Source organism: Allosphingosinicella sp., assembly GCF_059502505.1.
Window position 1 is genome coordinate 1 of record NZ_JCACEU010000016.1, and the last position, 55557, is coordinate 55557.

Annotated in this window: 54 protein-coding genes and 1 pseudogene (1 of these 55 only partly in view); 19 read left to right on the top strand and 36 right to left on the bottom strand. The window is 66.7% G+C overall.

The window, feature by feature from the left end:
* Positions 1–303 precede the first annotated feature (303 nt).
* The 3 genes from AC5JBD_RS08270 (at position 304) to AC5JBD_RS08280 (ending at position 3027) form a co-directional block, all read left to right on the top strand.
* Complete coding sequence (locus AC5JBD_RS08270) at positions 304–1509, top strand: DUF2171 domain-containing protein (RefSeq protein ID WP_495721320.1); 1206 nt, start codon at positions 304–306, stop codon at positions 1507–1509.
* Positions 1510–1614: 105 nt separating this feature from the next.
* On the top strand, positions 1615–2607 hold the full coding sequence (locus tag AC5JBD_RS08275; protein ID WP_495721321.1) for an NADP-dependent oxidoreductase: 993 nt from the start codon (positions 1615–1617) through the stop codon (positions 2605–2607).
* 6 nt (positions 2608–2613) lie between these two features.
* Entirely contained in the window at positions 2614–3027 is a 414-nt protein-coding gene (locus tag AC5JBD_RS08280) for a VOC family protein (protein WP_495721322.1), read from the top strand.
* A gap of 3 nt (positions 3028–3030) precedes the next feature.
* Here AC5JBD_RS08280 and AC5JBD_RS08285 read toward each other — a convergent pair whose 3' ends face one another.
* From AC5JBD_RS08285 to AC5JBD_RS08295, 3 genes are all read right to left on the bottom strand, one after another.
* The gene (locus AC5JBD_RS08285; RefSeq protein ID WP_495721323.1) at positions 3031–4410 is read right to left on the bottom strand and encodes a UdgX family uracil-DNA binding protein; all 1380 of its coding nucleotides are present in this window, start codon (positions 4408–4410) and stop codon (positions 3031–3033) included.
* Between the two features lie 6 nt (positions 4411–4416).
* A complete protein-coding gene (locus AC5JBD_RS08290) occupies positions 4417–5661 on the bottom strand; it encodes a putative DNA modification/repair radical SAM protein (RefSeq protein WP_495721324.1) in 1245 nt (414 codons plus the stop codon).
* Between the two features lie 65 nt (positions 5662–5726).
* On the bottom strand, positions 5727–6182 hold the full coding sequence (locus tag AC5JBD_RS08295; RefSeq protein ID WP_495721325.1) for a hypothetical protein: 456 nt from the start codon (positions 6180–6182) through the stop codon (positions 5727–5729).
* A 122-nt stretch (positions 6183–6304) separates the two neighbouring features.
* Here AC5JBD_RS08295 and AC5JBD_RS08300 point away from each other — a divergent pair, with 122 nt between their 5' ends.
* Positions 6305–7231, top strand: coding sequence for a hypothetical protein (locus AC5JBD_RS08300; protein ID WP_495721326.1), 927 nt, complete (start codon positions 6305–6307; stop codon positions 7229–7231).
* Positions 7232–7489: 258 nt separating this feature from the next.
* Here the strand turns inward: AC5JBD_RS08300 and AC5JBD_RS08305 are convergent, their stop codons facing one another.
* A complete protein-coding gene (locus AC5JBD_RS08305; protein WP_495721327.1) occupies positions 7490–8356 on the bottom strand; it encodes an energy transducer TonB in 867 nt (288 codons plus the stop codon).
* A gap of 220 nt (positions 8357–8576) precedes the next feature.
* Between AC5JBD_RS08305 and AC5JBD_RS08310 the strand changes: the two genes are divergently transcribed.
* Complete coding sequence (locus AC5JBD_RS08310; RefSeq protein WP_495721328.1) at positions 8577–9044, top strand: nuclear transport factor 2 family protein; 468 nt, start codon at positions 8577–8579, stop codon at positions 9042–9044.
* A gap of 76 nt (positions 9045–9120) precedes the next feature.
* Here the strand turns inward: AC5JBD_RS08310 and AC5JBD_RS08315 are convergent, their stop codons facing one another.
* From AC5JBD_RS08315 to AC5JBD_RS08330, 4 genes are all read right to left on the bottom strand, one after another.
* Positions 9121–11031, bottom strand: coding sequence for an ATP-binding protein (locus tag AC5JBD_RS08315; protein ID WP_495721329.1), 1911 nt, complete (start codon positions 11029–11031; stop codon positions 9121–9123).
* A 125-nt stretch (positions 11032–11156) separates the two neighbouring features.
* A complete protein-coding gene (locus tag AC5JBD_RS08320; RefSeq protein ID WP_495721984.1) occupies positions 11157–12632 on the bottom strand; it encodes an ATPase domain-containing protein in 1476 nt (491 codons plus the stop codon).
* Positions 12633–12831: 199 nt separating this feature from the next.
* Positions 12832–14250, bottom strand: coding sequence for a peptide MFS transporter (locus AC5JBD_RS08325; RefSeq protein WP_495721330.1), 1419 nt, complete (start codon positions 14248–14250; stop codon positions 12832–12834).
* Between the two features lie 265 nt (positions 14251–14515).
* Positions 14516–14734, bottom strand: a complete 219-nt coding sequence (locus AC5JBD_RS08330; RefSeq protein ID WP_495721331.1) for a dodecin — start codon at positions 14732–14734, stop codon at positions 14516–14518.
* A gap of 136 nt (positions 14735–14870) precedes the next feature.
* On the opposite strand from AC5JBD_RS08330, the gene AC5JBD_RS08335 reads away from it, so the two are divergent.
* Positions 14871–16616, top strand: a complete 1746-nt coding sequence (locus tag AC5JBD_RS08335; protein WP_495721332.1) for a DUF885 domain-containing protein — start codon at positions 14871–14873, stop codon at positions 16614–16616.
* Between the two features lie 17 nt (positions 16617–16633).
* Here AC5JBD_RS08335 and AC5JBD_RS08340 read toward each other — a convergent pair whose 3' ends face one another.
* The 4 genes from AC5JBD_RS08340 to AC5JBD_RS08355 form a co-directional block, all read right to left on the bottom strand.
* The gene (locus AC5JBD_RS08340) at positions 16634–17059 is read right to left on the bottom strand and encodes a hypothetical protein (RefSeq protein ID WP_495721333.1); all 426 of its coding nucleotides are present in this window, start codon (positions 17057–17059) and stop codon (positions 16634–16636) included.
* A gap of 64 nt (positions 17060–17123) precedes the next feature.
* Positions 17124–17597, bottom strand: a complete 474-nt coding sequence (locus tag AC5JBD_RS08345) for a hypothetical protein (protein WP_495721334.1) — start codon at positions 17595–17597, stop codon at positions 17124–17126.
* 4 nt (positions 17598–17601) lie between these two features.
* Entirely contained in the window at positions 17602–18177 is a 576-nt protein-coding gene (locus AC5JBD_RS08350) for a demethoxyubiquinone hydroxylase family protein (RefSeq protein WP_495721335.1), read from the bottom strand.
* Positions 18141–18629, bottom strand: coding sequence for a disulfide bond formation protein B (locus AC5JBD_RS08355; RefSeq protein WP_495721336.1), 489 nt, complete (start codon positions 18627–18629; stop codon positions 18141–18143). The genes AC5JBD_RS08350 and AC5JBD_RS08355 overlap by 37 nt, the downstream gene beginning before the upstream one ends.
* 184 nt (positions 18630–18813) lie before the next feature.
* On the opposite strand from AC5JBD_RS08355, the gene AC5JBD_RS08360 reads away from it, so the two are divergent.
* Positions 18814–20736 carry a hybrid sensor histidine kinase/response regulator gene (locus tag AC5JBD_RS08360; RefSeq protein WP_495721337.1) on the top strand — a complete coding sequence of 641 codons (1923 nt, stop codon included), beginning with the start codon at positions 18814–18816 and terminating at the stop codon, positions 20734–20736.
* Between the two features lie 61 nt (positions 20737–20797).
* Positions 20798–21205 (top strand): hypothetical protein, encoded by a 408-nt coding sequence (locus AC5JBD_RS08365; RefSeq protein ID WP_495721338.1) that lies wholly within the window; start codon positions 20798–20800, stop codon positions 21203–21205.
* Between the two features lie 126 nt (positions 21206–21331).
* Here AC5JBD_RS08365 and AC5JBD_RS08370 read toward each other — a convergent pair whose 3' ends face one another.
* From AC5JBD_RS08370 to AC5JBD_RS08390, 5 genes are all read right to left on the bottom strand, one after another.
* Positions 21332–22678: a S41 family peptidase gene (locus AC5JBD_RS08370; protein WP_495721339.1), complete on the bottom strand. Its 1347-nt coding sequence runs from the start codon at positions 22676–22678 to the stop codon at positions 21332–21334.
* A gap of 93 nt (positions 22679–22771) precedes the next feature.
* A complete protein-coding gene (locus AC5JBD_RS08375) occupies positions 22772–23956 on the bottom strand; it encodes a murein hydrolase activator EnvC family protein (RefSeq protein WP_495721340.1) in 1185 nt (394 codons plus the stop codon).
* 4 nt (positions 23957–23960) lie between these two features.
* On the bottom strand, positions 23961–24383 hold the full coding sequence (locus AC5JBD_RS08380; protein WP_495721341.1) for a 23S rRNA (pseudouridine(1915)-N(3))-methyltransferase RlmH: 423 nt from the start codon (positions 24381–24383) through the stop codon (positions 23961–23963).
* A gap of 59 nt (positions 24384–24442) precedes the next feature.
* On the bottom strand, positions 24443–24838 hold the full coding sequence (gene rsfS / locus AC5JBD_RS08385) for a ribosome silencing factor (RefSeq protein WP_495721342.1): 396 nt from the start codon (positions 24836–24838) through the stop codon (positions 24443–24445).
* Positions 24839–24848: 10 nt separating this feature from the next.
* On the bottom strand, positions 24849–25490 hold the full coding sequence (locus tag AC5JBD_RS08390) for a nicotinate-nucleotide adenylyltransferase (RefSeq protein WP_495721343.1): 642 nt from the start codon (positions 25488–25490) through the stop codon (positions 24849–24851).
* Positions 25491–25585: 95 nt separating this feature from the next.
* Between AC5JBD_RS08390 and AC5JBD_RS08395 the strand changes: the two genes are divergently transcribed.
* The gene (locus AC5JBD_RS08395; RefSeq protein ID WP_495721344.1) at positions 25586–26656 is read left to right on the top strand and encodes a DUF3667 domain-containing protein; all 1071 of its coding nucleotides are present in this window, start codon (positions 25586–25588) and stop codon (positions 26654–26656) included.
* On the opposite strand, the gene AC5JBD_RS08400 is transcribed toward AC5JBD_RS08395, so the two are convergent.
* Positions 26653–27030: a hypothetical protein gene (locus AC5JBD_RS08400; RefSeq protein ID WP_495721345.1), complete on the bottom strand. Its 378-nt coding sequence runs from the start codon at positions 27028–27030 to the stop codon at positions 26653–26655. The two genes, AC5JBD_RS08395 and AC5JBD_RS08400, sit on opposite strands and share 4 nt — an antisense overlap.
* 123 nt (positions 27031–27153) lie before the next feature.
* On the bottom strand, positions 27154–29118 hold the full coding sequence (gene ftsH, locus AC5JBD_RS08405; RefSeq protein ID WP_495721346.1) for an ATP-dependent zinc metalloprotease FtsH: 1965 nt from the start codon (positions 29116–29118) through the stop codon (positions 27154–27156).
* A 497-nt stretch (positions 29119–29615) separates the two neighbouring features.
* Here ftsH and AC5JBD_RS08410 point away from each other — a divergent pair, with 497 nt between their 5' ends.
* Positions 29616–30008, top strand: coding sequence for a hypothetical protein (locus tag AC5JBD_RS08410; protein ID WP_495721347.1), 393 nt, complete (start codon positions 29616–29618; stop codon positions 30006–30008).
* 183 nt (positions 30009–30191) lie between these two features.
* Here the strand turns inward: AC5JBD_RS08410 and AC5JBD_RS08415 are convergent, their stop codons facing one another.
* The 3 genes from AC5JBD_RS08415 to AC5JBD_RS08425 form a co-directional block, all read right to left on the bottom strand.
* Positions 30192–30980: a matrixin family metalloprotease gene (locus AC5JBD_RS08415; RefSeq protein WP_495721348.1), complete on the bottom strand. Its 789-nt coding sequence runs from the start codon at positions 30978–30980 to the stop codon at positions 30192–30194.
* A gap of 48 nt (positions 30981–31028) precedes the next feature.
* Positions 31029–32282 carry a hypothetical protein gene (locus AC5JBD_RS08420; protein ID WP_495721349.1) on the bottom strand — a complete coding sequence of 418 codons (1254 nt, stop codon included), beginning with the start codon at positions 32280–32282 and terminating at the stop codon, positions 31029–31031.
* Between the two features lie 439 nt (positions 32283–32721).
* A complete protein-coding gene (locus AC5JBD_RS08425) occupies positions 32722–33759 on the bottom strand; it encodes a restriction endonuclease (protein ID WP_495721350.1) in 1038 nt (345 codons plus the stop codon).
* A gap of 317 nt (positions 33760–34076) precedes the next feature.
* Here AC5JBD_RS08425 and AC5JBD_RS08430 point away from each other — a divergent pair, with 317 nt between their 5' ends.
* Both AC5JBD_RS08430 and AC5JBD_RS08435 read left to right on the top strand, forming a co-directional pair.
* Positions 34077–34604, top strand: a complete 528-nt coding sequence (locus AC5JBD_RS08430; protein ID WP_495721351.1) for a hypothetical protein — start codon at positions 34077–34079, stop codon at positions 34602–34604.
* Between the two features lie 86 nt (positions 34605–34690).
* Positions 34691–35966, top strand: a pseudogene (locus tag AC5JBD_RS08435) (DNA-packaging protein).
* Here AC5JBD_RS08435 and AC5JBD_RS08440 read toward each other — a convergent pair.
* Together AC5JBD_RS08440 and tilS are read right to left on the bottom strand one after the other, a co-directional pair.
* The gene (locus tag AC5JBD_RS08440; protein ID WP_495721352.1) at positions 35963–36274 is read right to left on the bottom strand and encodes a hypothetical protein; all 312 of its coding nucleotides are present in this window, start codon (positions 36272–36274) and stop codon (positions 35963–35965) included. The pseudogene AC5JBD_RS08435 and the gene AC5JBD_RS08440 overlap by 4 nt on opposite strands.
* A gap of 2 nt (positions 36275–36276) precedes the next feature.
* Positions 36277–37254, bottom strand: a complete 978-nt coding sequence (gene tilS / locus AC5JBD_RS08445; RefSeq protein ID WP_495721353.1) for a tRNA lysidine(34) synthetase TilS — start codon at positions 37252–37254, stop codon at positions 36277–36279.
* 185 nt (positions 37255–37439) lie between these two features.
* Between tilS and AC5JBD_RS08450 the strand changes: the two genes are divergently transcribed.
* Entirely contained in the window at positions 37440–38123 is a 684-nt protein-coding gene (locus tag AC5JBD_RS08450) for an Npun_F0296 family exosortase-dependent surface protein (RefSeq protein ID WP_495721354.1), read from the top strand.
* Positions 38124–38165: 42 nt separating this feature from the next.
* Here AC5JBD_RS08450 and AC5JBD_RS08455 read toward each other — a convergent pair whose 3' ends face one another.
* Complete coding sequence (locus tag AC5JBD_RS08455; protein WP_495721355.1) at positions 38166–38486, bottom strand: hypothetical protein; 321 nt, start codon at positions 38484–38486, stop codon at positions 38166–38168.
* Positions 38487–38662: 176 nt separating this feature from the next.
* Here AC5JBD_RS08455 and AC5JBD_RS08460 point away from each other — a divergent pair, with 176 nt between their 5' ends.
* A complete protein-coding gene (locus AC5JBD_RS08460; protein ID WP_495721356.1) occupies positions 38663–39718 on the top strand; it encodes a hypothetical protein in 1056 nt (351 codons plus the stop codon).
* 19 nt (positions 39719–39737) lie between these two features.
* On the opposite strand, the gene AC5JBD_RS08465 is transcribed toward AC5JBD_RS08460, so the two are convergent.
* Positions 39738–41645 carry a TonB-dependent receptor gene (locus AC5JBD_RS08465; protein WP_495721357.1) on the bottom strand — a complete coding sequence of 636 codons (1908 nt, stop codon included), beginning with the start codon at positions 41643–41645 and terminating at the stop codon, positions 39738–39740.
* Positions 41646–41818: 173 nt separating this feature from the next.
* On the opposite strand from AC5JBD_RS08465, the gene AC5JBD_RS08470 reads away from it, so the two are divergent.
* From AC5JBD_RS08470 to AC5JBD_RS08485, 4 genes are all read left to right on the top strand, one after another.
* On the top strand, positions 41819–43882 hold the full coding sequence (locus AC5JBD_RS08470) for a protein-disulfide reductase DsbD family protein (RefSeq protein ID WP_495721358.1): 2064 nt from the start codon (positions 41819–41821) through the stop codon (positions 43880–43882).
* Positions 43879–44517 (top strand): thioredoxin family protein, encoded by a 639-nt coding sequence (locus AC5JBD_RS08475; RefSeq protein WP_495721359.1) that lies wholly within the window; start codon positions 43879–43881, stop codon positions 44515–44517. The genes AC5JBD_RS08470 and AC5JBD_RS08475 overlap by 4 nt, the downstream gene beginning before the upstream one ends.
* Positions 44518–44615: 98 nt before the next feature.
* Entirely contained in the window at positions 44616–45782 is a 1167-nt protein-coding gene (locus AC5JBD_RS08480) for a sensor histidine kinase (protein WP_495721360.1), read from the top strand.
* The gene (locus AC5JBD_RS08485) at positions 45779–46423 is read left to right on the top strand and encodes a response regulator (RefSeq protein WP_495721361.1); all 645 of its coding nucleotides are present in this window, start codon (positions 45779–45781) and stop codon (positions 46421–46423) included. The genes AC5JBD_RS08480 and AC5JBD_RS08485 overlap by 4 nt, the downstream gene beginning before the upstream one ends.
* Positions 46424–46490: 67 nt before the next feature.
* Here the strand turns inward: AC5JBD_RS08485 and AC5JBD_RS08490 are convergent, their stop codons facing one another.
* The 10 genes from AC5JBD_RS08490 to AC5JBD_RS08535 all read right to left on the bottom strand — a co-directional run bounded on the left by AC5JBD_RS08490 (position 46491) and on the right by AC5JBD_RS08535 (position 55340).
* Positions 46491–47351, bottom strand: coding sequence for a tol-pal system YbgF family protein (locus tag AC5JBD_RS08490; protein ID WP_495721362.1), 861 nt, complete (start codon positions 47349–47351; stop codon positions 46491–46493).
* A gap of 70 nt (positions 47352–47421) precedes the next feature.
* Positions 47422–48276 (bottom strand): helix-turn-helix domain-containing protein, encoded by an 855-nt coding sequence (locus AC5JBD_RS08495; protein ID WP_495721363.1) that lies wholly within the window; start codon positions 48274–48276, stop codon positions 47422–47424.
* A gap of 110 nt (positions 48277–48386) precedes the next feature.
* Complete coding sequence (gene ptsP / locus AC5JBD_RS08500) at positions 48387–50660, bottom strand: phosphoenolpyruvate--protein phosphotransferase (protein ID WP_495721364.1); 2274 nt, start codon at positions 50658–50660, stop codon at positions 48387–48389.
* Between the two features lie 59 nt (positions 50661–50719).
* Positions 50720–51097 carry a hypothetical protein gene (locus AC5JBD_RS08505; RefSeq protein ID WP_495721365.1) on the bottom strand — a complete coding sequence of 126 codons (378 nt, stop codon included), beginning with the start codon at positions 51095–51097 and terminating at the stop codon, positions 50720–50722.
* 83 nt (positions 51098–51180) lie between these two features.
* A complete protein-coding gene (gene era, locus AC5JBD_RS08510; protein ID WP_495721366.1) occupies positions 51181–52074 on the bottom strand; it encodes a GTPase Era in 894 nt (297 codons plus the stop codon).
* Positions 52071–52736 carry a ribonuclease III gene (gene rnc / locus AC5JBD_RS08515; protein ID WP_495721367.1) on the bottom strand — a complete coding sequence of 222 codons (666 nt, stop codon included), beginning with the start codon at positions 52734–52736 and terminating at the stop codon, positions 52071–52073. The genes era and rnc overlap by 4 nt, the downstream gene beginning before the upstream one ends.
* A gap of 1 nt (position 52737) precedes the next feature.
* On the bottom strand, positions 52738–53574 hold the full coding sequence (gene lepB / locus AC5JBD_RS08520) for a signal peptidase I (RefSeq protein WP_495721368.1): 837 nt from the start codon (positions 53572–53574) through the stop codon (positions 52738–52740).
* Positions 53575–53617: 43 nt separating this feature from the next.
* Positions 53618–53743: a hypothetical protein gene (locus tag AC5JBD_RS08525; RefSeq protein WP_495721369.1), complete on the bottom strand. Its 126-nt coding sequence runs from the start codon at positions 53741–53743 to the stop codon at positions 53618–53620.
* Positions 53740–54930, bottom strand: a complete 1191-nt coding sequence (locus AC5JBD_RS08530) for an MFS transporter (RefSeq protein ID WP_495721370.1) — start codon at positions 54928–54930, stop codon at positions 53740–53742. Before AC5JBD_RS08530 ends, AC5JBD_RS08525 begins: the two co-directional genes overlap by 4 nt.
* A complete protein-coding gene (locus AC5JBD_RS08535; RefSeq protein ID WP_495721371.1) occupies positions 54927–55340 on the bottom strand; it encodes a MarR family winged helix-turn-helix transcriptional regulator in 414 nt (137 codons plus the stop codon). The genes AC5JBD_RS08530 and AC5JBD_RS08535 overlap by 4 nt, the downstream gene beginning before the upstream one ends.
* 95 nt (positions 55341–55435) lie before the next feature.
* On the opposite strand from AC5JBD_RS08535, the gene pgi reads away from it, so the two are divergent.
* Positions 55436–55557 carry the 5' end (the start) of a glucose-6-phosphate isomerase gene (pgi, locus tag AC5JBD_RS08540; RefSeq protein WP_495721372.1) on the top strand. 1381 nt of this gene lie beyond the right edge of the window, so only the first 122 of its 1503 coding nucleotides appear in the window; its start codon is at positions 55436–55438; its stop codon lies beyond the right edge, outside the window.

Consider the following 55557-nt stretch of genomic DNA (forward strand, 5'->3'; position numbering starts at 1 on the left):
CCCCTGACCTCTGCAGTGCGATTGCAGCGCTCTCCCATCTGAGCTACAGCCCCGCGCCGTTCGGGACCCGCTGCTTGCGCGCGGGAAAACTCGCGAAGGCGCCCCCAATAGCTGCGCCCTGCGTCTTGCGCAATCAGGCAAAATCGCCGTGACTGAGAGGCGCTTCGATCCGCCGTCATGTGGGCCCGGATCGGCTCTGGCGCCGGAACGACCGGCGCCTCTCCTTCGTTTCGGTTCGAGGTCGCATGTGTGGAAATCTCCGCGCCTTGTTCGCGGCCGGGACCAGTCAAAGGAGGATTTTTCATGGCCAATCAACGCGGCGGCAACCGCTGGGGCGGCGGCGACGAAGAGCGATGGCAGGGTAACCGCTATGAACGCGAAGGCGGCGGTTACGGCAACTGGGGCAGCAACCGGGATCGCGGTGACTGGGATCGCGGCCGGGAGCGCGGCATGGGCGGCGGCTGGGACCAAGGCCGTGGCGGTGAACGCGGCGGTGACGACGATCGCGGCTTCTTCGAGCGCGCAGGCGAGCAGGTCCGCTCCTGGCTGGGCAGCGATGACGATGACGGCGGACGGCGTGATCGCAACGTGAATTGGCAGAGCCGGCGCGGCTTCGAAGGCGGCGACCCGGTGCATTATCGGGAAGGCGGTCATCGCGGTGAGCGCTCCGGCGGCATGTTCGGCGGCGGCGATTGGGGCCGCGACCGTGACGACGACCGCTCGCGCGGCTCGAGCGGCGGCGGTTATGCGCGCGACTATCAGTCCTCCGGCGGCGGTGGCGGCGGCGGTGCCGATACCTGGGGCGGCTCGGGCTTCGGCGGTCCAGACGACAATGGCCGGCGCTTCGACCGCATCGATGCCGGCAGCACCGGCACGCAGGGCGCCCACCCGATGTCCGCTCCGGTCGGCGGCGCCTATACCGGCCAGGGCAGCGGCGGCATCGGACCCAGCGGCGGCTATGGCGGCAGCTCGGCTCGTTCGGCGGCGATCATGCGGCAAGCCGGACAGCACCAGGGCCAGGGCGGCGGTTCCGGTGGACAGAGCCCGCACGACAGGCACTATTCGGAATGGCGCCAGCGGCAGATCGACGATCTCGACCGCGACTATGACGAATATCGGCGTGAGCATCAGTCGAAGTTCGAGACCGAGTTCGGCGGCTGGCGGCAGAAGCGCCAGACCCAGCGCCAGCATATGGGCCGCGTCACCGAGCATATGGAAGTGATCGGCTCGGACGGGCAGCATATCGGCACTGTCGACGCGGTGAAGGGTGATCGCATCATCCTCACCAAGAATGACGAGGCTGCCGGCGGCCGCCACCATTCGATCCCGTGCAGCTGGATCGAGAATGTCGACGACAAGGTGATCGTCAACAAGAGCGCCGAGGAAGCCAGGCGCGCCTGGAAGGACGAGGAGAATAGCCGCGCCCTCTTCGAGCGCCAGGATCAGGGAAGCGAGGGGCCGCACATGCTGAACCGCAGCTTCTCGGGCACCTACGACGACAAGAAGTAAGCGACCCTCATCGGGTAATGAGGGCCCGGCGGAGACGATCCGCCGGGCCCTTTTGACTCCTCGCTCGCTTCCGGCGAAAGCGCTGGGGGACAAGAGGAGACGAAGATGAGCGGCACCCGCGCCTGGCACCTCGTATCGCGGCCGACCGGCCTTCCCGACATGGGCAATTTCGAGCTGAAGGCGCTCGAACTGCCGCCGCTGGAGGACGGCATGGTGCGCGTCCGGAACAGCTGGCTCTCGGTCGATCCGTACATGCGCGGCCGCATGAACGACGTGAAGAGCTATGTGCCGCCCTTCCAGCTGGGCGCGCCGCTGCAGGGTGGGGCGGTCGGCAGGGTGGTCGAATCGCGCTCGCCGGACCTGCAGGTGGGCGACACCGTCTTTCACATGCACGGCTGGCGGGAAGAGGCGGCCGGACCTGCCGCGCAGTTCACCAAGGTGCCGCCCATGGGCGTCGCGGACGAGCAGTGGCTCGGCAATCTCGGCCTCACCGGCGCGACCGCCTATTTCGGGCTGCTGCGCGTGGCCGGGGCCAGGGAGGGCGACGTCGTGTTCGTGTCGGCCGCGGCGGGCGCGGTCGGATCGGCGGTCGTGCAGATCGCCAAGGCCAAGGGCATGACGGTGATCGGATCGGCCGGCGGCGAAGAGAAATGCGCCTGGGTGCGCGAGCTCGGCGCGGATGCCGCGATCGACTATCGCGCCGGGCCGGTCGTGAAGTCGCTGATGGAGGCGGCGCCGAACGGCATCGACGTCTATTTCGACAATGTCGGCGGCGACCATCTCGACGCGGCCTTCGCCGCCGCGCGGCAGAATGCCCGCTTCGCCATCTGCGGGATGATCGAGGGCTATAACAAGGGCGAGCCCGCCGCCTTCCGCTACATCATGCGGGTCATCGCGGCCCGGATCATGATGAAGGGCTTCATCTACACCGACTATCTCGCCGAGATGGGCGACTTCTACCGCGACATGGGCGGCTGGGTCGCGGACGGGCAGGTGAAGAGCCGCGAGACGGTGCGCGAGGGCATCGAGGCGACGCCGCAGGCGTTCCTCGACCTGTTCAGCGGCGCCAATACCGGCAAGATGCTGGTCAAGCTCTGAGCCGCCATGCCGGCGATCGAAGGGCTGCTCGAGTCTGCGCTCTATGTCGATGACATGGAGCGCTCCGTCGCCTTCTTCCGCGAGGTGATGGGCCTCTCCACGATGATCGAGAGCGAGCGCCTGACCGCGTTCGACGCCGGGCGGCAGGGGGTGCTGCTGATCTTCAAGCGGGGGACTTCTATCCAAGACATGCCCGGGTCGGGCGGCGTGGTGCCGGGCCATGACGGGCAGGGGCCGCTGCACATGGCCTTCGCGATCGCGGAGGAAAGCTATGACGAGTGGCACCGGCATCTGGTCGGGGCCGGTGTGAAGATGCGCGGCGAGATGCGCTGGCCGCGGGGCGGGCGCAGCCTCTATTTCGAAGATCCCGACGGCCATGTGCTCGAGGTGGCGACGCCGGGGCTCTGGCCGAATTACTAGCTCTCAGACCAGCGCCTTGGCGCGTTCGCCGATGCGGTGGAGGTCTTCGACGAACCTGGCATATTCCTCCTCGCGATTGTCGCGGACGCGGAGGAGGAAGCTGGGGTGGACGGTGACCCAGGTCTCGCCGCCGTCGGGTGCCTGGTGGGGTCGGCCGCGCATTGCGCCGATCGTCACGACCTTGCCGAACAGCGAGCGGGCAGCGGTGGCGCCGAGCGCGACCGTGATCGGCGGGCGGATCAGCACGCGTTCCTGATCGATCCACCAGCGACAGGCGTCGATCTCCGGCCCGTTCGGCTTGGAATGGATGCGGCGCTTGCCGCGCTGCTCGAACTTGAAATGCTTCACCGCATTGGTGACGTAGGTGGCGGTGCGGTCGACGCCGGCCTCGCCTAGGGCGCGGTCCAGGAGCTGCCCGGCAGGACCGACGAAGGGCTTGCCGGCAAGATCCTCCTGGTCGCCGGGCTGCTCGCCAACGAACATGATGCGGGCGTCGAGCGGCCCCTCGCCGAACACGGTCTGGGTGCCGCATTTGTAGAGGTCGCAGCGAGTGCAGCCCATCGCTTCGGCGCGCACGGCTTCCCAGGCGACGCGCGCATTGCCGCCAATCTGCGTCCGTGAGGTTTCCACCATCCGCGCCTCTCGCGCCTGTGCGCCTGCGATCAGTTCACCGACCAACGCGGTCTCGGGCATGTTTTTCCAATATTTCTTCGGCATCTCCTTGGTCATCGCTTTGACCTTCACCCGGGCCGGATTGAAGATCGAGGCGTAGTAGGTCTTCCAAGTCTCTTCGATCGGGTCGCCGTCAGGAGCGTCGGCGCGGGTGGCGCCGGGGGAGAAGCTCAGCTCCTCTCCGTTCCAATGAACCGACAGCTCGGGCGTGAGGATCGACCAGTCCATGCTGTTGAAGCGGCGGACGAAGAAGCCGGCATTGCTGCGGACGATATGATGCTCGGGCTCGAACCAGGCGACGTAGCGGGTGCTGCCGTCCGCCTCGACCTCGCGGAAGCGGACGAAGGCGTGCATCTTGTGCATGTCGCGCCGCACTTCCTTGGCCATGCGCTCAAGCCGCTGGACGAGCGGGTCGGCGCGGTCCTCCATCGCCCGCGGCTGGGCGCGGAGACGGAGGAGCAGGGCGTAGAGCAGGGAGAAGCGCTCGGGGTCGCTGTGGCAGATGACGGAGCGGGCGAGCTCGACGAAGGGGCGGGGGACGGAGAAAGCGGGGCCGCCGCTTTCGAGCACGGCTTCGTCGCCGAACAGGTCCTGCGATCCTCCCCCGCTCCAGGTCACCTCGGCGGGCGAGACCCGGGCCAGCGCGAGCGAGCGCGCGGCTTCGCGCCAGCCGTCGAAATCTTCCTCATGCTCCAGCGTGACGACGCGCATCGCGGCTCAAGCGGCGAACAGCTCCAGCTGTTCCCTTTTCGGCTTCAGGCGCTGCTCGAGATCGGCGCGGTCGGTGAGCAGGGTGGGGCGCCAGCCTTCGGCGGTAATGAAGGGGCGAACCTTGGCAACGGAAACGGTGAGGCGGGCGACGTCGTCGAGGCTCAGCCTGCGCCAGCGGCGGGAGGTGAGGATGCGGTCGACCGCCTTCACGCCGAGGCCCGGGATGCGGAGAAGGAGCTCGCGGGGCGCGCGGTTGACGTCGAGGGGGAAGTGCTCGCGAAACTTGAGCGCCCAGGCAAGCTTCGGATCAATGTCGAGCGGGAGCATGCCGCTCGCGTCCGCGGCCTCCACCACCTCGGCCGGCTTGAACCCGTAGAAGCGCATCAGCCAGTCGGACTGGTAGAGCCGGTGCTCGCGCATCAGCGGCGGGCGCTGGAGCGGGAGGACGGCGCTGGCGTCAGGGATCGGCGAGAAGGCGGAATAATAGACGCGGCGCAGGGCGAAGCGGTCGTAGAGGCGGCTGGCGGTGGTGACGATCTCGCCGTCGCTGGCGCTGTCGGCGCCGACGATCATCTGCGTCGACTGGCCGGCGGGGGCGTAGGTGGGCGCGGACTTGAAGCGCTTCTTCGCGTCCTTGCCGTCCTCGATCGCCGACTTCATGCCCTTCATCGCGCCTTCGATGCGCGCACCGTCCTTTTCGGGGGCGAGGCGTTTGAGGCCGCGCTCCGTCGGCAGCTCAACATTGATCGAGACGCGGTCGGCATGGAGGCCGGCCTTGTGGATGAGCTCAGGATCGGCGTCGGGAATGGTCTTGAGATGGATATAGCCGCGGAAATCGTGGTCCTCGCGCAGGGAGCGGGCGACCTCTACGATCTGTTCCATCGTGTAGTCAGACGAGCGGATGATGCCGGATGAGAGGAACAGGCCCTCGATATAGTTGCGTTTGTAGAAGGCGAGGGTGAGCTGGACGACCTCCTCGGCGGTGAAGCGGGCGCGGCGGACGTTCGAGCTTTTGCGATTGATGCAATAATGGCAGTCGAAGATGCAGCTGTTGGTCAGCAGGATCTTGAGCAGCGAAATGCAGCGGCCGTCCGGCGCGTAGGCGTGGCAGATGCCCATGCCCTCGGTCGAGCCGATCCCCTTGCCGCCGGTGCTGTCGCGCTTGGCGGTGCCGGAGGAAGCGCAGCTCGCATCATATTTGGCGGCGTCGGCGAGGATCGCAAGCTTCTGGCGAGTGTCGAGCTGAGCCATGCGTTCTATCTATGTTCTTAATGCCACCTTGTCCAGCCAAGCGCTTCAAAAGTCACAAAGATCACCTAGGACGACGGAAACTTTCGTGGCTGCCTCGCCGCCGCCTCGCGGTGCAGCTGGCGGGCGAGCAATCTGGATAGCAGCCGGTTGTCGTGAACCAAATATTGGCCGACCTGGCGGCCGCGGTAGAAGACCGGCTTCACATAGCCGAACAGCGCCCGCTCCAGCGCTCGGTCGCCCTGATCGTCCTCGCCGAGCTCCTGGGCCTTCTGCCAGGCGGCGGCGAAGCTCTCCGCGCCGGGGCGGGCACGGAGGCGATAGGCGCTTTCCCGGCTCATGCCGACGCCGCGGGCCGCGGCCGCGGGGCAGCCGGACAAGGCGAGACGGTGGATGAAGCCTTGCTGCCGCTCCGGCGTCCAGCCGTCATGCCGCGCCTTAACGGGAACAGGCGTGAAGGCGAGCTCCGCCAGCGGCAGGCTGTCGAGGAGGTCGGCGAGTCGGGGCGGAAGCTTTGTGCTCATCCGCCAGCTTATGATAAAGGCGAACGGCTGTAGGAAAGCGATAATCGTCTGCTTTCGACTCGTTGCGGACATTTGGCCTTTCCGTCACAAGGTCCGAGAAAGCGTCGTCGATGGAGGGATCATTGCCACGTCTGGTTCTCGCCGCACTGCTTCTCACCGCACTGGAACACGCTCAACCGGCCAGTGCCCAGGAGCGCCCGGAGCGAACGGACGGTGAGCAGATCGTCGTCACCGGAAACCGCGACCTCAAGCGGGAAGTTCGCGACTTCGTTAGAGCTCTCACGCCGGCGCCGGTCCACGGTCAGCTCAGTCGTTTCGAATGGGACGTCTGTCCGACGGCCATCGGCACCTCCCCGGGCCAGAAGCAAAAGCTGGTCGCGCGCATGCGTCGTGTTGCCGACGCTGCGGGCATTCCGCTGGCGAGGGAGGACTGCAGTCCCAACATCTTGCTTGTCGTCACCGGGGACAAAACGGAATTTATCGAGGCACTCGGCCGGCGGCATCCCACGTTCCTTGGCGACATGACGCGTCGCGAGGTGCGCCGTCTGCTGCGCGAGCCGGGCCCGGCCGCGGCTTGGCAGGTGGACGGGCCTCCCCTCAATGCCGACGGGCAGCCGATCGGGGTCGCTAGAATGACTGTGGCAGACCAGCAGCCCGATGCCGATGGCAGCTTCTATATGAATGACACGTCGCGAGCCGCGTCGCGAATCAGCGCTGGTGCTCGCGGTCATTTCAAGGCGGCGGTGGTCGTCGTGGAAAGCAAAGCGCTGGAGGGGCTGACCACCACCCAATTGGCCGACTATGCTGCCATGCGCGCCTTCGCCAGGATGCAGCCCTCTCGTCTGCCGGCGGGCGGCCCATCGACCATCGTCAGGATACTCGAAGCGCCCATGGGGAGTTCAGTGCCGTTGACCTTGACCCCCACTGACTTCGGTTTCCTGCGCGGTCTGTATGCCAGCACCAGGAATGTCTATGCCGGCGCTCAGCGCGCCGAAGTTCGGCAGGCCGTCCAAACGGAACTTCAGCGATCGGGCGAGACCCAGAAATAGGGGCCGTTGGTCTCCTTCTCTTTTGAAGACGGCCAGTGCTCGAATGTCCGCTTCCCACCCATTGCGGACATTCGCACTGCACTCGAACGCGTAGGTGGTCCGACTGCGAAAAGGCTGTGAAGCTGAGCCCGCCATCGACCTGACTGAACGCCAAGCCGGTTGCGACAGTTCGGGCACGACGCATAACTGCAGGCCTGATCCGAAAAAGACGCAACTGATCCGATGACGGCTCGCAAAGACGCCCCCATCACAAACCTCCTAGCCAGATACCTGCCAACGTACCTTCTGGACGAAGAAGGACCGAACCGGCTTTCCCGCGGCATCTAGCGCCGGGTCGAGCTTCGCGCGTCGAGAGACTGCGCGGCAGGTGGTGTCCGCGAACACGTCCGGGTTCGTCCGTGCAAGCACATGACAGCCGGAGATCCTTCCGTCCGGTTCGACATCGAGGCGAAACTGCACGACCCCGTTCTGTCCCATGGTGACGGCGCCCGATGGGTAGTCGTCGGACCTTAGCCAATTACCGGGCGAGTTTGCCGGCCGCACCGGACGCGCGAGCGCCGCCTGCACGGCTGGATCGTAGCCCCAGCTTTTCAGAAGGTCGGCCTGGCACGCGCGGAGCTGCGCCATCGGCTTGGCCAGCGAGCCGAATTCCAGCCGGAACGGCTTCTTCCTTTCGATCTTCACCGTCACGCCCGATACGGCGGCTTCCTGCTCGGGAGACAGCGGCGGCCCGACCTCCCCGGGCGTCGCACTCTCCCAGCCATCCAGCCGCGTCGATCCGACCAGCATCATCGGCAGATCGCCGGCCTCGCCGTTCACGGCTTCCGCTTCGACGGGGGGCCTCCCCAACCCGAAATCAACCTTCACGCGGCTCCTCGGCTCGCGGTTCGAAACCCTGCGGCCATAGAGGTCGAGATCGAACGCATCGCCGAGCTCGTAGCGGGTGAGGCGCATGATAGTTACGTCCTTGCCGGTCCCGAACTGCGCGATCAGGCGGCACGCGTCGCGATCATAATCCACTACCCAGTTGCCTGTCCGCGTCAGCGTCTCCGGCTTGCTCTCCTTGGCGAAACCAGCCGCCGGCATCGCCGCGATCGTCGCCCCGATGATCAGCACTTTCAGCACCTAAGCCTCACTTCCCATGCGCGCACGTTGGTAATCGCCCGAACACAGCTCGGCAACGCTCGGGCATGAGCGCCGTTTTCCGTCCCGAGATCGGGCGCGCTCACCTCTCTGAAGCAAAAGGGCGGGGTCACGCGAGCGTCTGTCCGGCACCCGCTTTCGACCCATTGCAGACGTTGCCGCTTCGGTGCTCGCAGGGCAGTATCGGCCGTGGAGGTGCCGGATGAGAGCAGCCTGGTTGTGCGTCCCAATCGCCCTCGCTGGAGGCTGTGCAACACTCGAGACGCCTTTGCCAGCACGGCGAGCAAGCGTCCTTGTCGTCGATGAGCAGCAGCGTTCCATGGTGGCGTCTTCCGATGTGCTGGGCCTGGAGCGCCTCGCTCACCCCGGCCTTCGCATCAATGCTCCCGGGGGCCGAGTGCTGACGCGAGAGCGATTCCTCGGGAACATGCGCTCCGGTCTCATCGCTGCCGAAGCCTTCGAACGAACCGCCGAGGACGTAAGCATCAACGAGGACATCGCGGTCATAATGGGCCGGGAGACATTCAATCCCGTAGCAACCAGTGAGCTGGGCAGGACCTACGGCGCTCGGGCACTCCAGCGCCGATACACCAACGTTTACGTCTGGCAAGGCGGGCGATGGCTGTGGCTGGCGCGCCACGCGAACGTTGTTCCGCCCCACGCTCAGTAGGTCCACTTTCCACCCATTGTGGACGTTCGGCCGCAAGCTCCGCCGTCTAAGGAAGGTTCGACAATCGGCTTCTGTTCTATGGGCGCTTCAGCATCACGACGTTCGAGCGAGGCTCGATCGCCTGCGCGATGGCGATTGCCAGATCGGCCTGTCGGAACGGTTTTGCCAGACGGCGAAGATCCGGGGTGATCTCGTCACCGCCGGCATAGCCGGTGATCAGGAGGAGCGGCAGGTCGGGCTGTCGCCCGCGAACCCGTGCGGCGAATTGGGCACCATCCATGCGGGGCATCATGTAATCGGTGACGATCAGCTCCGGCTCAAGCCCGGCAGCGAGCTTCGCAAGCGCTTCCTCGCCGCCGCCCGCTGTAACAACGTCGTGGCCGAGGTCCCTCAGCATCTCCGCCGTCGCCTCCCGGACAAGCTCCTCGTCGTCAACGAGTAGGATGGACAGCGTCCTCGAGCTGCGCAGAGGTTCGGTGGCTCCGGCAAGGGGCCGGAACGAGGCGCCTGCGCGGGCGGCACTTCTGAGCCACAGGTCCGCGCGTGTGCCCTCGCCGGGGCTGCTCGAGAGGGTGAATGCGCCGCCGAGCTGACCGGCAAGACCATGCACCATCGAGAGGCCGAGGCCGGTGCCGCGGCCCACATCCTTGGTGGAGTAAAAAGGCTCGATGGCGCGCGCCAGCGTGACCGCGTCCATGCCACAGCCTGTGTCGATTACCGAGACACGCACATAGAGCCCCGGCGCGAGCTTCGGCCCATCATTCGGCCCGAGCGAGACGGCCTCCACAGAAAGCGTCAGCACCCCGCCATCCGGCATTGCGTCGCGGGCGTTCACGCACAGGTTGAGGATTGCAAGCTCGAGCTGGTTCGGATCCGCCACCGCCATCGGCAATCCGGGCTCGCAACGCAGACGCAGCTCGATCTTGGAGCCGATCGAGCTCATAATCAGGTCACGCATGCCCTCGATCAATTCGCTGGAGTCGATCGGCCCGGTCTGAAGCGCCTGCCGTCTGGCAAAGCCGAGCAACCTCTGCACCAAGGTCCGAGCACGCTCCGCCGATTGCAGCGCGCCATCGATCAGCCGGGTGGCGCGCGCATCCTCACCGTCCTGCCGGCGCCGAAGGAAGTCCAAGACACCGGTGATCGGGGTGAGGAGATTGTTGAAGTCGTGGGCAACGCCTCCAGTCAGCTGGCCAAGTGTCTCGAGCTTCTGCGCCTCGTGCAACTGCGCCAGCGCGGCTTCGCGTTCGCTGATCGCATCGGCGACCCTGCCTTCAAGCGACTCATTGAGATCTCGAAGCGCTATCTCCGCCCGCTTGCGTGCGGTCTGATCGCGGAACAGCACCGCCACCTCATTGCGGCTCTCCGGCTCCACGCGAAACGCCGCAAGCTCGAGATGCCGGCCGGTCGCGACCAGCTCGCGTTCGAAGCGTATCGGCTCGCCGGTAAGCAGCACCTGGCGGTAGAGTGCCACCCATTCGCCGGCTTCATCGGGCACCATGTCCCGCACCCGCTGGCCAACGACATTCTCGATGCCGGCGTGCCGTGCATATGCGGGATTGGCTTCGATATGGACGTAGTCGCTAAGCGGCCCATTCGGCCCATCGAGGAACTTGATGACGCAAAAGCCCTCATCGATTGACTCGAACAAGGTGCGATAGCGGGTTTCGCTTTCGTTCAGCGCCGCCAGCCGGCCGCGCGCTTCATATTGACGACGTCTGCCGCGGAGCGCCGATTTTGCCAAGCTGACGAGCGTTGTTGGATGAAATGGTCGTTCAAGGAAGGTGACGTTGCCGAGCACCTCGAGATGCCGGACGGCCGACGGGTTTCGCTCAAGACCGCCGCCGCTTCTGGTCAGCAAGATGAATGGTAGGTCTGACCATTCCTCCTGGTCCTGCAGCCACGTGGACAGTGGGTGCAGATCGGCGGTGGCCAGCGCTTCTTCGGTGACGACGACGAAGGCTGCGCCCTCATCCAGCGACTCCACCAACGCCGGTAGTGAGGGGCAGCTCCAAGCGTCGAAGCCTGCCTCCCGCAGCATACCGCAGGCGATCTCAGCGTCACGTCCGCGGGGCGCGACGACCAGACCGCGTTCGGAGACCGTCGTTCGCTTCACGCCTCGGGCTCGAGCAACTTCGCTTCACTGCCGACAAGGGTCGGCACGCCTCTGAGTACGCCTTGGAACGCGGTCAGAGGCTCACCCAATGTGATGCCACGCCCGTCGATCCGATACTCCCGGATCGTGTCTTCATGAGGGCCCGTCCGCTTCTTCACAACGGAGACCGCCCGTCTCACTCTCCCCAGCGCCTCGAAATAACGCAGCAGCACTACAGTATCGGCGAGATAGGTCAGGTCGACGGGGGACTTCATCTCGCCAACCAGGCCATGTTGGGCCACGGTCAGGAAGGTGGTTGCGCCCTGGCGGTTCAGATATTGCAGCAACTCGTGCATGTGGAGGATGAGGGCGTGCTCGCCTGGCATGGCTGCCTGGTAGCCGTTCATGCTGTCGATCACGACCGTGCGGGCGCCATGTTTCTCGACGCAAATCCGAACCCGCTCAGAAAACTCGCCGGGCGTAAGTTCAGCGGCGTCGATCTGCTCGAGCACAAGATCGCCGCTGTCGACCATCGCCTGTAGGTCGATACCCAGCCCCTTGGCGCGCTGGAGCAGCAAGCCCTGCTCCTCGTCGAACAGGAACATCGCCGAACGCTCGCCCCGCTGAAGGGCACTGACGATAAACGTCAGGGTCAGAACCGACTTGCCGGTGCCGGCTGGCCCAAGGATGAGCACACTTGACCCTCGCTCAATCCCGCCGCCCAGCAAGGCGTTGAGCTCAGCAGAACCCGACGCGAGCACATCCCTGGCGAACGGGTTCCTGTGCTCGGCCGAGACGAGACGCGGAAAGACGCGCACCCCGCCTGTTTCGATCGCGAAGTCGTGGAAGCCGCCTCTGAAGCGCCGTCCGCGATATTTGACGACGCGAAGCCTGCGCCGCTCCGCGCCATAATCAGGCGCCAGCTCCTCGAGCCGCACGACCCCATGCGCGACGCTGTGCACGGTCTTGTCGTGATCGTCCGTCGTCATGTCATCGAGCATCATCACCGTCGTCTGCTGGCGCGCGAAATAATGTTTCAGCGCGAGTATCTGCCGGCGGTAGCGAAGGGAGCTCTGGGCGAGCAGCCTGATCTCGGACAGGCTGTCGAGCACGACTCGATCAGGTTTCACCCGCTCGAATGCCTCGAAGATTCGCTTGGTCGTCTCGCCGAGTTCGAGATCTGAAGAATATAAGAGGCTCTGCTGCTGATCCTCGTCGAGGAGGCTCTCGGGGGGAACCAGCTCGAAAATCTCTACGCCGTCGAGCGACCAGCCGTGTGAGCGGGCGCTGTCCCTGAGTTCGTCCTCTGTCTCTGACAGCGTGATATAAAGCACCCGTTCTCCGGCTGCCGCGCCAGTGACCAGGAATTGGAGGGCGACAGTGGTTTTGCCTGTGCCGGGGCTTCCCTCGAAGAGGAACACCCGACCTCTCGCCAATCCGCCTACCAATACATTGTCGAGCCCGACAATGCCCGTTTCAGCGTCGTCTTTCATCGTATCAGTCACAGGCGGATCCCCAATGCGCGACCAGATTATCGGCTTGGCCGAGCCAGTTAGCAGAGGTGTAGGCGCGAGGAAACTGGACTAGATCTGGACCTATGGCCGAGAGCCAAAAGGAGAGGAGCGCCGCGTCAATTTCGAGCGGGTAAGCGTCCGCTTTCCACCCTTAGCGAACCCTTGAGGCATCAATCGCCTAGGCTGGGCGGCTGGAGAGGGCGTCGGCTTCGAGTTGTTCGCGCTCTTCCGGGCTGGAGGCAGACATGCGTTTGCCGAGGAGGAGCTTGAACAGCAGGAAGGCGACGCCGCCCACCGCGGAGAAGCCGGCGTGCATCAGCCAGAATGTCGTCGTGGGCATGGTCGCGTACCAGCCGCCGACCCAGCCGACGATCGAATTGCCGGCGAAGAAGGCGAGATAATAAAGGCCGATCACGGTGGCGTTGACCGCGCGGGGGGCGACCTTGGCGAAGAGGGCGAGGCTGACGGGGAGCAGGTGGGCGAAGCCGATCGAGTTCACGACGTGGAACAGGACCGGCCAGAACAGGCCGATCTTGCCGCCTTCGGGCTGGGTGGCGGCGGCCATGAACAGGCAGAGCATGCCGCCGACCGAGAAGAGCGAGCCGATGATGATCTTGGTGAGCTCGTCCGGCTCGCGCCAGTGCTTGCCGTACCAGCGGTAGAAGAGCGCGACGCCGGCGAGGAAGCTGACGCTGACGATCGCGTCCAGGGTTACCAGCCAAGTCGTGGGCAGCTTCTCGCCGCGGAAGACGAGGTCGAACTGCTGGTCACCCCAGGTGAGATAGGCGTTGAAGATCTGGTTGTTGGGCACGAGCGAGATCGCCATCACCGGGATCAGCAGGATGAGCGCGATCAAAGCCGGCCAGTCGCCGCGGGTGAGCGGTTCGCGGGCGACGCGGTTCTTGTGCTGCGGCTCGAAATGCTCGACCGGCAGATGCTTCTGGCCGGCGAGGTAGATGGCGAGCGAGATGAGCATGCCGACGCCCGCCGCGCCGAAGCCCCAATGCCAGCCGACGCCTTCGCCCAACGTGCCGACGATCAAAGGCGCGGCGATGACGCCGGCGTTGATGCCGAGATAGAAGATCTGGAAGGCGTCGGCGCGGCGGAGGTCTTCCGGCTTGTAGAGAGCGCCGACCTGGCTCGCGATATTGCCCTTGAGGCAGCCGCTGCCGATGATCAGGCAGAGCAAGGCGAACAGGAAGGTGAGCTCGAACGCCATCAGGAAATGGCCGAGCGCCATCACGATCGCGCCGATGAGGACGGTGCGCCGCTTGCCGAGCAGGCGGTCGGCGATGAGGCCGCCGAAGATCGGCGTCAGATAGACCGAAGCGAAATAGGTGCCGACGATGGCGGAGGCGAGCGGCTGGCCGTCGAGGCCGCCATAGAGGCTGCGGAAGCTGCTGAAGAAGGCGACGTTGTCGACATTCTCCGGCAGCAGCAGATAGTTGACCAGGTAGAGGACGAGCAGCGCCTGCATGCCGTAATAGGAGAAGCGCTCCCACGCCTCGGTGAAGGCGAGGTAGCCGAGGCCCTTGGGGTGGCCGAGAAAGGCGCGGTCGCTGCGGTCGAGCTCCGGCGTCGGTTCTGTCAGGGTCATGAGCGCGCCTCCTTCGCGGGGCGCAGCCTAGCCGCAATCACAAGGGGCGCCAGAGGCTTTCGACGGCCGGTCGGGGACAAAGGAGCGGCCGGGACAGCCCCCCAGCTGTCCCGGCCGCAGTGCCCGCAGGGGATTGCCAGCCCGGCGGTGTGGCTTCCTTTTGGCCCAGGTGCGGGTGGCCGGCGACGCGCTGGCGGCAGGCACGACGGATTGCGCGTCGAATTGGTCCGGGTGCGACGAAAGCCGCGCGCGACGCGACGAAGATTCAGTCGCGGCTGTCGCGCAGGGTGAAGCCGATGCGGAGCGTTACCTGATAGTGGCCGAGCTTGCCGTTCTCGACATGGCCGCGGGTGCTGACGACCTCGAACCAGCCGATATCCTGGACCGTCCTGGCGGCGCGGGTGATGGCGCCTTCGATCGCGTCCTCGATGCTGGTGGGCGAGCTGCCGACCACCTCGATGATCTTGTAGACATGGTCGCTCATGATCCCGCTCCTCTCGTTTGACGAGTGGCGAACGGAGCAGGGGCGGTTTCGTTTCCCTTCGAGGCTTGTGCGGCCTCGGGCGGTGGTGTCTTCTGGTCCCGAGATCCCGGCATTCGCCGGGATGACGGAGGATTGAATGCGCAAGATCGTCGTTGCACTGTTGCTTGTGTCGGCCGCTCCGGCTGCGGCGGCGCCGGCGGACGATTTCCGGCGGCTGATGGACGAACATTATGCCTGGCTGCTGCGCGAGAATCCGGTGCAGGCGACGGCGCTCGGCGTACGCGACCATGACAGCAGGATCAACGATCTGAGCGCCGCGGCGCGCGACCGGCAGGCGGCGGAGGCACAGGCATTCCTGACGCGGATCGACGCCATTCCGGCGGCCCAGCTGAGCGCAGCCGACCGCACCAATCATGCGATCCTGAAGCGCTCGCTGGAGGAGACGGTGGAGGCGAACCGCTATCAGCAGCGGACGATGCTCTTCACGACCTATTATGGCTGGCACCAGGGGTTCGCCGGCATGGCGGGCAATCTGCCGTTCCGGACCAAGGTGGATTATGAGAGCTACCTCGCCCGCATCGCCCAATATCCGCGGCTGAACGATGCGGCGCTCGACATCACCGCGGAGGCGGTGCGCGGCGGCTTCGTGCTGCCCTGCTCGGTGCTCGGCAATTACGAGAAGAGCATCGCCGGCGTGATCGCCGAGGATCCGACCAGGTCCCGTTTCTACGAGCCGTTCGCCGGTGCCCGGCCGGGCGATGTGAGCGAGGCGGAATGGGCGCGGATGCAGGCGCGTGCGCGGGAGGTGATCACGACGGTGCTCAACCCCGCCTACGCCAAACACCGGGACTTCTATCGCACCAGCTACGCGCCGAAGTGCGCCAAGAGCGACAGCATCTCGGCGCAGCGGGGCGGGCGAGAATATTATGCCTTTCGGGTCCGGCAGGAGACGACCACCGATCTGACGCCGGACCAGATCCACCGGATCGGTCTCGACGAGGCGAAGCGTATCCGGGCGGAGATGGAGGCGGTCGCCAAGGAGGCGGGCTTTGCCACCCGCGAGGCCTTCATCCAGGACCTGCGCACCAACCCGAGATATTATGCGAAGACGCCGGAGGCGCTGCTCGAGGCGTCGGCGATGGTCGCCAAGACGATCGACGGCAGGATGCCGGGTCTCTTCAAGACGCTGCCGCGGCTGCCCTACGGCCTTCGTGCGATCCCGGCCGAGACTGCCGAGGGGACGACGACGGCCTATTACAATAGCGGATCGCCGGAGAGCGGCATCGCCGGCACTTATTATGTGAACACGTCGAAGCTCGACCAGCGGCCGCTCTGGGAAATACCGGCGCTGAGCCTGCACGAGGCGGTCCCCGGCCACCATCATCAGATCGCGCTCCAGCAGGAGCTCGATTTGCCGCCGTTCCGGCGCAACTTCACGAGCTTCACCGCCTTTACCGAGGGCTGGGGCCTCTATGCGGAGAGCCTGGGGCGCGAGATGGGGCTCTACGACACGCCTGCGAAGCGGATGGGGCAGCTCTCATACCAGATGTGGCGGGCGGCGCGGCTGGTGGTCGATACCGGCATCCATGCCAAGGGCTGGGACAAGGCGCGCGCCGTCGCCTTCATGAAGGAGAATAGTGCGCTCAGCGACGCCAACATCGATGCGGAAGTGAACCGCTACATCAGCTGGCCGGGGCAGGCGCTGGGCTACATGATCGGCAATATCCGCATCCGCGAGCTCCGATCCAAGGCCGAGAAAGCGCTCGGCCCGCGGTTCGACCTGCGCCGCTTCCACGATGCGGTGCTGCTGCAGGGCTCAGTGCCGCTCGACGTGCTCGAGCGGCAGGTCGAGGAGTGGATCGAGAAGGAGCGGAGCTCCTGATTTCTACCGCGACGATATCAAAGATCGGGTTCGTCGACGGCGGCCGGTTCATCTGAGTCGATGCCGACGCGGCTGCGGTTGATCTGTTGCTGGAGGCAGCCGGTATGGCCGCCGGGGCCGACCGCCGAGCAGCTGTCGGTGCCGGTGTCGGTCGCCTCGCGGATCTCCTGCTGGCGCTGGAGAGCGCTTCGCCGGTCGGCGGGATTGGGCGCCTGGGTCTCCGGCGGCAGACGATAGCGCTCACTCTCCGGGCGGCGGGCGCAGACGACGATCTCGTCGCCTCTCTCGGCAGGGCAGGGGTCGTTGCCGTAGACGATGACGTTGCGCACCTGCTGGCGCTGATCCTCGACCGACTGACTGTCCACCAACTGCGCGGCGGCGGGAATTGCGCTCAGTGCGCTTGCTGCGAGCGCTGCTGCCCCACAGAGAAAACGAATCTTCATTGCCGGTTCTCCGACTGAAACAAGTGTCGGAAATCAAGCGGACGAGCGGCCGGATTGGTTCCGCTCAGCGCGGGTTGATCTCGGCTTCGATCGCCTCGGCTTCCGCGTCGATGCGGCCCAGGCGCTCCTGGCGCGCCTCCTCGATCAGGCGGTTCCAGTTCAGCTCGTCGCGACCGGCGCGCTCGGCGGTGGCCTGCGAGACGAGCTGGTTGAAGCAGCCGATCATGCCGCCGGGGCCGGTGGTCGAGCAGCTGCCGATGCCGCTGCGGCCGACATAGCTGAGCTCGATCGCGCGATTGTACCAGCTGTTGCTCTCCGGGTCGTCGCGGGTGCGGAGGTTTTCCGGGATGCGGTAGCGGTCGCTTTCGGGAAGCTTGGCGCAGACGTTGATCTGCTCGTCGGTGCTCGCCGGGCAGGTCTCCTCGCCGTAGAGGATGACCTGGTTGATCTTCACATCCTCGGGCAGGGCCGCTTGCTGTGCGGCAGCGGGGCCGGACAGGGCAAGCAGCGCGCCGGCAGCCAAGAGTGCAGTTCTCATTCGGTCAGATCCTTTTCGAAAGCGCGATGGCGGCTCGGCAGCCGGCGCGGATGAAGGCGGAGAGGATGGGGTAGCCGAAGGCGTTCTCGGCGCCGTGCTGGAGGGCGAGGTCGCGATGCTCCAGCTCCTCGGCCTGGAATTCGGCGATGGTGGCGCCGAGGTCCGGCTCGTCGTCGCCGAGGATGCGGCGCTGTTCCTCATAATGCTTGTCGATCTCGGTCTCGACCGCGGCGGTGCATGCCATGGCGGCGTCGGGGCCGATGAGGGCGGTGACGGCGCCGAGCGCATGACCGGCGACGTTCCAGAAGGGCTGGAGGACGGTCGGACGGACGCCGCGCTCGATCATCATCCGGTCGAATTCGGTGAGGTGGCGCTTCTCCTGGAAGGCCATGCGGGCGATCGTCCGCGAGGTGGGGTGGCGGTCGCCGAGCACGGCGAGCTGGCCAGCATAGATGCGGGTGGCGCCATATTCGCCGGCCTGGTCGACGCGGACCATCGAGGCGATGTCGGGCCGGTCGTCGCCGGGGCGCCAGCGCGACGCCGTCATGCCGCTGCCCGCGGGCGCCTGAGGCTCAGCCATAGGATCACCAATGAAGCTCCGATCGAGATGATGGCGTTCCAGCCGGCCATGGAGATGCCGAGGAACTCGAACTGCACCTGATCGCATCTAACGAGCGGCGTCGCCATGATATCCTTGAGGAGATCGGCGCCGGTGCGACCCGAGGACATGGTGGAGCATTGCGTCAGCCCTTCGAAGATCCCCGCCTCGACGCCGGCATGGTAGACGCCGATCGCGCCGCTGGTGAGGATCGCGAGCGCCGCCAGCCAGACGAAGCTGCGGCCGCGGTCGGCGGTGCGGCGCATGGCGAAGGCGACGAGGGCAAGCGCAACGGCGGCATAATGCGGCCAGCGCTGCCAGTGGCACATCTCGCATGGATAGAGGCCGCCAAAATATTGGGAGCCGAGTGCTCCCGCCAGCAAAGCCGCAGGAACGAGTAGCGAAAGCAGCCGTGCCTTTTCGAGACTTGTCACGCCTGCATCCACTCCCGCCGCCCGCTGCTCGTCCTAGCTATCCGCCGACAAAGCTGCAAACTTGCTGAACGGCCCGGCTGTCGGGTAGCCGTCATAACTTGCGCTCGTCGTCACACGGTTTAAGGGCTGGAGCGGGCGGTGGGACGGTTGCGGGGCTAACCCCGGGCGGTGCATTGGGATTTTGATGGCCGATCAGTCCTCGTTAGACGTCCACACCCTCGACCCGCGCTTTCAGCTGCTGGTCGGCTCCGTCACGGACTATGCCATCTACATGCTGGATCCCGACGGTCACATCATGACCTGGAATCCGGGCGCGCGCCGCTTCAAGGGCTATGAGGCCGAGGAGATTATCGGCCGCCATTTCTCGACCTTCTTCACCGAGGAGGACCGCGCGGCGGAACTGCCGAGGCGGATCCTGGAAACCGCCAGCGGCGAGGGGAAGTTCGAGGCCGAAGGCTGGCGGGTGCGCAAGGATGGCGAGCGTTTCCTGGCGCATGTCGTCGTCGATCCGATTCGCGACGAGGCCGGCAAGCTGCTCGGCTTTGCCAAGATCACCAAGGACGTCACCGAGCGCCGGCTGTCCGAGCGGGCGCTGTTCGAGAGCGAGCAGCGCTTCCGGATGCTCGTCCAGGGCGTGCGCGACTATGCCATCTACATGCTGGACCCGGAGGGGCGGGTTTCCAACTGGAATGCCGGCGCGGAAGCGATCAAGGGCTATTCGCAGGACGAGATCGTCGGCCAGCATTTCTCCCGCTTCTACACCGAGGAGGACCGTGACGCGGGGGAGCCACAGCGGGCGCTCGACACGGCGCTGCGCGAGGGACGCTACGAACGCGAGGCCTGGCGGATGCGCAAGGACGGATCGCGCTTCTGGGCGAGCGTGGTCATCGATCCGATCTACGACCAGAGCGGCGCGTTCGTCGGCTTCGGCAAGGTCACCCGCGACATTACGGAGCGGAAGCGCGCGCAGGAGCAGCTCGACGAGGCGCGCGAAGCCCTGTTCCAGGCGCAGAAGCTGCAGGCCCTGGGTGAGCTGACGGGCGGGATCGCGCATGACTTCAACAATCTGATGACGGTGATCCGCGGGTCGGCCGAGCTGCTCCAGCGCGCCGACCTGTCCGACGAGAAGCGCACCAAATATCTGGAGGCGATCGTCCAGACAGTGGATCGCGCCTCGACGCTTACCAGCCACCTTCTTGCATTCAGCCGGCGCCAGGCGATCAAGCCCGAGGTGATCGATATCAATGTGAGGCTCGATGCCCTGGCGGAGGTGCTGGCCCGGACGCTCGGCAGCAGCATCGAGGTGAAGCTCGATCTGGCGCCGGCGCTTTCGCATGTGGAGGTCGATCCGGCGCAGCTCGAGACGGCCCTGCTCAACGCCGCCTTCAATGCGCGCGATGCAATGGCCGAGGGCGGGCGCCTGACCCTCTCGACACTCAACGTCAGTGAAGAAGGGGGCGAGTTCGTCTGCATCGGCATCGCCGACACGGGCGAAGGCATGTCAGCCGACATCCTGGCGCGCGTTTTCGAGCCCTTCTTCACGACCAAAGAGATCGGGAAGGGGACGGGCCTCGGCCTCTCGCAGATTCACGGCTTCGCAGCGCAGGCGGGCGGGCGCGCGGAAATCGCCTCGACGGCCGGCGAGGGGACGACGGTTCGCCTCTTCCTGCCGCGTTCCGACAAGCCGTTGGCGGCGACCCAAAAGCAGCCCCTGTCCCCGACGCAGATCGAACGCATTCGCGTGCTGCTGGTCGAGGACAATGATGCGGTGCGGGCCTTTGCCGAGCAGTTGCTGGAGGACATGCATTGCCCAACCGTCAGCGCGGCCTCTGGCGAGGAGGCGCTGACGCTGTTCGACGCGGATGAGATCGACCTCGTCTTTTCCGACGTGGTGATGCCGGGGCTGAGTGGTCTCGACCTTGCCCGCCAGCTCCGGGCGCTTCGGCCGGAGCTGCCCGTGGTGCTGGCGAGCGGCTACAGCGAGGAAATCATCCACGGCGCGACCGCCGAGTTCCAGGTCCTGCGCAAACCCTATGGCGCGCGGGAGCTTCGTGCTGCGATGGAAGCCGCCTTACGCGAGCGCGGGGAGACCGAGCGCGACGGCTGAAGCGCCGGGACGTGCATCCGCTGCGCCGATCGGCTAGGAACCGCCTTCAGGGGAGAAGAATGTGCGGTTCTTGATCGGGTTCATGGCGATCGGCTGCCTGGCCGCTTGCGGCGGCGGCTCTGAGGATGCCTCGCAAAAGACCGCGGCGCCGCCGGGCATGGCGTCGGAAATTACCGTCGAGCTGCCGCCTCCCGCCGAGCCGACCAAGGTGGAAGTGGCGAGCGCAGGCGGTCAGGCGGACAGCTATCGGCTCGCGCCGCCCGAGCCGGACAGCGTCATCGCCGCCTGGGCCGGCGTGCTTCGAAAGAATGGCTTCCCCTGCGACCGCATCGCCTCCGCGCGCCAGCTGCAGGGCGAGGATGGCCGGAAGATGGGCGTCTACCGGATCGAGTGCGCGTCCGGCGGCACCTACCAGGGCAGGCGGCGCGACGGACGGGTGCGCTTCAGGCGCTGGACCGGGCAGCTCTAGCGGAGCTGAGGATTACCCCTGTGTCATGCCGGACTTGATCCGGCATCCACTTACACCCTTGAATTGGCTGCCAAGAAGGTGGACCCCGGATCTGGTCCGGGGTGACGACCTGAGAGCGTCCGAGCCCTAGCGCCTTCCGGCCGGCTTGGGCGATCCCGGTGCGGCCGCGGCCTGCTGCACCTTGCCCAGACGGGAAATCGTCTGGAGGGCATAGTGGAGCTGATAGTCCTCAATGCCCTTCTTCTTGAGCTCGTCGGCAGTCGCAGCGAAGCGCGGATCGGGCTTGGCGTCGTCCTGCACCGCCTCGTCCTCCAGCTTCACCTCGTTGATCAGGTGGCGGCGAAGATCGCTCTCGCGGAAGCGCGGCCGATCCTTGTAATCGGGGTCGGAGAGCTGCGGCACCACGATGTCCGGCGTGATGCCGCCTTCCTGCACCGAGCGGCCGGACGGCGTGAAATAACGCGCCGTGGTGAGGCGAAGCGCCGTCTGCTGGGTGAGCGGGAGCAGGGTCTGGACCGAGCCCTTGCCGAAGCTACGTTCGCCCATGACGATCGCGCGGTGATGCTCCTGGAGCGCGGCGGCAACGATCTCGGCCGCCGAGGCACTGCCCGCATCGACCAGCACGATCACCGGCAGGCCCTCGGCGCGATCGCCGGGACGGGCATAATAACGCTCGATGTCGCCCTTCTTGCGGCCGCGCTGCGAGACGACCTCGCCGCGCTCGAGGAAGACGTCGGACAGCCCGACCGCCTGGTCGAGCAGGCCGCCCGGGTTGGAGCGCAGGTCGAGAATGTAGCCGAGCGGCTTTCCGCCCAAGGACTTCTCGATCGCGGTCATCGCGGCGAGGGTCGCGTCGGTGGTCGTCTTGTTGAACGAATTGACGTTGATGATGCCGACCCGGTCCTTGATCTCCCACTTCACGGCCTTGAGCTCGATGATCGCGCGGGTGACGCGGACGTCGAACGGCTTGTCGCGGCCGACGCGGAGCACGGTGACGGAGACGGTGGAGCCCGGCGGGCCCTTCATCTGGTCGACCGCCTCGTCGAGCGTGCCGCCATAGACGAGCTTGCCGTCGATATGGGTGAGATAGTCGCCGGGCTTGATGCCGGCGCGGAAGGCGGGGGTATCCTCGGTGACGCTCATCACCTTGACCGTGCTGTCCTCCATCGTGACGCTGAGGCCGAGGCCGCCATATTCGCCATCGGTGGTGGTCATCAGCGACTTGAAGCCGCGCTCGTCCAGGTAGGAGGAGTGCGGATCCAGCGAGTTGAGCATGCCGTCGATGGCACCCCTGAGCAGCGTCTTGTCGTCGACCTGCTCGACATATTCCGACCGCACCCGCTCGAACACGCTCATGAACTGGTCGAGCTCACGATAGGTGTTGACGTCGACCGCGGCGAGCGCGGCGGTGGCGGCGGGGATGAGGGCGACCGCGCTGACGAGGCCGAGGGAGCGGAGGAGGTTGGTGGCCATGGCTGTCCTGCAGGAGGGAATCCGATGATGCTTACAGCATCTTTACCGCCGCGAAAAGGAACGCAGGGTTAACCGGAAGACTTGGCGGGACGATCAGCCAAGCAACGGCGCGATGGCCACGGGCCTGCCGTTGCGGCGGAGCTCAACGGAAATACCGGGGCGGCTAGAGCCGGCGCGGCCGATCGGCGCGCCCGCGACGATGCTGTCGCCGACCTTCACATTCGTGTCGGCGAGATTGGTGAGCAGCGACGTCCACCCGCCGCCATGGTCGATGATGACGATCGTGCCATAGGCGCGGAACGGGGCCGCATAGGCGATTCGGCCGCCGCCGGGGGAGGTGACCAGGGCGCCGGGGCGAGTCTCGAAGGTGAGGCCGCGTGCGTGCACGCCGCCTTCGGAAATCTCGCCGGTGCCGGTGACGAGGCGGCCCTCGACCGGCAGCCGGTAGCGCGGCGTCTCCTCGGCGGGCTCGGGCGGAGCGGCCTCGGTCACCGGTTGGTCGGGCATCGCCGGACGGGGCAGCGGGCCGGGCAGCGAAGCGAGACTGCGGCGGACGCGCGACTGGTAGGCGAGCGTGCCCATCAGCTGGGTGAGGTCGCGGGCCTCCTCGCCGAGCGCCAGGGCGCGATCCGATTCGAAGAGGGCGGTCTCGGTCAGATTTTGCGAGCGCAGCCGCTGCTGCGCTTCGAGGCGAGCAAGGGAGACGCGCTGCGTCTTGAGCTCGTCCTGGCTGCGCTCCAGCGCCGCGACGGCGAGGCCGGCCTGGCGGCGGAGCCGGTTGCCGACCTCGATCTCGGCGCGCACGTCAGCGGTTCGCTCCCGGATTACCGGCAGCGTCGAGGCGAGCAGCGAGCGGACGTGGACGACCTCATCCAGCGAGCCCGGCTGGACGAGGGCAAGGGCAGGGGGGCGGCGCGCCATCGTCTGCAGCGCCGCGGTGAGGCGAACCAACGGCCCCTGCCGCTCGGCGAGGCGGGCGCGCTGGCGGGCGCGGAGATTCTCGATGATGCGGATACGGGTCTCGGCTGCGGTGATCTGCGCCTCGGCCGCCTGGATGCGGGCGGCGACGGCGGCCGCGTCGGCACGGGTGCGCTCGAACTCCGTGCGCGCCTGACGGGCCTGGCGCTCGAGCACGGCCGAGCGCCGGGTCGCCTCCTCCGCCTCGCGCTTGGCGAGGACCAGGGCGGCCGCCTCGGTCGTGCCGCGCGTCTGCGCGACGGCAAGGCCCCCGGCGAGGGCGGCGGCGATGCAGGCGGGCAGGGCGAAGCGGCGGCTCACGATCCTATCCTTCGCGATGATAGGGGTGGTTCGCAAGGATACTCGTCGCTCGCCAGAGCTGCTCGGCGAGCATCGCCCGGGCGAGGAGGTGCGGCCAGGTCGCCTTGCCGAAGGCGACGAGCAGGTCGGCCGAGGCGCGGGCGGCATCGTCGAAGCCGTCGGCGCCGCCGATCATGAAGCGTGCTTCACGCTTGCCGCCGTCGCGCCACGCTTCCAGTCTGCGGGCGAAGTCCAGGCTGCCGAGCTGCTGCCCCTTCTCGTCGAGGAGGATCGTGACGCCGCTTTCGGCGGGATGCGGAAGCTTGCCGCCGCTCTCGGGCAGCTCCGTCATTTTGGTCGGCCAGGCGATCCGCTTCAGATAGCGTTCGACGAGCTCGGCCTCGGGAGAGCGCCCGATCCGGCCGCGCGCGACGATGTGGAGGAGCAAGGCGCGTTCCTAAGGGAGCATGACGCACGGAAAACCGGTGCCCACTTTTCCTGACATGCTCAGGCGCCGGGCGCGGCTGCCGCTTTCTCCTCGAAGGCCCACATGCGCTCCAGATTGTAGAAGCTGCGCACTTCCGGGCGGAAGAGGTGGACGATGACGTCGCTGGCGTCGATCAGCACCCAGTCGGCGACCGGCAGCCCCTCGATGCGGACGCTGCGGCCGAGTTCCTGCTTGATCCGCTCGGTGAGCTTCTGCGCCATCGAGGCGACCTGGCGAGTGGAGCGGCCGCTGGCGATCACCATGTGATCGGCGATGTTGGATTTCCCGGTGAGTGGGATGGTGACGACCTCCACCGCCTGGTCGTCGTCGAGGGAGCGGAGCACGAGTTCGTGCAGGGCCTCCACCGAAGGATCCTGATGGGCTTCGTCGCGCGAAGCGGGTGCGGGTGCGGGCAATGGGGCTCCTTTACAAGATCGGGCGCCGCGTTACGCCGTCGCGCAGCGCCGTCGGGTTCAACGATCCGGATGTCGATAAGTGCCAGTCGGGCTCGGCTGCGCGGAGGAGCGTAGCGGACGTCGGGTCGGGCGGCGTCTTCAGCAGCACGAGTGCCGGCGTTCTCCACTCCGTCCAGGTCCGAGCCTGGCTTGCGGGCCGGACGAAGCGCCGCAACCAGCCCATGGCGCGTGCCGCCCGGGCCTCGCCATCATATCCCGGCCGCCCCACGACCGCAATCGGAACCGTCCGGGCGATGCCGCGCCAGTCGCGCCACTGGTCGAACTGTTGCAGATTGTCCGCACCCATCAGCCAGACGAAGTCGCGTTCCGGGAAGCGCCGGCGGAGCAGGCGGAGCGTGTCGGCGGTGTAGCGCGTGCCGAACTCACGCTCGATGGCGGTAACGCGGACCGGCAGGCCGCGGGCGGCGGCGCGAGCGGCGGCGAAGCGGCATTCGAGCGGCGCCATGCCGCGCGCGGGCTTGAGCGGATTGCCCGGCGACACCAGCCACCAGATCTCGTCCAGCCCCAGCAGCCGCGCGGCGTGGATGCTGAGCTGCCGATGCCCGCGATGAGCCGGGTTGAAGGAGCCGCCGAGGAGGCCGGTGCGGGTCATCGGGCGGCGGTAGCACGGGAAGCCGGACGCGCGAACGCTCTCGACGCGCCGGGGCGGATGGGCGATAGCTCGGGCCTGGACGGAGGGGTTGGTCCATGCAGGGGATGGAAGGGATAGGCGAGGCGGTGACCGGTAGCCTCGCCGCGCGGGCGGTCGAGCCCCATGCCGGCGAAGGCCATGGCCACGGCGCGACCTGCCTCAATTGCGGGACGGGCCTGGTCGGCGATTACTGCCATCGCTGCGGGCAGCAGGGGCATGTCCACCGGACATTGGGCGCCTTCTGGCACGACCTGATGCACGGCGTGCTGCATTTCGAGGGCAAGATGTGGCGCACCCTGCCGATGCTCGCCTTCAAGCCGGGCGCGCTCACCCGCCGGTACCTCGCCGGCGAGCGGGCGCGCTTCGTGTCGCCGATCGCCTTGTTCCTGTTCTCGGTGTTCCTGATGTTCGCCGTGCTCAGCGTCAGCGGGGCCACCCTGATCGGCGCCGAGGACGGCGAGGAGATCTCCACCGGCATCGCCTCCGACCTCAAGAAGGCGAACGGGGAAGTCGCTCAGCTCGAGGCTCAGCGAGACCTCGCGGCCAGCAAGAGACAGAGCACGGCCGATCTGGACGAGAAGCTTAAGGAGGCGCGCGCCTCGCGGGACACGATCGCGCTCGGGCAGAAATATCTCGGCGGCGGCGGCAAGGACCAGCCGCTCGGCAGCGGGGAGTGGAAGACCGGCTGGCACCGGCTCGACAAGGGCATCGCCAAGGCTAACGCCAACCCGTCGCTGCTGTTCTACAAGCTCCAGAACAATGCCTACAAGTTCAGCTGGGCGCTGATCCCCATTTCGGTGCCGTTCGTGGCGCTGCTGTTCCTGCACCGACGGCGTTATCGCGCCTATGGCGCCTATGACCATGTCGTGTTCGTCACCTATTCGATCGCCTTCATGAGCCTCGGCTTCATCGCCTTGCTGCTGGCGACGCTGCTCGGCGTGAGCGGCGGCTGGATCGCGCTGGCCGTCACGTTCATCCCTCCCATCCACATCTACAAGCAGCTGAAGGGTGCCTACAGCCTGTCGCGCTGGAGCGCATTGTGGCGCACCTTCATGCTGCTGATGTTCGTGAGCTTCACCCTGACGCTGTTCTTCCTGCTGCTGCTGACCCTCGGCGTGCTGGGCTAGGCCGGGCAGGGATATTTCTTGCGCATGAGCCCGGCAAAGGCGCTCTTCACCGGCACGCTGCGCTCGGCGGGCGGGATGGAGCGGAAGTGCGCCAGGAGCTCGTTCGAGTTGATCGACGCCTTGCCTTTCGTCGGCATGCAGGTGGTGGGCTTCCGCCCGGCCTTTTGCGCGGCGAGCTGCTCGGCGCGCAGCTGCTTCCCGGAGTTGACGACTTCCGCCTTGAGCTTGCCGATGTCGCCGGAGAAGAGCGCCATCGCGCCCTTCTTCTGAAGCGCGTCGGCCTTGGCGAGGAATTCCGAGACCGGCATCGACTGCGCGAGCAGCGGCGTCAGCGGGACGGCGGCAAGCAGAGCGGCAATCAGGACCTTGCGCATTGTCTCTCCTCTTTTTCTTTGGCCACTGAAGCTGTTGCCGAGCGGATGAACGGAAGCTGACAAGGAAACGGCGCCGCCCCGATGTGGAGCAGCGCCGTCCCTTTTTCGTGACTTCGGTGGTGCCTAGGCGCCTTGCGGTGCCGGGTCGCCGAGCCCGCCGCCGCCGCGGGGGCGCTTGGTGCTCGGGATCGAGGAGCCGGCGACCGGCAGGACCGGACGGCGGTTGTTCGGATCCTCGCGGCCGATATCCTCGCCGCGGATCGCCCGCTTCGATTCCTCACCGTTCAACGTCTCATATTCGAGCAGGGCGCCGGCGAGGCGGTGGAGCTCGTCGAGATTGTCCGTGAGGACCTTGCGAGCAGTGGCTTCGGCTTCCTCGATCAGGCGGCGGACCTCCTGATCGATCGTCCGGGCGGTCTCTTCCGAGACGCTCTGGCTGCGCGCAACGCTGTGGCCGAGGAAGACCTCCTCCTGGTTGTCGCGATAGCGCAGCCAGCCGAGCTTCTCGCTCATGCCATATTCCATCACCATCGAGCGGGCCATGTCGGTGGCCTGCTGGATGTCGTTGGACGCGCCGGTGTTCAATTCGTCCTGACCGTAGATGAGCTGCTCGGCGATGCGGCCGCCGAAGCAGAGCGCGAGCCGCGCCTTCATCTGCTTCATGCTCATCGAATAACGGTCGCGCTCCGGCAAGTTCCAGGTGACGCCCAGCGCACGGCCGCGCGGGATGATGGTGACCTTGTGGAGCGGGTCGCAGCCCGGCACGTGCAGCGAGACGAGCGCGTGCCCGGCCTCATGATAGGCGGTCGAGCGCTTCTCGTCCTCGGTCATGACCATGGACTTGCGCTCGGCGCCCATCATGACCTTGTCCTTGGCTTCCTCGAACTCCTTCATCGCGACCAGGCGCTTGCCCTTGCGCGCGGCAAGCAGGGCGGCCTCGTTGGCGAGGTTGGCCAGATCCGCGCCGGAGAAGCCCGGGGTGCCGCGAGCGATCGTCCGAGGGTCCACGTCGGGCGCGAGCGGCAGCTTCTTCATGTGCACCGCGAGAATCTTCTCGCGGCCCTCGATGTCCGGGCGCGGCACCACGACCTGGCGGTCGAAGCGGCCGGGGCGGAGCAGGGCCGGATCGAGCACGTCGGGACGGTTGGTCGCGGCGATGATGATGATGCCTTCATTGGCCTCGAAGCCGTCCATCTCGACGAGCAGCTGGTTGAGCGTCTGCTCGCGCTCGTCATTGCCGTTGCCCAAGCCCGCGCCGCGATGGCGACCGACCGCGTCGATCTCGTCGATGAAGACGATGCACGGCGCGTTCTTCTTGGCCTGTTCGAACATGTCGCGGACGCGGCTGGCGCCGACGCCGACGAACATCTCGACGAAGTCGGAGCCCGAGATGGTGAAGAAGGGCACGTTCGCCTCGCCGGCGATCGCGCGGGCGAGCAGGGTCTTGCCGGTGCCGGGGGAGCCGACGAGCAAAGCGCCCTTCGGGATCTTGCCGCCGAGGCGGGCGAACTTGGTCGGATCCTTGAGGAAGTCGACGATCTCCTGCAGTTCCTCGCGCGCCTCGTCGATGCCGGCGACGTCGTCGAAGGTGACGCGGCCATGCTTCTCGGTCAGCATCTTCGCCTTGGACTTGCCGAAGCCCATCGCGCCCGAGCCGGCATTCTTCTGCATCTGGCGCATCACGAAGAAGGCGATGCCGAGGATCAAAAGGAAGGGCAGCGACTGGTAGAGGAGGATCAGCCAGACGCTGGTCTGCTCCTCGGGCTGGGCGGAGAAGGCGACGCCTTTCTCCTTGAGGCGGTCGACCAGCTGCACGTCCTGCGGCGCATAGGTGCGGAAGGTCTCGTCATTGGTGAGCCGGCCGGAGATCACGTCCTTGCCGATCACCACTTCCTTGACCGAGCCTTCGTCGACCCGGTTCAGGAACTCGGAATAGGCCATGCCGTCCGCGGCCGCGCTGCGCCCGCCGCCGTCCACCACCTGCACGAACAGCACCAGAGCGAGCAGGATGCCCGCCCAGATGAAGAGGCTCTTCATCCAGGGATTGCTCCCGTTGTTGTTGCCGCCGTTCGGATCTTTCTCTGCCATTCGAAATCCCGTCGAGGTTCTTCGACGGGGACCCGGATGGGACAGCCGACCGAAGCGTTAACCGTTGGCCCCAAGATAGGCATAACGGCGCGGATGGCAATGTAGGCGACGCGGATGAATGCCGCGTTGACGCGTGCGCGCATCAACGACGATTTCGTCAAATCTGCAAGGAGCCGCCTGCTAGACGGGATCGCACGCGCAACCCAGTTCCGTCTCCGACAGAATCCTGCCTCCGCTGGGACTATTCCCGCAATCGATGGGCTGACACAAGCGAGCAGGGTTCACAAATGAGCGACAATCCGCCACCGCCACCGTCTCCGCCAGCACCACCGCCACTGGCGCCGCCACCGCCGCCACCGCCGCCGCCACCGTCCCCGCCACCGCCGCCGCCGCCGCCGCCACCGCCGGCACCGCCGCCGCCACCTGCATGGGCGGCGAGCCTACCCTGGGCCGTCGGTGTCACCGTTGCAGGTATCCTGCTCATTTTTTTCCTGTGGATGACGGCTCGCCTCCTTGCGCGCGATATACTCGGTCTCAAGGAAATCTACTGGGGGCGGGCATGGCAGGTTTACGGGGTCATCGAAGCTTTCGCCTTGGCAGCTGCAGGCGCGCTGCTGGGCGTCCAGATACAATCAGGCAGGGTTCGCGCGGCGGAAGCTCAAGTCGAGAAGAAGGATAAGGAAGTCGACAAGGCGAGGAAGGACACCGAACAGAAGCAAGTCGAGGCGGCGAATGCGCAGCGGGAGGCGGTCCATGTGCGTGCGACCGCACAAGCAGCGAAGGCAGCTTTGGGAAGCGCCCATTTCATGCAGGGAGCAAATCTGAACACCGTGCCGCCGCCCGTCGAATATCAGGCCGAAATCGCCCGTCGCATTCTCGACACTCTTTAACGACGCGAGCGAGCCGCTGAGACCCGGCACGTCTCGGCTGCGAGCCTAGACTTCGAGGGAGATCACGGCGCGAACGGCAAGGTCAGCGAGCCCGCGTGAAAGGCGGGATAGACGCGGGTGACGCTACGACTCCGATCCGGCTCACCACCACTGCGCCTATCCTCGACCTTGCGACCTCGCGTCCTAGCTGCCGTAAATCGCGCGCACGCCGTCGATATCATCCTGATGCAGGAAGCGCTGTGCGCCCGAATAGCTCGGAAACATGAGAGCGCCCCGGACGCGGCTATGTGCCAGGCCGATTGAATGACCAAATTCATGCGCGGCCACGGTCAGGAAGTCGAAGCGCCCGGCCGGCACGGGAATGTTCACGGACCAGGTTTCCGCCTCGTCGAAATGCGCGTCCCCGGCAATGGCGCCGTTGTTGGGCGGTGGATAGAAGGCGTGGGCCAAGACGTTGCCGGCTCCATCGAAGCTGTGCCCGCAGCCATGATCTCCACTGCCAAAGCTGATCTCGATATCAGCGCTGGCCTGGGTTTCCGTGAAGGTGAGCGCTGAAGCATTCTCCCACAGAGCAAGGGCAGTCCCAACTGCCGACCTGATATCGGCAGTCGGGACGTCCGGTGTCGAGTTGATGATCCGGTAGGTGAGGGCGGTCCTGTCCCATTTGCGGCCTTCGACATCATATTCCGCTAGATCCGGCAGGTCGGGGAATCCGCATCTCGGCTTGGACATTTCGGTCAACGTGGCTTCATCGACGGCGCCCGTAACTGGCAGGCCATTGAAAGCCTGATAAAGCCTGACGGCAGTTTCGGTGTGATCGTCGTAGCGGCCGAGCGCGACCTCGCCGACGGTCTCGCGTCGCATGTAGCCGAACCTGCGCAGAAAATCTTGTACCGCGCCCACGGCTTCACTCTCATTGCCCCTCGCCGTTCCGGCTGCTTCGAGAAACTTGAAGTTCGATTTTGACGGCATGGACCTAATCTCCCTTTTCGGCTGGTGCGTTGACAGTGTTTCGGACGCTTACTCCTCGAGGCAGCTTTCGGGCGGTCGACCCTGTTCGCTGGCGATCTTCATGCAGGCCAGCCGCGTCTGCTGCTTGATAAGCTCCTGCTGGGTGGCGGCGAGAGCACGCTCCTGGTCAGACAAGTTGACCCGGAGGCTCAGGATTTGAGCGGGAACCGAGATGACGGAAGTGAGGACGCGGACCGGGAGTCGGACCACCTCCAGCAACTCGCTCGGCCGACTCGCATTCCAGGCAGTGAGCATCCCGTTGTCGAACGTTGCGTCGTTCACCGTCTTGACGAACGCGGAGGATTGCATGGGAATGTAGGAGACGGGTCCGGCCTGGGGCAGCATCACCTGCGCTGCGTCGACAGGAATCATTTTCGCCTTGGTGCAATCTTTGCCCGGTTTTTCGCACTGGCGAAGGACCAAGGTCACCGGCGACGGTGTCGCATAGAAGAGAGCGCCCCAACGTCCTCTGTGCAGCGCCGCCTCGTTCAAGGAAACCGCCTTGCCGCGATTATGGCCTACGCGATCAGGATCGATGATCGTGCGTCTGTTCGAGCCAGGAGCACAATCCGTCCCGCAATTGGGCAGCCGGGTTTCAACCTGAAAAGGGAAGTCAGCTTTGGACAATTCTTCATTGATTTTGGGCGTCTCTGTGACCGGATCAAACTGATAGATGAACTTCGGAATATCATCGGGGCATGTGGCCGAGAGCTCGGCGGCGTCGGCGCTCTGCGCAGCCAGGTCGCTGCCACCGAACTGCCCAATGGCGCCAGCGAGCTCGACAATGATGTCCGCGGTTCGGTCCGTGGCGATCACGTTCGCGCTCGTGAGCAAGCCGCTGCTATTCACAGCCAGCTTGACGTCATCGTCACGAAGGGGGCTGTGAGCGAGGTCGGCCACGAAACGCTGTCGGAGATCGGCTGCTGGAGGAAGAAGCTCCATTTTGGCAGAATAGGCCAAGAGGCACGCGGAGCCGCCGAGGCGAGCGAGGTTTGCCTCGATCTTTTCTGCCTCTGCCTGGGAGGCGATCAGCGCCACATCGGCCAGATTTTTTTGAGCGGCAAAGATCGCTCTTCGCTCCTCAGTGGACTTCCAAGCATCACTACTCGCGGCAAGCTGCGCTAGAATCTTCTCTTCATTCTCCAAGGCTTTCTTCGCCGTGGCGGCGGCCTTTGTTGCATCTTCGACTTTTGTCTCTGCCGCCGCCAGCGCCTTCTCCAGCTCCTCCTTCTTCAGAAGCTTGCGTTCTGCGATGATTTTCACGTCTCGCTGGGGAAGATAATACGTGACCCCGGACCTCAGATCGTTGTGCCCACTGGGCATGGACGTGACGGTGGTGCAGCCGGCTAAGGCGACCGCCCCCAGGAAGCAGACGGGTGCGCCAGCAGCCTTATATGTCGAACGCATGAAACTCACAGATGCCCTCCCCGATTGCCTAGTATGTTGTGGGGGCTCAGTCTCACGAACTATTAGAAACTGTCTCTAAGTTTTCGCTTTTTCTTAGCTGAGGTGGCGTGCGGCCGTAGCCGACCCGTAGCCCAGCGAAGTCGTGCCCGCCCCTAAAGCAGCCGATCCTGCCGGCCCGTCTCCTCCCGCTTCGCCCGCTTCACGCTCGCCGGGTCGACGAAGGGGATTTGGGGTTTCTTGCCTTGGAAGAGCTCGGCGAGGGTGAGGATTTGGAGGCGGGGGTAGGGGCGGCCGCCTATTCTTCGTCCGCGAGCACCCAGATGCGCTTGCATGGGACGATGGCCTGGATGTCCTCGGGCAGTCGCTCATAGGACTCCAGAAAGGCGCGGACGACATCTGCCGCATCCCACAACCTGATCTGGAAGAATAGACGCTGGGCTTCCTGTTCCAGCGTCCTCTTTACGCCGCCCCAGGCCACCAGCAGACCCTGCTCGGCCGTGAACTGGTGCATGACGCCCTGCAGCTCCCGCAACACGCTGACATCCAGCGGGCTGTCTTGTGATTTCACCTGAACCACCAGGCGCGGCGCATCGAAGCCGAGGGGCCCCTTGCCGGCCAGGACATCAACACCGCCGTCCGGCCCTGCCGGGGAGACTCGGACGTGATAGCCTTGGGTTTCTAATATGGCGCCGATGAGCCTCGACAGCCCGTGTCCCTTGAAGGCGGCATTGATCCGTTGCTGGATGGCACCTTCCGCGACCGCGGCGAGATCGATGGCGGGAGCGGTGGAATCGTTGGCGACGTCGGTACTGCTACTGATAGCGGCGGGCTTGCCGGCACCACTCGGCCGCGAACCCGTCAGCCCGGGATCGGCGCCGCCGTCCGCCAAGGCCTGAATGCGTCGTTCGGCATCGTTCCGCTCGATGCGGCACACAGTCATGAATGCGCCGAGCGAGTAAAGAAGGTCTTGCCCAATCTTCCCGCGCGGCACTTCGGTAAACCATTGCACCGGCCGCCCATGCAGGTCTCCGCGCAACTTTTCATAGGGTCCGGTCACCCGCCCGACAGCGATAGTCCCGCGTGTCTTGAGGGGAAGGGTGACGAGGTCGCCTTCCTTAATTCCCTTCACAAAAGGCCAAAGCTGACTTTCCCAGTTGCTGAGCCGCTTCGCAGACTCTCCAGGGTAGCTGTCGGCCAAGATGCGCCGGAGGGCTTCGCGATCACCGACCTCGGTCAGATCGGGCACGCCCCACTCGATTATCGCCCGATTTGTGTCGAGCGCTTCAGACTCGAACTCCCCATTCCGGCCGCCTCTGATCAACCAAAGCGTCATATCAGCCGCTCCCGCCGCGGTGTTTCCCCCGCTTGACGTTGTTCATGCGCTCGCTCTCCTCGGACGCAGCCTAGAAGGGAGGGCAGGGCTTCGACAAGCTCAGCCCGAGCGGCGGGGGAGTTGAGCGCGGGTCGAAGCTTAGATGTGCGTCGCAGCAACCTATATGGCACAAAAAGCTTGACATCGCGACGCTTATGGCACGAACACCTAATGCTTTAGAAGTGTAGGTGGATTCCGGATCAAGTACGGGATGACGGAAAATGTTGAGGCCGGTGCGGAAGCGCGCCGGCCTTTTTCGTGTCGGCGGGGAGAGGAACATGGCGGGAAAGCGGAAGCGGATCATTCCGAACAAGGGGCGCAAGCTGCAGGTGGCGCTGACGCGGCGGAAGCTGTTCACCGACAAGATGAAGGCCGAGTTCCTCGAGCATTTCGCGGCGACCTGCAACGCGTCGCTGTCGGCGCGGCGGGTGGGGATCGATTATCGCACCGCCTTTCGGCATCGGCGGGAGGATCCGGTGTTCGGCGCCGGATGGGACGAGGCGCTGCGGCTGGGCTATGTGCGGCTGGAGGAGATCGCGCTCCGGGAGGCGGAGAAGGCGCTGAAGCGGCGGGCTCGGGTGAAGGGGCCGGCCGACGCGCCCGCCACCAAGGACGTTGCGTGGATGGACCCGACGGTCGCGCTGCAATTGCTGCGCGAGCATAAGCGCGGGACGGGCGGCGGGGCAGGCGCCGCCAAGCCGGGGCGGGCGCCGATCGTCGCCAACAATGCCGAGATGTTTGAGGCTTTGGTGAAGCGGCTGAAGGCGTTCGGGATCCGCATCGGGCGGGACGGGAACAAGCTGTGAGGCGGGGAGCGCCTCTGCTGGGCGATGTCGGCGACGACGTGGTCGCCCGGGCGCTAAGCCATCTAGTCCGCTTCACCGAGGCGGAGCTGCGGCGGTTCCTGAAGGGGCTGCCGACGCCGGTGCAGCGCGCGATCTTCCATCTGTGGCGCTGGCAGGCGCATGGCGGGCAGCAGGAGCCGGACGGCGACTGGCTGGTGTGGCTGATCCGGGCCGGACGCGGGTTCGGCAAGACGCGAGCGGGGGCGGAATGGGTGAGCGCGCGGGCACGGCAGAATCCCGGGGCGCGGATCGCACTGGTCGGCGGCAACCTGGACGACGTCGTCAAGGTGATGGTGGAGGGGGAGAGCGGACTCAAGGCCGTCGCGCGAGCGGACGAGGAGGTGCGGTGGGTGGCGAGCACGCGGACCGTGCATTTCTCTTCGGGCGCGCAGGCCTTTGCCTTTTCGGGCGAGCGGCCGGACAAGTTGCGCGGGCCGCAGCATGATTTCGCCTGGTGCGACGAGATCGCCAAATAGGCCAATCCGGATGCGACCTGGGACAATCTGATGCTGGGGCTGCGATTAGGGAAGCGGCCGCGGGTGGTGGTGACGACGATGCCGCGGCCGATCCCGCTGCTGAAGCGGATCGAGGGGCTGGACGGGTGCGTGGCGACCTTCGGGCGGACGGGGGAGAATGCGCATCTCGCGGCGGAATTCCTGAACGCGGTGACGGCGATGTATGCGGGGACGCGGCTCGGGCGGCAGGAGCTGGACGGGGAGCTGATCGAAGATGTCGAGGGGGCCTTGTGGTCGCGGGGTCTCATCGAGGCGTCACGGACTCCCCCTCTCCCAACCCTCTCCCCTGAAGGGGAGAGGGCTTTGGCGGGTTGTGATCGGGGTGGATCCGCCGGCGGGCACGGAGGGGGACGCGTGCGGGATCGTGGTGGGCGGGGTGCGGGACGGGGTCGGCTATGTGCTGGCGGACGAGAGCGTTTGCGGGCTGTCGCCGGAAGGGTGGGCGGCGGCGGTGGCGCGGGCGGCGGCGCGGTGGGGCACGGACCGGGTGGTGGCGGAGGCGAACCAGGGCGGGCGGATGGTGGAGAGCGTGCTGAGGGCGGTGGAGCCGCATCTGCCGCTGCGGCTGGTCCATGCCAGCGAGGGGAAGGTGAAACGGGCGGAGCCGGTCGCGGCTCTGTTCGAGCGGGGGGCGGCGCGGTTCGCGGGCTGCTTTCCGGCGCTGGAGGACGAGCTGGCGGGGCTGACGGTGGGCGGCGGCTATGAGGGGCCGGGGCGGAGCCCGGACCGGGCGGACGCGATGGTGTGGGCGCTGACCGAGCTGATGCTGGGCAAGCGGCAAGTGGAGCCGCGGATCCGGGTGCTTTAGTCCGGTACGAAATCGGAGACGTAGCCGAGGCGGCGGAAGCCGGCGGATTCGATCAGCGGCATGGTGGCGCGGTAGCAGGGGAAGCTCAGGCCCTCGGCGCCGGCGACGAGGGCGCCGCCATGGGTGGCGGCGAGGCGGCGGGCTTCGGCAACCAGCGCGGCCTCGTCGGCGGGGAGGGTGAAGCGGCGCTCGGCGAGATCGACGGTGCAGGGGCCGCTGCCGCCGAGGCTGATCCAGACGAGGCGGTCGCGCGCCGGCGTGGCGCAGCCGACGAGGAGGAGGGCTAGCAAAGGGGCGGCGCAGCGCATGCTTATGTCTGCCGCCGCGGTGGGGCGGGGCGCAAGTGCCAGAAGCGGCCGCCTCGGGCCATCACGCCGGCGCGGGTGGCGGTGGCGCCGGCTTCCAGGGAAACAAGCAGGCCTTCGACATCATGGTTGCCGGTCCAGGCGGGGGCGAGGTCGTGGGCCTCGCGCACCGCGGCGACGGTGCGGGCGAGGAGGCGGCGGCGGAGTTCGCGGGGAAGGCCGGTTGGATCGAGGCGCCATTCGCCGCCCTGGCTCGTCAGGCGATCCTCGGCGAGTTGGGCGGCGGCCCAGTCGAGCGCCTCGTCGGCCTCGCGCGCGGCGGCGGCGGTGCGGGAGAGGCGCCGGGGTTCCAAGTCGGGATGGTCGGCGAGCAGGCGGCGGATCGCGGCGCGATCAAAGCGTTGGTCGCGGTTCGAAGGGTCGTCGACCGGCTCGACGCCAGCCTGGGCGACGAGGTGGACGAGCTCGGCCTTGGTCCAACCGAGCAGCGGGCGGAGGAGGGTGAGCGCGCCTTCCGGCCGGGTGGGGCGGATGCCGGCGAGGCCGCCGATGCCGGCGCCGCGGCGAAGGCGCATGAGGACCGTCTCGGCCTGATCGTCCGCATGGTGGGCGGTGGCGAGATGGGCGAGGCCGCGCCCCTCGGCCCAGCTGGCGAGGGCGGCGTAGCGGGCGGCGCGCGCTTCGGCCTGGAGGCCGGCGGGGCCATCGGGCACGGTGACGTCGAGGATGGCATGGGGGCAGCCGAGGCGGGCGCAGATATCCTCGACGTGCAGCGCCTCGACGACGCTTTCCGGGCGGAGGCGGTGGTCGACGGTGGCAGCCTCGACCCGGCCGGGCAGGGCGGCATGGGCGAGGAGCAGCAAGGCGAGGCTGTCGGGCCCGCCCGATACCGCGACGGCGAGCCGCTCCAGATCGGGCGCGAGCGCGCCCAGGTCGCGGCGGAAGCGGGCGACGAGATCGGGCGCGGGGGCGGGGATCGCCATGGGCCCATGCTTAGGGGAAGTCGGCGAAGGAAATAAGCTGCTCGTGCAAGCGAGTCGCGGGCAGGATTGCGCACGCGACCGGAAAGGGCGGCAGCAATGTCCTAGACTGGCACGGCAAAATTCGGGCGCTTGTATAAGGTTCGGATCAGCGTAGCGTCGCCCGGCTCCGGGGAGGGAGTCCATATATGCGCAAGATGCATTTCGCGCTGGCCGCCGCCGCTCTGCTCGCGACCGCGCCGGCTCACGCCGCCAGCTTCCTGAACTTCACTAACGGCCCCGACGGCAATCCGCCGCAGGGTCTGCTGACGATCGACTTCAACAGCGCCTCCGGCCTTGGCGACATCATGGGCCTCAGCGGCAATGCGCAGATCGTGCAGGGCTCCGTCTCGGGACAATATGCGGCGCCTTTCGGCGACGGCACCAAATATCTGTCGGTGCCGAAGACGGGCAGCACCGGGACGGCCACGCTCGATCTCACCAACTATAATTTCGGCGGGGTGGTGGACGGCTTCAGCTTCTACTGGGGCTCGATCGACAAGTATAACCAGCTCGTCGTCAACAGCACACTCGGTGGCACTGCGCAGAGCTACACGTTCCAGTTCGACGGCAGCAATCCGCCGCCGCCGGCGAACGGTGCCCAGCAGGACGGAGCCAACAACCTGCGCGTCTTCTTCGGCCTTGCCCAAGGCGAGACGCTGAATTCGATCCAGTTCGTCTCCACCGGCATCGCCTTCGAAGTGGACGACATCATCTTCACCGGATCAGCAGTGCCGGAGCCGGCGACCTGGGCGATGATGATCGGCGGGTTCGGCATGATCGGCGGCGCGATGCGCCGCGCGAAGCGGCGCGCGACGCCGGCGACGGCATAAGAAGAGCGCGGGCGCCGTTCGGGCGCCCGCGCTCCTGCATCTTCAGCCGCGGTGCTGGCGGTCGTGCTTCTGCGTCCGGATGCTGCGGGCGAGATCGGCCAGGCGCTGGTCGAGGTCGCGGCGCTCGCGGACGGTGAGCCCGCCGCGGCGATATTGCTGCTCGAGCCGCTGGATCGAGGCGAAGCGCGTGCGCAGCTTCGCGGCCTCGTTGCGGGTGAGCGCGCCGTTGCGAATGCCCTGGTCGATGCGCTGGTAGAGGTTGGCCTGACGCTGGTTGACCGACTGCCAGGGCGCGGCGCTGGCGGGACCGGCGACCGAGATCAGGCTGGCGGCGGCGGCAAGGCCGAGAACGATCTTCTTCATCTCATGTCTCCTTTGTGCGAACGCCCTGTTCGGCGTTAAGGAGGAGATAGGCCGCGCCTGTCGCACGGATTCGCCGGGGAAGCGGCAAATTGGTCGCAAATTGTAACGGGCGACGGCTTCGACGCGCCGGCACGAAGCCGCTAAGGCAGCGCCATCGGAATTCTAGGAGGTCTGGATTGGCACGTCTGGCGCTTGCGCAGCTCTTCGCCGCTTTGGCGTTGTCGTTCGCGCTGCCTGCCCATGCGCAGAGCGTCGCCGAGCGAGCCACGACCTGCCGGAAGGTCGCCGACGTGACCAGCCGGAGCGGAGAGCCGCAGTTCATACGGATCGATCCCGGCGCCGCGGCGGAGCTGGCCGGGATCGGCCTCGACCGGGCGGCCATCTTCGCGCGCATGGCGGAGACGTCGATCCCGGAGACGATGGGTTGCTGGGCGATGCCGGCGGGCAATTTCGACAGCCAGCTCATCTCGGTCGGCATGTCGCAATGGAATTACGGCACCGGCAGCCTCCAGCCGGTGCTGATCCGGTGGCGCGATGGCTTCCGCGCGCGCCGGGACTATCGGAAGGCGCTGAAGGCGCTCGCGCCGACGTACGGCAAGCTGCTCTTTTCGAAGCCCTGCCTCGCCGTGCCGGTGCGCGAGCGGTGCCGCGCGGGCATCCTTGCGGCGCAGGATGCGGCCGGGGCACTCGATCCGGTGCTGATGGCGGAGCTGACCGCGCTCTTCGAGAGCGATGCGATGATCCAGGTCCAGGCCGACACCTATGTCGAACTGCTGCAGGAGGTCAGGGGCGAGCTGATGCGGGTCTTCCCGGCGGGTCCGATCACGATGCGCAAGGTCCGCTGGGCGATCGATACGCGGGTGCAGCAGAAGAGCCTTCCTCCCGACGAGGACATTGCCCGGCTCCGCCGCAAGCTGGCGGCGATGCCGGAGGCGGAGCGCTGGCCGCGGCTGGGGGCGATCCTGGCCTGGTACAAGGCGCTGGCCGAGACGATCGACCAGGACGGCATCGGCCGCGATTATGCGTGGAACGTGGAGCAGTGGGAGTGCATGATCGCGCGCGGGCTGATCGATCCCGAGCAATATGAGCTCCTCAACCTCACCTTCCTCAAGAGCCGCACGGCGACCGGCAATAGCGGCCGCTGGCAGGCGCTCACCTTCTCCCGCCGCGCCAAGATCATCCTCGGCGTCGGCAGCGTCAGCGGGCGCAGGGATGGGGAATGCGCTGCCTGAGGACGTCGACCGAGGCGGTTCACATGTCGACGGTCAGGCTCATCTGAAAGCGGCGCGGGAGGTTGTAATAGAAGCCCTCGCCGATGTTGTTGAACGCGTAGGCATTGTTGAACGAGGCGAGCTGCGCGCGGAACGTGGCTGGCTTGTCGAACAGGTCGAACCGGTAGCGGCCGCCCAATGCGGCGGCATATCGCGCCGGGATGACCAACGTGTTCGCCGAATTGGCGGTGCGATCGGACGTGCCCTCATAGGCCAGATCGAGCGACAGGCCCTCCACCCAGGGCAGGTTCCAGTTGAGCGCGCCGTTGACGTTTCGGGCAATGGCGCCGAGGGGCCGCCGCCCGATCAGCCCCAGATCCACCGCATCGCCACTCACCTTCGCATCGAGAAAGAGGGCGCCAAGGACGAGGTTGAGCCGCGGCGTGATCTGCCCGGCTATAGACACCTCGATGCCGCGGTTCCGGCGTTCGCCGAGCTCGCGGAAGACCAGATCCGGATCGAGCGCGAAATAGGGTTTGCGCACTTCGAACACGCCCGCGACCAGGCGCAGCGAATTGGTGAGATCGAGGCGGAAGCCGGCGTCCATCTGCTCGGTGAGGATCGCGGGCGGCGCCTCGCCGCGATTGACGGCGATCTCCGGCGCCACCGGGCTCTCCTCCAGGCCCTTGCTGTAGCCGCCGTAGAAGACGAGATCGGGACCGGCGAGGATCGAGACGGCGCCGTTGAACAGCCAGGGGCTCGACTTCGATACGGGCAACGCGCCTGAGGGCCGAACGACGGTTTTTTCGTAGAATGTGCGCTGGACGCCGAGGGTCAGTTCGCCGAGCCCGCGCCACCGGCCTTCATAGCCGAGGCCACCGGTGATCTGGCGGACCTCATCGGTCGTCTGCGGCCCCGACGTGAATGCCGGCTTTGGCGCATCGATCACTTGGTCGATCCGGCCGAGCCCGAAGTCGAAGCGCTGGCTGCCGCCGATGCGCCGATCCTTCATGCGGCCGCGGGTCATCAGGTGAAAGAGGTGGAGGCGGTCGCCCTCGATCCACTGCCGGGTGAGGCGCAGCTCGCCCGAAGTGGAGGCGGATCGCGCTCCCTCCTCCTGGATTACGGCGCGGTTTGCCTCACCATGGGGCGAGGCGGCCAGGAACAGGACGTTGAAGTTGCGACGGTTGTCGGCGACAGACCGGAAGGCGCCCCCGCGCAGCGTCCAGTCGCCCAAGCCGAGGGTGGAGAGGAGGCCGTAATTGAAGGCTCGTGATTCGTTCTCCGCCCATTCCGGGCCGAAATAGCGCCCGCGCTCGAATCGGGGCGGAAGATAGGCGCCCGCGGTGAAGATGATCGGCTGCCCTTCGTCTCCTTCATTGTCCAGCATGCTCCAGAAGGGGATGATCTCGAGAGTCTCCAATGGACGCCAGCGCGCGACGGCGGCGGCGGTGAGCAGGCGCCGCTGGCCACCATAATATTGCTTCTCTCCGTTGACGCCGACGCCGGCGGCCACGCCGAGAGTCTCGCTAATGGGCAGCTGCGCGTCCACCTCCACGCGTGGTCCACCAAAGGGGCCGATGCCGACGACCGTGCTTGCAACGGTTTCCGATTCCGGCAGGCGCAGCGAAAAGTCGGCCACGCCGGTCGGAGCCGGAAAGGGATAGCCCTGTGCCGTGAGCCCGACTCGCACGTTGCTGCCCGAGATCAGGCGCTGGTTGAGGTCGGTCTGGTAATCGAAATACATGCCGTTGATGCGGACGTTGCCGGCCTGCACCGGGCTGAAGCCGCGCGCGCTCTGCGGGAAATAGAGGCCGACGCGTTCGCTGCCGACGCTGGTGCCGAACGCATCCTGGGCCGAGGCCACGGCGTTCTCGTTCGCGCGCTGGGCGAGGGCCGGCGCCGCAGAGGCCAGCAGGATGGCGGTAACGCTGACGGACCGTAGCATGTCTTTTCCTTCATTTCGGTCCGTCTCCTGTGCCTTTCGCCTCGATTTCGAATAAGTGCCGGAGGTCGCGCCGCCGAACCGTGACCTTCGGCACTTGGTAAAGCGGCCCGTATCGTGGCAGCATTGGCGTTATGGCAGGCTGTCATCGCGACCGGCCGCCAAGAGGAGCTTCGATGTCTGCGCTTTTTTGCAGATTGATATTGACCGTGCTGATGCTGATCGGCCTGCAGGCGCCGGTGGCGGCGCAGCAGGCGGGCGGCGTCAACATTGGGGTGTCGCTGCTGCCTGGCGCCAGGGAGGTCCCGGCGGGCGGCTCGATTCCGATCGCTTTCGTGATGAAGCCCAAGCCTACCTGGCACGGCTATTGGAAGAATCCGGGCGATGCGGGCGCGGAAGCGACGATCGCATGGACGCTTCCGAAGGGCGTGAGCGTCGGCGCGCTCCGCTATCCGGTGCCGGAGCGGCTGACCATCGCGGGCATCATGAACTACGTCTACGAGCATGATTATGCGCTGCTCGCCGATCTGAAGCTGGCCGCCGATGTCGCGACGGGCACGCGGCTGCCGCTCAAGGCAAAGCTCGATTATCTCGCCTGCACGGACGAGATCTGCGTGCCGGAGAGCGCCGAAGTGTCGGCCGAGATCGTCGCCGGACCAGCGGGCACGGCGGTAGTGAAGGACTCCCGTTTCGATGCGTTCGAGGCTGCGATGCCGAAGCCGATCGGCGTCGACGGGCGGTTCGTCGTCGAGAATGACCGGGTGCGGATCGGCGTGCCGCTTCCCGCCGCGGTGGAAGTCGCCGATCCTTATTTCTTCCCACTCGAATATGGCAGCCTCGACCACGGCGCCGTCCAGACGGTCAGCCGCGAAGGCGATCTGCTGATCGTCGAGACGAAGGCGGGGGCCAATGCGGCCGGCCTCGCCGGGATCGAGGGGCTGCTGAAGATCGGCGACGGCCAGGGGCTGCTGCTGACCGCGAAGCCCGGCTCGGTTCCGCTCGGGGGAAAGCCGATTGCTGCTGCCGCTGCCGAATCTGCGGGCGGAGCAGCCGTAATCCTGGCGGCTCTGGCCGGCGCGATCATCGGCGGCCTTCTCCTCAACATCATGCCTTGCGTGTTCCCGATCCTGAGCCTGAAGGCGCTCAGCCTCGCTAAGGCGGGCGGGGACGAGGGCGCGGCGCGGCGGGAGGCGCTGGCCTATACGGCCGGCGTGGTGCTGGTGTGCCTGGCGCTCGGCGGCGCGCTGCTCGGCCTCCGCGCCGGCGGCGCGGCAGTGGGCTGGGCCTTCCAGCTTCAGGATCCGCGCGTGATCCTGATCCTGCTGCTGCTCGTCACCGGCATATCGCTGAATCTGGCCGGCGTGTTCGAGCTCCCGGCGATGGGTGGCGGAGAGAGCCTGGCGGGCGCGGGCGGTGCACAGGGAGCCTTCTGGACCGGTGCGCTTGCCGCGTTCGTCGCGACACCCTGCACCGGGCCGTTCATGGGTGCGGCGCTGGGTGCCGCGCTGGTGCTTCCGACGGCAGCGGCGCTCGCTATCTTCGCGGGCCTAGGCCTCGGGCTGGCGCTGCCCTTCCTGCTGCTGGGTTTCGTGCCTGCCTTGCGGCGCCGGCTGCCCAAGCCCGGCGCGTGGATGAACCGGCTGCGGCGCATCCTCTCCGTCCCGATGTTCCTGACCGCCTTGGGCCTTGCGTGGATCCTGGGGCGGCAGGCGGGGGTGGACGCGATGGGGCTGGGCCTCGGCGCCGCCTTGCTCCTCGCCTTTGGACTGTGGTGGGTCGGCGTGCGGCAGGGTAGCCCGCGCGCCTGGCTGCCGCTGGCACCCGCGCTGGCTGCCGCCCTGGCCGCGCTCGTGATCGTGCCGCTCGAGGCGCCCGCCGGGGCTGGGGCACAGGCGCAGACCGTGCTCAATTCCGAACCGTTCAGCGAGGCGAAGCTCGCCGCGCTGCGGGGCGAGCAGAGGCCGGTCTTCCTCTATTTCACCGCCGACTGGTGCATCACCTGCAAGGTCAATGAGAAAGGCGTGATGTCTCAGGCGGAGGTGGCGCAGGGTTTCAAGGACCGGAACGTCGCGGTGCTGGCGGGCGACTGGACGCGGGGCGATGCCGCGATCGGACGCTTCCTCGCGCAGCACGGCCGGTCCGGCGTGCCGCTCTACCTTTATTACGCGCCGGGGCAGGAAGCGAAGATCCTGCCGCAGATTTTGACGGTCGGGGATCTGACCGCACTTGGAATGGGATGATCAAAGAGGAGGCCATGATGAAGCATCTGTTCCCAACTGCCGCGCTCGTGATGGTGGCTTGCGCACCAGAAGCAGCTGCACTCGCCGCACCGCCGATCGGCAGCCAGGCGCCCAACTTCCGGGTGGCGGACGCCAATGGCAAGGCGGTGTCGCTAGACCAGTTCAAGGGGAAGACCGTCGTTCTCGAGTGGAACAACCCCGGCTGCCCGTATGTGAAGAAGCATTATGACAGCGGCAACATGCAGAGGACGCAGGCCGCGGCGCGGAAAGACGGGGTCGTCTGGCTGTCGGTCAATTCCGGCGCGGCGGGTAACCAGGGGCATATGAACGGGGCGCAGGCCAAGGCCTTCGTCGCCGCGCAGAAGGCGCAGCCGACGGCCTATCTGCTCGATCATGCGGGTACGGTCGGCAAGAGCTATGGCGCCGTCACCACGCCGCACATGTATATCATCGATAAGGCGGGCAAGCTCGTCTATGCGGGCGGCATCGACGACAAGGCCACGGCGAGCAAGGACGACATTGCCGGCGCGCGCAATCATGTGCTGGCGGCTCTCGGTGAGATCAAAGCGGGCAAGAAAGTGTCCGTCGCGACGAGCCGACCCTATGGCTGCTCGGTCAAATATTCGGACAGCTGAGACCGAGGCGACGAGCGCTTCAGGCTGGACCAGCCTGAAGCGCCGCCGCTTTAGCGCCCACGCACCATGACCTTCGGCCTATGGTAAGGGGGCTCACCGTGTGGCAGAATTTCCCCATGGTCGACCATCTCAGATATCGGCAGCACTGGACCTTTTGCCTCGCGGCGCTTGGCCTGTGGCTTTCCTACGGCTGGCCCGTCGGGACGCAATTCTTCGTCGGCGGAGAGATACGCAGCGCTCCTGTGTCGCCCTATTGGTTTGTACCGTTCGCGGTGATGGGAGTGGCAGTTCTTGCCGCGATGGTCCTGAAACTGCGAGCGAGCCTGCACTGGGCCTTGCTATGCGTTCAGCTTGCTGCGGTTGTGGCCATGACGGCCATCGTCCCCTGGGCAGGGATGTCGTCATTCCTCGTTATTATCGCCTGGCAGGTCGGGATATCCGCCACTCCCGTCAAAGCGCTGAGCTGGGTCGCCTTTCAGAATCTGGTGATCGTCGCCACGCTGGCACAAGCTCTGAATCCTGATCTGTGCTGGGTCCTGACTAAGTCTTGCGCACTTCAGCTATTGTTCGTGTTCACGGCGCAAGCGCTGCTCAGGGAAGCGGAAACGTCGCGGGCGCTTGCCCAGACGAACAGGGAACTGAGGTCCGCACAAGCCATCATCGCCAACAATGTCCGCGATGCGGAGCGCCTGCGCATCTCGCGCGAGCTGCACGATGCGTGGGGTCACGAGCTGACCGCGCTCGGGCTGCAGCTCGAGATCGCAAGTCATGTGACGGGGCCCGGCCGCGCGAACGACCATGTCATGCAGGCGAAAGGCTTGTCTCGCGATCTTCTCGCAAAGGTCCGCGACGTCGTTGCCACCTTGCGCGAGGCCGAACGCTGCGACTTGAAGGAAGCCTTGGACGCGCTCGCGCAAAGCGTCCCTGCGCCGGCCATCCACGTGCAAATCTCTCCCGATGTGCGGGTCAGTCCGGACCAGGCGCATGCCTTGATGCGTTGTGCTCAGGAAGCCGTCACCAACGCGATCAAGCATGCCGAAGCCTCGAACCTGTGGCTGCAGGTGACACGGGACGGCGAAGGCGTCCGCCTCGTCGCGCGCAACGACGGCTCCGCGCGGCCCGCCGCCTCCTCTCCCGGATCCGGACTTGTCGGGATGCGTGAGCGCCTGGAGCATCTTGGCGGCAAGCTGGCGGTGCGAACCGGAGGCGATTCCGGCTTTACGGTCGAGGCCTGGTTGCCTTCGGGTACGCCGCAAGCCGCATGATCCGCGTCGTCCTCGTCGACGACCAGACGCTGGTCCGCCAGGGGGTTCGCGGTCTGCTTGAGCTGGTGCCCGACATCGAGGTGGTCGGCGAGGCGAGCGACGGCGAGGAGGCGCTGGAGAAGGTTCCGGAACTCAAGCCCGACGTGCTCCTGCTCGACATCCGCATGCCTCGGCTGAGCGGCATCGCTGTTCTGGAGGCGCTCCGAGAGAAGGATGCGTTGCCGCCTACATTGGTCCTGACGACGTTCGACGATGGCGACGCGGCGATCGCCGCGATCAAGGCAGGCGCCAAGGGTTTGATGCTGAAGGACGTCTCGTTGGAAGACCTGGCTCAGGCTATTCGCGCGCTTGCCGACAACAAGACGGCGTTCCAGCCCGCCATGACCGAGAGCCTGATGGCGGCAATCCGCCGCAGCCCCCCGGTTTCAGCCGACAATGAGGTCCCGGAGGCGCTTACGGTCCGGGAGCGGGAGGTGCTGCACCTGATCTGCGCCGGCTACAGCAACAAGGAGATCGCTGATTTGCTGGCGCTGGCGGAGGGGACCGTGAAGAACCACGTCTCCAACCTCCTCCTGAAGCTCAATGCCCGCGACAGAACCCGGGCAGCGCTTAAGGCCTTGCAGCAGGGGCATTTAGGCTAGTCGTCGGAACGCACCTAGCAGGGGCTAAAGGGATAGACGCCCAAGTCCGTTGAGCGTTTGCCGTTCCTTACAGGCAGCCGGCGGCGGCGCGGGCCTTGGGGAGGTCGCGCTTCAGAACGTCGCGCAGGCCGGTCCCGTAGACGCCCTGGAGCTCGTCATAGACTTTGCAGGCGTCCGCGTTCTTCTTGAGCTTCACCAGCGCCTCGCCGAGATAGAAGAGGCTGTCGGGGGCGCGCTCGCCCTTGGGGTCGGCTTCGTAATTGGCGAACAGCGCCTTGGCGGCGGCGGTCGCCTTGTCGTCGTCCAGGAGGGCACGGCCGGCGAGATTGCGGGCCCAGCTGGCGCGGCGGTGCTTCGGGTAGCGGACGGCCATGGCATCCAGCACGCGCTGCGCCTCGGCGTGGCGACCCTGTTCCCAGAGGCGATAGCCGGCGAGATAGGCGTCCTCGGCCGGGTCGCCGCTCGAGGCAGCGGACGGGGCAGGCGGTTCCGCGGCGGCGGTCTCGGCCGGCTCGGCCTCCGCTTCCGTCTCCGCCGGAGCAGCGGCGGGGACGGCGGCCGCTTCACGGGCTTCCACCTCGGCCTTCATGGCGGCGATCTGCTGCTCGGACTGGCGGAGCTTGAACGACGTCTCTTCGGCCTGGCCGGTGAGCCGGGCGAGCTGCGCCTCGAGCGCGTCGATGCGGGCGGTGAGATCGGCGACCGCGCTCGCGGCGGGCAGGCCGGCGGGCGCGGCGGGCGTCTGCTGCGCGCCGATCTCCGGCTCGAGGATCGCCTGGCGGCCCGCGCCCGGGAAGACCTTGCGCTGGACGGCGCGCATCTCGTCCTCGAGCTTCTTGATGCGCCTTTCCGGCGTCGGCGCCGGCTGCGCCACGGCCGGGGCCGCGGTCGCGACCATCAAAAGGGCGAGAAGAGGCTGAAAACGCATGAACAATCCCCCGGAAAGCAGGGGGGCACCCATAGCATGAGCGGAGCGGACGCCGCCAGACTTTCCAGACTTATTCGGTGAGAGGAGCGGCCGGCTGTTGCGCTGGTGCCGCAGGCTGCGTGACCGGGGCGGCGGCTGGCGCGGCTCCGCCGCCGAGCAGGTCCCGGGGCAGCAGGCTGAGGCCGCTGACCGCGCCGGGCGGCGCGAGCTGGGGAAGATCGGTATTGCCGACGCGCACGCGCAGCGCCTCCGCGCGGGCGGTGCGGATCAGCGGGCGCTGGGCTGTGGCGGGAACCTCGAAGCTCTCACCGGCCTGCATCTGGCGCTGGAGGAGCGACGGCCCGCCGCCGGCGTCATAGACCCGCACCCAGACGTCGCTGACGGCGGTGAGCACGACCGGGCCAGTGGCGGCCGCTTGTGCGGCAGGGCCGCCGAGCGGCTGCTGTGCGACCGGAGCCGCAGGAACGGGGGTCGCGACCGCGACCGGCGCTTCGGCGGTGGCCTGCTCGAGCATATCGGGCTCGTCGGCGGCATTGGTCCGCCAGATCAGATAGCCGACCGCCAGCAGCAGGGCGAGCAAGGCCGCACCGATGGCGAGGGAACGCGGCGGCACGCGGGCCGGGTCGGCGGGCTCGTAAGGCAGGCCGCCCGCATGGGTCTGTCCACCGCCCAGTTGCTCGCGCACGTCCTGGCCAAGCTGGGTGCCGTTGAGGCCGACGACATTGGCATAGGAGCGGACGAAGCCGACGCTGTAGGTGATCGCCGGCAATGCCTCCCAGTCGCCATTTTCGATCGCCTGGAGATGGCGAAGCGGAATGCGGGTCTTGGTGGCGATGTCGTCCAGGCTGAAGCCGCGCTCCTCCCGTGCCGCCTTCAGGCGCGCGCCGATCGCATTGCCGGAAGAAATGGTGTCCACGTCGCTCATCTACTCACAAAACCCCGCACCGGCGTGGCAACAGCCAAGCCCCCAATTCGATCCGCCTTGTCATAGGAGCAGGCGGCGAATGTCAACCTGAGCGACACCGCAGCCGCGGCTCAGCCGATCATCACGCCGTGGCGTTCCGCCAGGTCGGTCAGCGCCGCACGCATGTCGGGAGGCGGGGCGTCGAGCAAGGCATCGACCGCCGCCATCACCTGCCCGCGGTCGAGGGAGCGGACCATCGCCTTGATCGGGCCGACCGCGGCGGGGGTGATCGAGAGGCGGCGGATGCCGAGGCCGATCAGCGCCATCGCCTCCAGCGTGCGGCCGCCCATCTCGCCGCAGACCGCGACCGGCACCCGGTGCGCCTGGCATTCGCGGACGACCCGGCGGAGGAAGCGCAGGATCGCGGGCGAGAGCCAGTCGTAGCGCTCTGCGAGCCGCGGGTTGGAGCGGTCGGCGGCAAACAGGAACTGAGTGAGGTCGTTGGTGCCGATCGAAAGGAAGTCGAGCCTGGGCAGCAACTGGTCGAGCGTTTCGGCAAGCGCCGGCACCTCCAGCATCGCGCCATAGTTGATCTTGTAAGGGCCGGGCTTCTTCTTGCCCGCGAGCCAGGCGCGCTGCTCCTCGACCAAGGCTCGCGCGGCGTCGAACTCCCACGGCTCCGAGATCATCGGGAACATGATGTGGATCTCGCGGCCGGCGCCCGCCTCAAGCAATGCGCGCGCCTGCGCCTTCATCAGCGCCGAGCGGTCGAGCGACAGGCGGAGCGCGCGCCAGCCCATCGCCGGATTCTCCTCCACCTCGCCATTGGAGCGGAGATAGGGGAGCGCCTTGTCGCCGCCGATGTCCAGCGTGCGGAACACCACCAGCTTGCCGCCGGCGGCATCGAGCACAGCCTTGTAGAGCCGGTACTGGGCTTCGCGGCGGGGCAGGGTGGCGGAGACCAGGAACTGGAATTCAGTGCGAAACAGGCCGATCGCGTCGGCGCCGGTGAGGTCGAGCGCCTCGACATCGTCGCGAAGACCCGCGTTGATCGCCACGGTCAGGCGTTCGCCGTCGCGCGTCACCGACGGCAGCGACCGGATCGCGGCGAATTCGGCACGCTTCTTCTGCTTCATCAGCAGCTTTGCGTCGAACGCCTCCGCGACCGGGCCGGTGGGGCGAACATGGACGAGCGCCTCGTCCCCATCGAGCAAAAGTGCGTCGCCCTCGGCAATCGTCTGCCGCACGTTGCGGACACGGCCGATCATCGGCACGCCCATTGCCCGGGCGACGATGGTGACGTGGGCGGTGAGCGAGCCTTCCTCCAGGATGACGCCCTTGAGGCGGCGCCGGTCATATTCGAGCAGTTCGGCGGGGCCGAGATTGCGGGCGATCAGGATCGCGTCATCGGGGAGGCCCATTTGCGCCGCAGTGCCGAGCTTGCCCGAGACGATGCGGAGCAGCCGGTTGGCGAGATCGTCGAGATCGTGCATCCGCTCGGCGAGCAGGGGATCGTCGATCTGGCGCATCCGCATCCGGGTGCGCTGCTGGACGCGCTCGATCGCCGCCTCGGCGGTGAGGCCGCTGTCGATCGCCTCGTTGATGCGGCGCGACCAGCCTTCGTCATAGGCGAACATCTTATAGGTCTCGAGGATCTCCTGATGCTCGCCGATCGTGCCGAACTCGGCCTGGCTTGTCATCGCGTCGATCTGCTCGCGCATCTTGCGAAAGGCGGAATAGACGCGGTGGCGCTCGGCCTCGATATCGTCGGCGACGGTATGCTCGATGAGGACGCGCGGCTGGTGGTAGACGGCGCAGCCCTTCGCCATGCCGAGGACCAGCTTCAGACCATGGAGGCGGACGGGGCTGGCGTCGCGGGCGGCGGCGGCGGACGCGGCCGTCTTGTCGGCGAGGCCGGCATTGGCGATCAGCTCCGACAGCACCATCGCGACCGTCTGCAGCGCCTCGATCTCAAGCTCGTCATAGGGACGCGGATCGGCATGCTGGACGGCGAGGACGCCGATCGCGCGCTCCTTGCGGACGATCGGCACGCCGGCGAAGCTGTGGAAGATCTCCTCACCGGTCTCCGGTCGGTAGGCGAATTCGGGGTGGCGATTGGCTTCATCAAGATTGAGCACCGCGACCTGCTCCGCGATGGTCCCTACCAGGCCCTCGCCGAGCGCCAGCTTGGTGACGTGGACGGCGCTCTGGTTGAGGCCGACGGTGGCGTAGAGTTCGAGCACCCCGTCGCGCAGCAGGTAGATGGAGCAGACTTCGCTCGCCATCGCCTCGGCGATGATCTTGACGACCTTGTTGAGCTTCGCCTGCGCGCCCGAGCGCGAGGCCATCACGTCGTGCAGCCCCTTCAGGATCTCGCGGGCGGAGCTGGCTGACGCGGTCGGCATTGGTGAGGCGCTATCAGATATCCGGCTGCCTTTCCAATGCGGCAGACCGCAGGCCGACGTCAGTCGAGCAGTCGAACCTGGCTGCCGTCGGTCACGCGCACATGGGTCTGATAATAATAGAGGCCGGTGGGGCGGCCTTGCGTCCGAAAATCGATCCGGACGCGCCTCGCTTCGCCGCTCACGAGGATATTCTTGCCGCGGAGGAAACGGACGATGTCGGTGCCGAAGCGGCGAGAGAGCTGCGCCTGAGCGGCGGGCGACACTGAGATGGTCAGGCAGCGCTGGTCGCGATAATCCTCCTCGGAATTCAGATATACTGTGTTCCCGTCGCGACCGCCCGCCATGACCTTGAGTATGAAGTGACCTTCGGCCCCGCCAGGTGCCGCGGCGTTGGCGCGCTGCACGGCCTCCATCGGCGTCAGGGCGGAAGGAGGCACCGCCACTTGCGCTAAGACTGGTGCAGCGGCGAAAAACACGGAGGGCAGCCCGAACGAAAGGAGGTGCTTCAGCCGCATCGCGTTCACTCCACCCAGTCGAGGCCGATGTCGCGGTAGAGATTGCGGTCTTCTTCCCAGTCGGGCTTGACCTTGACGTGGAGGAAGAGGTGGACCTTTCTGCCGAGCAGCTGGGCGAGCTCGGTGCGGGCGGCTTCGCCGATCTGGCGGATGCGGGTGCCGCGCTTGCCCAGCATGATCGCCTTCTGGGTGTCGCGGCCGACCAGGATCTGCTGGTGGATGGCGACCGAGCCGTCCTTGCGCTCCTCATATTTCTCGGTCTCGACCGCGCTCGCATAAGGGAGCTCGGCATGGAGCTGGAGGTAGAGCTGCTCGCGGGTGACCTCGGCGGCGAGCATGCGGTCGGTGGCGTCCGAGACCTGCTCCTCAGGGAAATGCCAGGGGCCTTCCGGCACGCGCGCGGCGAGAGCGGACTTGAGATCTCCGACGCCGTCCCCGGTAGTCGCCGAGACCATGAAGATATGCTCGAACTTCAGGCGCTCGCTGAGCTGGGCGGTGAGGGTGAGCAATTGCTCCTTGGGCGTCACGTCGACCTTGTTGAGGATCAGGATCTTGGGCTCGGAGCGGCCTTTCAGCGTGTCCAGCATCTCCTCGATGCGTGTCGAGAAGCCGGTCTTCGCATCGACGACGAGCGCGATCAGGTCGGCATCCTGCGCACCGCCCCAGGCGGCGGCGACCATGGCGCGGTCGAGGCGGCGGCGGGGCTGGAAGATGCCGGGCGTGTCGACCAGCAGGATTTGCGCCTCGCCCTGGATGGCGACGCCCATCAGGCGGGTGCGCGTGGTCTGCGCCTTGGGGCTGACGATCGCCACCTTCTGCCCCACGAGGGCGTTGACGAGGGTGGATTTGCCGGCGTTCGGTGCGCCGACGACGGCGATAAGGCCGCAGCGTTCGGTCATTTCAGCTTCTCGAGCAGCGCCTCGGCGGCGGCGGTTTCGGCTTCTTGTTTGGAGGTGCCTTCGGCGCTCGCTTCGCCGACGCCTTTGATCGAGACCTCGACGACGAATTTGGGGGCGTGGTGGGGGCCGGTGCGGCTGGTGAGCTGGTACACGGGCGGCTTGCGATCGTTGGCGGCCGCCCATTCCTGGAGGCGGGACTTGGGATGCTTGGGCGCCTTGTCATGGGTGTCGACGCGGCCGTTCCAGCTCCTGCGAATGAAGGCGGCGGCGACGTCCAGGCCGGCCTCCAGGTAGAGGGCGCCGATCAGCGCCTCGGTGACGTCGCCGAGCACATTGTCGCTGTCGGCGGCGCCGTCGTCGCGGGCCTGCTTGCCGAGGATGATGCGGTCGCCGAGGCCGAGCTCGCGGGCAACTTCGGCGCAGGTCTCGCCGGAGACGAGGGCGTTGAGGCGGCGCGAGAGCTTGCCTTCGGGCTCTTCAGGGAAGAGCTCGTAGAGCCAGCTGGCGATGGTCAGGCCGAGCACGCGATCGCCAAGGAATTCCAAGCGCTCATAATGTTCGTCGCCGCGGCTCGAATGCGTGAGCGCACGTTCGAACAGGGCCGCGTCCCTCGGCTTGTGGCCGAGGGTGCGCTCCAGCCAGACAGCAACCTTGTCGGCCATGTCAGAAGGTCTCCCCGATGCGCGGCCAGCGCGCGGCGGTGAACCAGGTCCAGGGCTTCAGCCATTCGGCCGAGCCGTCGGTGGAGAAGAAGGTGATGACGGCTTCTCCAATTAGATAATCTTCGGGCAGGAAGCCGACGCCTTCGGCAGCCTGCGGGAAGCGGCTGTCCATGCTGTCGTCGCGATTGTCGCCCATCATGAAATAATGGCCCGCCGGCACGCGGAAGAGCTGGGTGTCGTCGGCGATGCCGTCGATCTGGTCGAGCACATAATAGGAGCGGCCGCCGGGCAGCGTTTCGCGATACCGGGCATAGGCGCAATAGCGGGTGCCGTCGGGATCCTCGACGAAGCGGGCCGCGTTCGGATCGACGGTGCGGCAGGGGCTGTTGGGCGTAATGCGCATCAGGAAATCGGCGACCCGAACGCGCGGCACCGCCTCGCCGTTCAGGAACAGGGCGCCGCCGCGCATCTGGACGGTGTCGCCGGGAAGGCCGATCACGCGCTTCACATAATCGTCCTCGCCGCCGGCCGGGTTGCGGAAGACGGCGACATCGCCGCGGTCGGGCGCAGCGCCGAAGATGCGGCCGTCGAAGCCGCCGAGGCCGAAAGGCATGGCGAAGCGCGAATAGCCGTAGGGCCATTTGGCGACGAACAGGAAGTCGCCGATCATCATCCGCGGCAGCATCGAGCCCGAGGGGATCACGAAGGGCGCGACGATGAAGCTCCTGAGGATCACCGCCGCCAGGAAGACGATGAGGAGGAAACGGGTGGTCTCGGCGAGGCCGCTTCTCCTGCGCGAGCGCCGCCGCTTTCGTGCCACTGTCGTGCTCGCCTCCATCGCCGCCGCTTTCGCTTGGGGGCGGGGCGCGGTCAAGCGGCGGCTAGAAGCACATGGCGGCGAAGTCGCTGAGCCAGACGAAGGCGCCCTGTTCTTTCCAGAGCCAGAGGCCGACGCCGAGGAAAGGCGTCAGCGCCAGGGGGGCGATGAAAGGCAGGGCGCGCTTCATGCCGCCTGCAGCCGGGCGACCGGCGTGTCGCCGATGGGGAGGTGGACGATGGCTGCAAGAATGCCGAGCACGATCGAGGCGCCCCAGGCGACGTCGTAGGAGCCGGTGCGGTCGTAGATCAGGCCAGCCGTCCAGGCGCCGAAGAAGCTGCCGACCTGATGGCTGAGGAAGACGATGCCGTAGAGGGTGGAGAGATAGCGGATGCCGAAGATCTGGCCGACGAGCCCGCTGGTGAGCGGCACCGTCCCGAGCCAGAGGAAGCCCATTGCGGCGGCGAAGAGCAGGGCGGTGGTGCTGGTGAGCGGCGTCAGGAGGAAGAGCGCGATGACGACGGCGCGGGCGGCATAGAGGCCGCTGAGCACATATTGCTTGCGCCAATAGTCGCCCGACAGGCCGAACAGGTAGGAGCCGAAGATGTTGAACAGGCCCACCAGGGCCAAAGCGGTGGCGCCGATCTGGAGGCCGAGGCCGCGATCGTCGAAATAGGCGGGGAAATGCGTGGCGATGAAGGCGATGTGGAAGCCGCAGACGAAGAAGCCCGCGTTGAGCAGCCAATAGCCGCGGTGACGGGACGCTTCACGCAGCGCCTCGCCGAGCGACTGGCGGGGTCCGGCATCGGCCGCGGAAGCCGGGCGGCCGGCGACGCCGAGCGCGAGCACGATCATCAATGCGATGCCGCCGGCGAGCGCCACCAAAGCGGTGCGGTAGCCGAGCTCGCCGAGCAGCATCTGCGCGGCGGGGACGACCAGGAACTGGCCGAGCGAGCCGCCGGCGGTGACGACGCCGAAGGCGAGGCTGCGGCGCTCGGCCGGGACGACGCGGCCGACGGCGCCGAGCACCACCACGAAGGTGGTCGCCGACAAAGCCACGCCGATCAGGATGCCAAAGGAGAGGTGGAGGCCGAGCGCGCTGCCCGCCAGCGCGGCGGCGGCGAGGCCGATCACGTAGAGGATCGTGCCGGCAAGGACGACGCGGCCGGCGCCGTGGCGGTCGGCGAGCGCGCCGACGAAAGGCTGGGCGAGGCCGAACAGCAGGTTCTGGAGCGCGAGCGCGAGGCCGAAGCTGCCGCGGCCGATGTCGAGGGCAACGCTCATCTGCGGCAGGAACAGGCCGAAGGACTGCCGGACGCCGATGGCGAGCGTGACGATTAGGGCCGCGCAGGCGATGACGATCCAGGGCTTCTTCATGCGCGGAGCTCCTCGATGCGATCGAGGATGGCGAACAGGGCCGCATGATCGGGCCCGAGCTGCTCCTCGATCCTGTTCTGCGCCCGTTCCCAGTGCGGTTGGCCGCGGCGCATCACGGCTTTTGCCTCCTCGGTCACGCTGACGATCCGCGTTCTCTTATCCTTGGATGGGGAGGATGCGACGAGCCCCGCCGCCTCCAGCGGCTTCAGCGTCCGATTCAGGGTGGTGCGGTCGTATCCAGTCTCCTCGGCGAACTGCGTGAGGGTCGAGGGACCGGCGCGCTGGAGCATGCGCAGCAGCGAGAATTGCGCGACGCTGAGGCCGCACGGCTGCAGCGCCTCGTCATAGAGAGCGCTGACGATCCGAGCGGACCGGCGAAGCTTGGCACAGGCGCAGACGGTCGACAGCATGAGAAGCGTGTATATGCACGCTTCTGCCTCTGGTCAACGGTTTGGCTTTGCCGATCCGCCTGCCTATAGCCCGCGCCGAAAAGGAGGACAGACGCATGGGCGATGCTTGGTCGGCGATCATGGAAGCGGAGCGCCACACGCTCGCCGAGCTGTTCAAGGCTGAGCCGGACCGGCTGTCGCGACTCTGCCTCGAGGAAGCGGGGATCCGCTTCGATTT

Excerpts from the sequence above, each read along its gene's own strand:
- AC5JBD_RS08270 (WP_495721320.1), top strand. The coding sequence starts at position 304 with ATGGCCAATCAACGCGGCGGCAACCGCTGGGGCGGCGGCGACGAAGAG.
- AC5JBD_RS08275 (WP_495721321.1), top strand. The coding sequence starts at position 1,615 with ATGAGCGGCACCCGCGCCTGGCACCTCGTATCGCGGCCGACCGGCCTT.
- AC5JBD_RS08280 (WP_495721322.1), top strand. The coding sequence starts at position 2,614 with ATGCCGGCGATCGAAGGGCTGCTCGAGTCTGCGCTCTATGTCGATGAC.
- AC5JBD_RS08285 (WP_495721323.1), bottom strand. The coding sequence starts at position 4,410 with ATGCGCGTCGTCACGCTGGAGCATGAGGAAGATTTCGACGGCTGGCGC.
- AC5JBD_RS08290 (WP_495721324.1), bottom strand. The coding sequence starts at position 5,661 with ATGGCTCAGCTCGACACTCGCCAGAAGCTTGCGATCCTCGCCGACGCC.
- AC5JBD_RS08295 (WP_495721325.1), bottom strand. The coding sequence starts at position 6,182 with ATGAGCACAAAGCTTCCGCCCCGACTCGCCGACCTCCTCGACAGCCTG.
- AC5JBD_RS08310 (WP_495721328.1), top strand. The coding sequence starts at position 8,577 with ATGAGAGCAGCCTGGTTGTGCGTCCCAATCGCCCTCGCTGGAGGCTGT.
- AC5JBD_RS08320 (WP_495721984.1), bottom strand. The coding sequence starts at position 12,632 with ATGAAAGACGACGCTGAAACGGGCATTGTCGGGCTCGACAATGTATTG.
- AC5JBD_RS08325 (WP_495721330.1), bottom strand. The coding sequence starts at position 14,250 with ATGACCCTGACAGAACCGACGCCGGAGCTCGACCGCAGCGACCGCGCC.
- AC5JBD_RS08330 (WP_495721331.1), bottom strand. The coding sequence starts at position 14,734 with ATGAGCGACCATGTCTACAAGATCATCGAGGTGGTCGGCAGCTCGCCC.
- AC5JBD_RS08335 (WP_495721332.1), top strand. The coding sequence starts at position 14,871 with ATGCGCAAGATCGTCGTTGCACTGTTGCTTGTGTCGGCCGCTCCGGCT.
- AC5JBD_RS08340 (WP_495721333.1), bottom strand. The coding sequence starts at position 17,059 with ATGAAGATTCGTTTTCTCTGTGGGGCAGCAGCGCTCGCAGCAAGCGCA.
- AC5JBD_RS08345 (WP_495721334.1), bottom strand. The coding sequence starts at position 17,597 with ATGAGAACTGCACTCTTGGCTGCCGGCGCGCTGCTTGCCCTGTCCGGC.
- AC5JBD_RS08350 (WP_495721335.1), bottom strand. The coding sequence starts at position 18,177 with ATGGCTGAGCCTCAGGCGCCCGCGGGCAGCGGCATGACGGCGTCGCGC.
- AC5JBD_RS08360 (WP_495721337.1), top strand. The coding sequence starts at position 18,814 with ATGGCCGATCAGTCCTCGTTAGACGTCCACACCCTCGACCCGCGCTTT.
- AC5JBD_RS08370 (WP_495721339.1), bottom strand. The coding sequence starts at position 22,678 with ATGGCCACCAACCTCCTCCGCTCCCTCGGCCTCGTCAGCGCGGTCGCC.
- AC5JBD_RS08390 (WP_495721343.1), bottom strand. The coding sequence starts at position 25,490 with ATGACCCGCACCGGCCTCCTCGGCGGCTCCTTCAACCCGGCTCATCGC.
- AC5JBD_RS08395 (WP_495721344.1), top strand. The coding sequence starts at position 25,586 with ATGCAGGGGATGGAAGGGATAGGCGAGGCGGTGACCGGTAGCCTCGCC.
- AC5JBD_RS08400 (WP_495721345.1), bottom strand. The coding sequence starts at position 27,030 with ATGCGCAAGGTCCTGATTGCCGCTCTGCTTGCCGCCGTCCCGCTGACG.
- ftsH (WP_495721346.1), bottom strand. The coding sequence starts at position 29,118 with ATGGCAGAGAAAGATCCGAACGGCGGCAACAACAACGGGAGCAATCCC.
- AC5JBD_RS08410 (WP_495721347.1), top strand. The coding sequence starts at position 29,616 with ATGACGGCTCGCCTCCTTGCGCGCGATATACTCGGTCTCAAGGAAATC.
- AC5JBD_RS08415 (WP_495721348.1), bottom strand. The coding sequence starts at position 30,980 with ATGCCGTCAAAATCGAACTTCAAGTTTCTCGAAGCAGCCGGAACGGCG.
- AC5JBD_RS08425 (WP_495721350.1), bottom strand. The coding sequence starts at position 33,759 with ATGACGCTTTGGTTGATCAGAGGCGGCCGGAATGGGGAGTTCGAGTCT.
- AC5JBD_RS08430 (WP_495721351.1), top strand. The coding sequence starts at position 34,077 with ATGGCGGGAAAGCGGAAGCGGATCATTCCGAACAAGGGGCGCAAGCTG.
- AC5JBD_RS08440 (WP_495721352.1), bottom strand. The coding sequence starts at position 36,274 with ATGCGCTGCGCCGCCCCTTTGCTAGCCCTCCTCCTCGTCGGCTGCGCC.
- tilS (WP_495721353.1), bottom strand. The coding sequence starts at position 37,254 with ATGGCGATCCCCGCCCCCGCGCCCGATCTCGTCGCCCGCTTCCGCCGC.
- AC5JBD_RS08450 (WP_495721354.1), top strand. The coding sequence starts at position 37,440 with ATGCGCAAGATGCATTTCGCGCTGGCCGCCGCCGCTCTGCTCGCGACC.
- AC5JBD_RS08455 (WP_495721355.1), bottom strand. The coding sequence starts at position 38,486 with ATGAAGAAGATCGTTCTCGGCCTTGCCGCCGCCGCCAGCCTGATCTCG.
- AC5JBD_RS08465 (WP_495721357.1), bottom strand. The coding sequence starts at position 41,645 with ATGCTACGGTCCGTCAGCGTTACCGCCATCCTGCTGGCCTCTGCGGCG.
- AC5JBD_RS08470 (WP_495721358.1), top strand. The coding sequence starts at position 41,819 with ATGTCTGCGCTTTTTTGCAGATTGATATTGACCGTGCTGATGCTGATC.
- AC5JBD_RS08475 (WP_495721359.1), top strand. The coding sequence starts at position 43,879 with ATGATCAAAGAGGAGGCCATGATGAAGCATCTGTTCCCAACTGCCGCG.
- AC5JBD_RS08485 (WP_495721361.1), top strand. The coding sequence starts at position 45,779 with ATGATCCGCGTCGTCCTCGTCGACGACCAGACGCTGGTCCGCCAGGGG.
- AC5JBD_RS08490 (WP_495721362.1), bottom strand. The coding sequence starts at position 47,351 with ATGCGTTTTCAGCCTCTTCTCGCCCTTTTGATGGTCGCGACCGCGGCC.
- AC5JBD_RS08495 (WP_495721363.1), bottom strand. The coding sequence starts at position 48,276 with ATGAGCGACGTGGACACCATTTCTTCCGGCAATGCGATCGGCGCGCGC.
- ptsP (WP_495721364.1), bottom strand. The coding sequence starts at position 50,660 with ATGCCGACCGCGTCAGCCAGCTCCGCCCGCGAGATCCTGAAGGGGCTG.
- era (WP_495721366.1), bottom strand. The coding sequence starts at position 52,074 with ATGACCGAACGCTGCGGCCTTATCGCCGTCGTCGGCGCACCGAACGCC.
- rnc (WP_495721367.1), bottom strand. The coding sequence starts at position 52,736 with ATGGCCGACAAGGTTGCTGTCTGGCTGGAGCGCACCCTCGGCCACAAG.
- lepB (WP_495721368.1), bottom strand. The coding sequence starts at position 53,574 with ATGGAGGCGAGCACGACAGTGGCACGAAAGCGGCGGCGCTCGCGCAGG.
- AC5JBD_RS08525 (WP_495721369.1), bottom strand. The coding sequence starts at position 53,743 with ATGAAGCGCGCCCTGCCTTTCATCGCCCCCCTGGCGCTGACGCCTTTC.
- AC5JBD_RS08530 (WP_495721370.1), bottom strand. The coding sequence starts at position 54,930 with ATGAAGAAGCCCTGGATCGTCATCGCCTGCGCGGCCCTAATCGTCACG.
- AC5JBD_RS08535 (WP_495721371.1), bottom strand. The coding sequence starts at position 55,340 with ATGCTGTCGACCGTCTGCGCCTGTGCCAAGCTTCGCCGGTCCGCTCGG.